We start from the raw sequence: 54,074 nt of genomic DNA, 5'->3' as shown, positions 1-54,074 counted from the left end.
TCAGGATCGGGCAACGCCGCGCCCGTCCCCAGCATGGTGATCTTCATCGGCATCCTCTCTGGTCAGAAGCATGGGCTCGCGTGAGCACGAAACCAGTATAGGAACGGGGTGCATACCGAACGATCAATTATTAGAATGCTGTGAAAACCGCTAGGAATCACTGCGCCATGCCCGCCAGCCCCCGCATTCCCGACCTGCGCCACATCAGCGGACGCCTGCGCCTTCGCCACCTTGACCTGCTGCACGCGCTACACGCGCAGGGCAGCGTCCACAAGGCCGCGGCGCGGCTGGGCATGACCCAGCCCGCCGCCAGCAAGCTACTGCTGGAACTGGAGGACATGTTCGGCGTCCCGTTGTTCGTGCGTTCGCGGCGGGGCATCGCGCCGACCGCCTTCGGGCAGGCGCTTGCGGGCAAGACGGATGTGCTGCTGGCCGACCTGGCGGGCGCGCGCAACGAGATCGCCGCCTTGGCAGCCGGCGCGCGCGGCCGCATCCGGGTCGGGGTGCAGCCGGTGGCCCTGCCCGTGCTCGTGCCGCGCGCCATTCAGCGATTGCGCGAACATCATCCAGGCGTCACCGTCATGCTGCACGAGGGCGCGCACGACGCGCTGCTGGACAGTCTGACCCGCGGTGAACTGGACTGCGTGCTGGGCCGATTGATGCTCGATGCCGCCCAGGCAGTATTCCGCACCGAAGTGCTGTACGAGGAGCCGATATGCGTGGTGGCGCGCAAGGGGCATCCGCTGGCGCGATCGACCCGCATCACCGCATCCACGCTTGCGCGCCAGGACTGGATTCTGCCGCCGCCCGATGCGCCGTTGCGCCAGCGGATCGACGCCTATTTCGCGCAGCACGGCATGGCGCTCCCCGCCCCCGTCGCCGAATCGGTGTCGCTGCTGGCCAATGAAGTGCTGCTGCGCGGCGCGGACATGCTGGCCGCCATGCCGCGCGCCGTCGCGCATCATTACGCGGACCTGGGCGTGCTGGCGATCCTGAAGTTCAAACCGGACTGGAGCCTGCCGGCGGTGGGCGTCGTGCAGCGGGCGCACGTGGAACCGACCGCGGCGCTGACGCATTTCCTGGACGCCTTGCGCCACGAAGCCGGCGCCTTGCAGGACGCGCCGGCGACGCGCGATTGAAGAACGGCGCGCCGGCGCCAGGCACAAAAAACGCACCCGAAGGTGCGTTGCTGATCCATGCAGCGGCAAAGTTCAGGAGCGGCCCGCCAGGCTGCCGCCGCCGTCCACGCCCAGCACCTGTCCGGTGATGAAACCGGCGTCGTCCGACAGCAGGAAGGCGATGGCCGCGGCCACTTCGGCCGGGGTGCCCAGGCGCTTCATGGGCACGGAAGCCAGCGCGCGCTTTTCGTTGTCGCTGCCGGCGGGCCGGGTGGCGCGGAACATTTCGGTTTCGATGGGACCCGGCGCGACCGCGTTGGCGGTGACGCCGTATTCGGCCAATTCCAGCGCCCACGTGCGGGTGCAACCCACCAGCGCGCTCTTGGCGGCGGAATACGCCGTGCGGTCCAGCGCGCCGTGGATGGAGCGGCTGACCACGTTGACGATGCGGCCGGCGCGGCGCACCTTCATGGATTCGATGAAGGCCTGCGTGACCTGCACCGCCACGCGCACGTTCAGGTCCAGCACGTTATACAGGGTGGCCAGATCGATCTCGCCCAGCGGCTGGGGCGACACGATGCCCACATTATTGACGACGGCGTCGACCGGGAATTTTTCGCGGATTTCGCGCAGGACCTCTTCGGTGCGGCCGGCGTCGGCCAGATCACAGGCGTACAGGTAGCCCGGGAAATCGACGTCGGTCGTGTTGCGCGCGATACCAACCACGTGACAGCCCATGTCGGACAACCGCTGAGTAAGCGCCCAGCCTATGCCTTTGGTGGCGCCCGTAATGAGCACGCATTTGTCCTTCATGGATTGAAACCTCGCAGTCTGTTTTCTTGGTCAAAAACGGGCGCCTGAGCGCCCGGTTTCCAAAGTAGACACCATCCGGCGCCGCGTGTCTTGTAATTTGCGTAGCAATTCTTGCCCCCTGGACGCCGTGGCGCGGGGGGATCAGACGTCCCGGGTGACCGGCACGCGCGGCGCCAGGGCGCACAGCAGTTCATAGCCGATGGTGCCGGCCGCGCTGGCGACTTCGTCAACCGAGGGGCCGTCTTCGCCCCATAGCGACACAGGCGAACCAACCCCGGCGGACGGCACGGGCCCCAGATCCACGACCAGCATGTCCATGGACACCCGTCCCAGCAGCTGAGTCCGGATACCCGCCACCACGACCGGGGTGCCGGTGGAGGCGTGACGCGGATAGCCGTCGGCGTAGCCGCAGGCCACGATGCCGATGCGCATGGCGCGTTCGGCGCGGAACAGCGCGCCGTAGCCGACGGAGTCGCCGGTCTTGATTTCCTGGACCCCAATGATTTCCGAGCGGAGCGACATGGCGGGCTTCAGGCCGAAAGAGGACGCTTCGGCATCTGCGAAAGGCGACGCGCCGTAGAGGCAGATGCCCGGCCGCACCCAGTGCGCCTGGCTTTCGGAGCCGACGGCGATATCGGCAAAGCGCAGGGCGGCGGCCGAGTTGCACACGCTGATCGCGCCGGGCAGCTTATGCGTCACCGAATTGAAGACGCTGAGCTGTTCGTTCACGCCTTGCGGACCATCCGCGCAGGCGAAGTGGGTCATCTTGCCGACCGAGCCCAGCGTGCCCTGCTGTTGCAGCAGCGCGGCGCGCTCGTAAGCGGCGGGAAACGCCGCCGGGCTGAACCCCAGCCGGTTCATGCCGCTGTTGAGCTTGAGCATGATGTCCACGCGCCGGGAAAGGCGGGCTCGGGCCAGCATGTCGAGCTGGTCGCGGTGGTGGACCGTGCTGCTGAGATGGTAGCGGTCGACGATGTCGAGGTCGGACGGGTTGAAGAAGCCTTCCAGCAGCAGGATCGGCCCGCCCCAGCCGGCCTCGCGGCAACGCACGGCTTCTTCGAGGTCCAGCATGGCCAGGCCCTGCGCCTTGGAAAAGCCCGCCACCGCCTGCTCGATACCGTGGCCGTAGGCGTTGGCCTTGATGACGGCCCAGATCGACGGCGGCAGCCCGGCGGCCGCGGCGGCGGTCTGGTCCAGGTGGCGGCGCACGGTGGCCAGATTGTGCGCAAGGGCGGAAACGGAAACGGTGGCGGATATTGGGCGCGGCATGGTGTGGGATCCTGTGGCGTCCAAGTCTAACTGATCGCCGCCCCCGGCGGCGGCGCGCCGGATCAAGCGCGGGCGACTACTCTAAAATGAGACCGTTTTCCGCTTTACGCCGTCTTTGCAGGTCCATTCCTGCCCACTGGCCTCTTTTTATGTCCATCGATCACTACGAGAACTTTCCCGTTGCCTCGCTGCTGTTGCCGCGCAGGCTGCGCGGCGCCGTGACCGATATCTACCGGTTCGCCCGCGCCGCGGACGACATTGCCGACGAAGGCAGCGCGACCGACGAGGAGCGCCTGGCCCAGCTCGCCACGTTCCGCACCGAGCTGCACCGCATCGGCGCCGAACCCGGCACGCCCCCGGCGCCGGGCCTGCCGCCCCTGTCCGACATCTTCGGGCCGCTGGCGCAGACGATCGCCCGGCACCAGTTGCCGATCACGCCGTTCTACGACCTCCTTTCCGCCTTCGAGCAGGATCTGACGGTCAAGCGCTACGAGGACTACACCACCCTCATGGATTACTGCAGCCGCTCGGCCAACCCGGTCGGGCGACTGATGCTGCACCTCTTCGATGCCAGCACGCCGCAGAACATCACCGAGTCCGACGCCATCTGCACCGGCCTGCAGCAGGTGAACTTCTGGCAGGACGTGCGGGTGGACTGGCACAAGCACCGCGTCTACCTCCCGCAGGAAGACCTGCGCCGCCACGGCGTGTCGGATGAAGACCTGGCCGCCTGCCGGCTTACGCCGGCGTGGCGCGAGCTGATGGCCTTCCAGGTTGACCGCACACGCGCGCTGCTACACTTCGGCGCTCCGCTGGCGCGCCGCCTGCCGGGCCGCATCGGCCTGGAGTTGCGCCTGGTGGTGCAAGGCGGGCTGCGCGTCCTGGAGCGGATCGAGGCGAGCGGCTACGATGTATTCATGAATCGCCCCGAATTGGGCGCCAAAGACTGGGCCATCATGTTGTGGCGCTCCATCAAGTAACAGGCCGTGCCTAATGACCCCTGACGAGTATTGCCAGGAAAAAGCCGCCAAAAGCGGCTCCAGCTTCTACTACTCCTTCCTGTTCCTGCCTCCCGAGCGCCGGCGCGCCATCACGGCCCTGTATGCGTACTGCCGCGAAGTCGACGACGTGGTCGACGAATGCACCGATCCGTCGCTGGCGCGCATCAAGCTCGCCTGGTGGCGCACGCAGATCGACCAGATGTTCGACGGCAAGCCCGACCATCCCGTCACGCGCGCGTTGCAGCCGCACCTGGATAGCTGTTCGATCACCCGCGCCCGTCTGCTGGCCGTGATCGACGGCATGGAAATGGACCTGGACCAGACCCGTTATCTGGACTGGCCCGGCCTGCGCAAGTATTGCTGGCACGCGGCCGGCGTCGTGGGCGAGCTGTCCGCCGGCGTGTTCGGCTATTCCGATCCCAAGACGCTGGTCTACGCCGAAAAGCTGGGCCTGGCGTTCCAGATGACCAACATCATCCGCGACGTGGGCGACGACGCCCGCCGCGGCCGCATCTATATCCCGGTCAACGACATGCAGCAGTTCGAGGTCAAGGCCTCGGACATCCTGAATGGCGAGTATTCCGACCGCTTCAGCGCGCTGATGAAGTTCCAGGCCGACCGCGCCCGCGAACTCTACCGCGAGGCGATGAGCAACCTGCCCGAGGCCGACCGCCGCGCGCAGCGTCCGGGACTCATGATGGCCGCCATCTACCATGCGCTGCTCGACGAGATCGAGCGCGACAACTGGCAGGTGCTGCACCAGCGCATTTCGCTCACCCCCTTGCGCAAACTCTGGCTCGCCTGGAAAACCTGGGTGGGCGGCGGACGCGGCCTGGTCCGCCGGTTGGCCCGGTGAAGGCGGCAGTCATTGGTGCAGGCTGGGCCGGCTTGGCGGCCAGCGTCGCCCTGCGTGAAGCCGGCGCCAAGGTCACGGTGTTCGAGGCCGGGCACACCCCCGGCGGCCGCGCGCGGCGCGTGTTCCACGGCGATTTTGAAGCACCGCTCGACAACGGCCAGCATCTCTTGTGCGGCGCCTACAAGGAAACCCTGGCGCTGATGCGCCGCGTGGGCCGCAACCCCGACGCCCTGCTGATGCGGCGCCCCTTGCGGCTGGCAAGCCTGGACGGCCGCTTCAACCTGTCCGCCCCGCGCCTGCCGGCGCCGCTGCACATGGCCATGGCCGTCCTGCGCGCACGTGGCCTGTCTTGGTCCGACCGGCTTGCGATGCTGCGCCTGATGCGCGGCTTGAAGACCATGTCCTGGTCGCCGCCGCGCGACTGGACCGTGCTGCAGTTGCTGCACTATCACGCGCAATCCGATGTGCTGATCCGGCAGATGTGGGAACCGCTTTGCCTGGCCGCGTTGAACACGCCGATAGCCACCGCCAGCGCGGTGCTGTTCGCCCGCGTGCTGCGCGACAGCCTGGCCGGCGCGCGTGAAGACAGCGATCTGCTGCTGCCATGCACGGACCTGTCGGCGCTATGGCCGGACGCCGCCGCGCGACAGGTCACCATGCGCTATGGCAGCACGGTGCGCCAGCTGCATCCGTCCGCCGACGGCATCGACATCAATCAGGAACGTTTTGACGCGGCCGTGCTGGCCGTGCCGCCCACCTTCGCCGCGCGCCTCCTGGACGGCCCGCTGCGCGAGGCCGGCGCCACGGGGCTGCTTGATGCGCTCAAGGCCTTCGACTATCTGCCCATCGCCACGCTGAACATACGGCTGGCTGGCCCGTGGCGGCTGCCCGAGCCAATGATGATGCTGCGCGAGGATGCGGCCCGCGGCCATGCCGGCCAGTGGCTGTTCGACCGCGCCCAGCTCGCGGGCGACACCAAGGCCGGGGAACTGGCGGTGGTGGCCAGCGCTGCCATCGGCATGAGCGAACGCAACCGGCGGCAAACCATTGAAGCCCTGATCGATCAGGTGGCCGAACAGGCCGCGGCGCATCCGCTGCGGCTGCCGCCGATGCCCGAGGTGGCAGCGGCTGAACTGTTCATTGAAAAGCGCGCGACGTTTGCCGCGGTGCCGGGCCTGACCCGCCCGCTGAATACGACGCCGTGGCCCACGCTGGCCTTGGCGGGCGACTGGACCGATACCGGCTATCCCGGTGTGCTGGAAGGCGCGGTGCGCAGCGGCCTGCAGGCGGCTCGCGTGCTGAATCCCCGCGCGGACTGAACAGCATCAGGCGGGCGAGCCGCCCGCCTGACGCAGACCGGTCAAGCCGGCTTTGTCCCGAACAGGTCGGCCTGGCGCGGGTCTGCCGCGGCGAGCTCATAGCCGATCTGCCCCGCGACCTCGCGCAGGATGTTCTGCGCAAGATTGAAGGCCGTGTTGGCCGCCGGCACGCCCGCGTAGATCGCGTTCTGCAGCAGCACTTCCTTGAGTTCGTCGGGCGTCAGGCGCGAGGCGTCCTGCGCCGTCAACGCGGCGCGCACGTGCAGTTCAAATTCTTCCCAGCGGCCCAGCGACAACGTCACCGCCAGCACCATCATGCGGCGCGCCTTGTGCGGCAGTCCGGGGCGGCTCCAGATATCGTGCCAGGCATAACGCGTGATCATGTTCTGGTAGTCGGCGGTGAACGTGGTGGCGCGATCCAGCGAACGCTGCACCCATTCATCGCCCAGCACGGCGCGGCGGTTTTCCAGGCCGCGCTCGAAATCGTCTTCCCGGCTCATCTGGTCAATCTCCATTCGGATCGGGGGCTGGCGCGTGCAAACGTTGCCGCGCCCGCCCCCGGATATCAATTCACCTGGATGTTATTGGTTTTCACGACCTCGGCCCAGCGGGTCTGTTCCGCGTCGACAAACTTGGCGAAGTCCGTGGCGCTGCTGCCGACCGGCGTCAGGCCCAGCTTGGCGAGCTTCTCGCGGGTATCGGGACGCGCCAGCGCCTTTTGCACCAGGTCCTGCAGCTTGGCCACCACTTCAGGGCTGGCGCCGGCCGGCAGGAAGAAGCCGTTCCACTCGACCACGTTGAAGTTCTTGATGCCGGCTTCACCCACGGTCGCCACGTTGGGCAGTTCGGGCATGCGCTGCGACGACGAGACCGCCAGCGCCTTCAGCTTGCCGCCGGTGACGTAGTTCAGGCTGGACGCGGCGTTGGCGAAGTACACGTCGACCTGACCACCCATGACGTCCACGATGGCCGGTGCGCCACCCTTGTAGGGCACGTGCACCATATCCAGGTTGGCATCCTTCTTGAGCAGTTCGGCGGCCATCTGGGCAAGGCTGCCCGGTCCGTAGGACGCGAACGTCAGGCGGCCGGGCTTGGCGCGCGCGGCATCGATGAAGTCCTGCAGGTTGTTGAAGCTGGAACCGGGCGCGGCCACCAGGATGTTGGGCACGCTGACGGCCTGCGAGACCGGAACGAAGTCCTTCTTGGCGTCATAGGGCAGCTTGCGCAGCACCGGATTGATCGAGAAGGACGACGCGTCGTACAGCACGGTGTAGCCGTCGGGCTTGGCCCGCGCCACGAACGCCGCGCCGATGGAACCGCTGGCGCCGCCCTTGTTCTCGATCACGACGCTCTGGCCGGCGACTTCGCCCATGCCTTGCGCGATAATGCGCGCGGCGTTGTCCGCGCCGCCGCCGGCGGAATACGGCACCACCACGGTGATGGGCTGCTCGGGGTAGCCGGCTGCGTGCGCGGCGCCAAATGCGGTGGCCAGACCGATGGCGGCGGCCAGCGGACGAATTGCGGCCAGGGCCGTGCGACGGGTTTTCTTCATGTGTGCTCCTCGGGTCTCCCCTGCGGGGATGTTCGATCGGTCAAGGGTCGTGGCGCGAGCCGTCGTCAGACGGTCGCGATGGGGTTGACCGGCGCGCCGACCAGACCGGGCACGTACATGGGCGCCGCGGTCAGGAAAAAGGCATGCCGGCCGTGCTGGCGCAACCATTGCGCCAGCGGGGTCAGGTGCCAGAGCTCGCCCAAGGGCAGGCCCAGCTTGAACAGACATTGCTCGTGCAGGGGCAACAGCGCGCCCTTGCCCGAGTCCAGGTGATGGTTGCGCAGTTCGACCGCGTGGTTGTCGGCGGCGATGGCCGCGATCCGGCTGTCCTTGATCCAGGCCAGCAGGTCCGCGTCGCCGCCATCCAGCACGCAGCAGCTCGTCCTGAGCCGCTCCTGCTCGTCGTCGCCGAGCGTCAGCGCCAGGTCGGCCAGCCCGGTGTGCAGGCACAGCACGTCGCCCGGCCGGACTTCCACGCCATCGGCGCGCATCACGTCCATCAGCTCGCGGTGGGACACCTTGCGCTGCGCGTCGCCGAAATAGGCGCGCAGGTCCACCATGACCCCGCGCCCCTGGATGCCGTGGCGCGCCATCGGCGCGATGGACAGGTCGCGGGTGCCGGTAAAGCCCTCAGTGGCGGGCTCGCTGACAGCGAAGCCGTTGTAGCCGGTGGGCTGCGGCTGGCCGGTGCCGTGGGCGTCGTACATCGACCCCACGTGCCCCAGCGCGTCCCATTGCGTGGAATACTGCGGCGACAGCGTGACGCGGTCGTCGCTGATGACATCGGTGGCGCCCGGCACGTCGCGGTCCAGCGGATAGCGGTAGACCGGCACCCCGTTCTTTTCGGCGGGCTGGATCACCGGGCCCTTGCGGCGCGGATTCAGCACCGGCGCGCGCGGCACGGTCAGCGGCAGGCTCAGCGAAAACGAGATTCCAGTGCGGATTTCGGCCACTGCGGCCAGCCGCGCCTGGGCGTCCAGGTGGTTGAGGGTGCCCAGCTGGTCATCGTGTCCGAAATCGCCCCAGTTCGATCCGTCCGGGCGGCGCACATAGCGTTGCGCTTGATTCATGATTCCTGTCTCCTCGCCCTTTTGCCGGACGATGCTTATCTTGGTTGTTACTGCTTATTGCACCACGGAGGTGTGCAGCAATTGGTCGATTTCGCTCGTTGTGTATCCCAGGGCGGACAGAATGGTGCGACTGTGTTCACCCAGACCCGGCGCGGCGCGCACGGCGCCGGCACTGCCTTCGTCTTGCGCGGCGGCTCCGCCAAACTGCGCCCATTGCGCCAGACCGAGGTAATTGCCCGCCTTCTCGCTGTGATACGGGCGCATGAATCCCATCGCCGCCACCTGCGGGTGGTCGAACATGTCCTCGACCGGCCGCACCTCCGCGCAAGGCACGCTCTGGCCGAAGCGCTCGGCCCATTCACGGGCCGACGCCCGCGCCAGCGCCTCGCGCACCAGCGGGATCAGCACGGCCGCCTGCGCCGCGCGCTTTTTCACGGTGTCGTAGTCAGGATGGTCCGCCAGATCCTGCAGGTCCAGGTGATCGCACAGCGCACGCCAGAAATGCGGCGTGTTGGCCGAGATGTAGAGATGGCCTTCGCGCGTGGGATGGATGCCCGTGATGCCCCCCGAACGCATGTCGCGTTCGATGCGGCGCGGCTCGCCTTCGGCCCAGACCAGGCGGGCGGACTGCATGGCCAGCGCGCTGCCCAGCAGCGACACTTCGATGGCCTGCCCGCGCCCGGTCTTTTCGCGCTGATAGAGCGCGGCGGACACGCTGTTGGAGATCAGCGCGGCGCCGTAGTAATCGACCACCGATCCGTACAGCACCTCGGGCGGGCCGTCGGGCTTGGCCTGCGCCGCGCACATGCCGGTCATGGACTGCAGCACCTGGTCGTAGCCCGCGTGGCGCGCCATCGGACCGGCCGCGCCGTAACCCGTCATCGCACAATAGATCAGGCGCGGGTTGATGGCGGCCAGCGTGGCGAAGTCGATGCGCAGGCGCTCCGGCACGCCGGGGCGGAAATTGTGGACCAGCACATCGGCCTCGCGCACCAGCCTGACCAGCACCTCGTAACCCGCTTCGTCTTTCAGATTGAGGCACAGGCCGCGCTTGTTCCGGTTGATGCCCAGAAAGGCGCGGCTCTCGGCCGGCAGCGTCGACGGATACTTGCGCAGGTTGTCGCCTTCGGGCGGCTCGACCTTGATCACGTCGGCGCCCATGTCGCCCAGCAAGGCGCAGCCGTACGGACCCGCGATGTAGGCGCTGAGGTCCAGCACCTTGACGCCGGCCAGCGGCAACTGAGCGGAGGTTTCAATTTCCATCATGCAATTCATCCGATAAAAAGCTCGGCCGCGATTCGCGCAGGCCGTTTCAGGCGGCGCGTCCTGCGGCCAGCAGGACGTCGCGGGCGCGCCGCACGAAGGGCGCGTCGATCATCTTGCCGTCCAGCAGAAAAGCGCCCACCCCTTCCTGCGCCTGGCTTGCCGCGACGATCCGTTCGGCCGCATCGATCTCTTCGGCACTGAATCCGAAGACCTCGTTGGCGATGGCGATCTGGCTGGGATGCACGCAGGATTTGCCCAGGAAACCCAGCGAGCGCGCCAGTTGCGCCTCGGCCTGGAAGCCCTCGCCGTCGCGCACGCGGGCATAGGCGGCGTCCATGGCGTACTTGCCCGCGGAACCGGCGCCCAGCCGCAACGCCAGCATCACCGCGCGCAGGGTCTCGGGCTGGTAACGGTCGATGCCCAGGGGTTCGAACAGGTCGGCCAGCCCCAATTGCAGGCCTGCCACGCGGGGGTGCGCGGCCGCCAGCTCGGCCGCGCGGGCCAGCGCCAGCGGCGTTTCAACGGTGACCAGCAGCTCGCCCTCGAAACCGGCCTGGCCGGCGCGGTCCGCGGCCTCGCGCAGCGCGTCGGCGGACTCGACCTTGGGCAGATTCAGCATGTCGATCGGCGATCGTCCCAGCGCGTCCAGGTCGTCCGCGAAATAAGGGGTATCCGACGCATTGACGCGAACGATAATTTTCTTGGGATGTTGAGCCTGCGCCGTTTGAAAGGCGGGCGACCCGAGCCAGCTGGCCAGCTCGGCACGCGCAGCCGCCTTGCGAGGCGGCGCGACCGCGTCCTCCAGATCGAAGGACAGCGCATCGGCAGCGCTGGCCATGGCTTTGTCGAATAGTTCCGGGCGCGACGCCGGCACGAAAAGCTTGCTTCTCATTGTGTTCTCCTGGCCGCATTGTGACCGCGCTGCACGCCGCCAGGGGAAAGCCGCCATGCGATAAGAAGATAGAATCCCTATCATCATGAATACTGACTTTCTCCACACGCTGTCCGCCGTGGCGCAGCACGGCTCCATGGCCGAGGCCGCCCGCCGCCTGGGACTGACACACGGCGCCGTCGCCCAGCAGATCCGCAAGCTGGAACAGGAGCTGGGCGTGCCACTGGTCGCGCGCGCCGGCCGCACCGTGCACCTCACGGCCAAGGCAATCGAACTGATCGGACCGATGCGCGAGGTCCTGGAGCGGATCGAGAAGATCCGCTACCTGGCGCGGTCGGGCGAGATGATGGGCGAGCTTCGGCTGGGCGCCGGCAACACCGCGCTGAACTCCATGGTGCCGGCCATTCTTGAACATCTGGTCGGACGCCATCCGCTGATCAGCGTGGAGATCCAGCCCGGGCACAGCGCCCGCTTCTATCCGGCCATTGAAAGCGGCGAACTCGATGCGGCCATCGCGCTGGAAGCGCCCTATCCGCTGTCCAAAAGCCTGGGCTGGCAGTTGCTGCGCGAAGAACCTTATGTGCTGGCGGCGGCCCCGCGCCACGCCGGCCGTCATCCGCACAGCCTGCTCACCGCGGAGCCGTTCATCCGCTACCAGCGCAACGACTGGAGCGGGCGGCATGTCGACGAGTATCTGCGCCGCGTCGGCATCACGCCGCGGGACCGGTTCGAGCTGAACGCGATCGAATCGATTGCGGTCATGGTGAGCCGGGATCTGGGCGTGGCGATCCTGCCCCGGTCCACCAACGGCACGATCGAACGGCTGGGTCTGCTCGCCCTGCCGCTGCCCGCGCACTGCGAACCGCGCCGCTTCGGACTGATCTGGTCGCGCGTGTCGCCGCGCCTGGCGTTGATCCAGGCGTTCCGGGACATCGCCATCGTGGAGTACGCGAAGGCGGCAGGCGCGCCGGACAATTGACGCCTTTCTACGGGGAAACGATCTGGCGTGCCCGAAAGCGTCTTCCTATACTTGTATTGTCCTCAATACAACATATCAGGAGACAACTCATGCCGGGACTTCATCGGATCGCCGCGCGCTGCGCGCTGCTGGCCGCGTTTGCCATGCCAACCGCCCCCGCCTTCGCGCAGGCAGACGCCATCAGGCTGGTCGTCGGCGCACCGCCGGGCGGCACCACCGACACCGTGGCGCGCAGCATCGCGCAGCACATGACAGTGGACTTGAAGCGCCCCGTCGTGGTCGAGAACAAGCCGGGCGCGGGCGGCAACATCGCCGCCGACTACGTCGCCAAGAGCAATCCCGACGGCAACACCTTGCTGGTCACCTTCACCAGCTTTTCCATCAACGCCACGCTGTACCGGAACCTGCCTTTCGACCCCGTGGCCGATTTCACGCCGATCAGCATGCTGGCCAACGTGCCCAGCGTGCTGGTCGTGCGCAAGGACTTTCCGGCGCGCACCATGCCGGAGTTCGTCTCGCTGGTCAAAGCCAGCCCCGGCAAGCACACGATGGCGCTGGGCGCGATCGGGTCGTCGCTGCACATGGCCGGCGAGCGCATGAAGATGATGGCGGGCCTGGACATCCTGAACGTGCCGTACAAGGGCACGGCGCCGGCCATCACCGACCTGCTCGGCGGACAGGTGGACATGATGTTCGCCAGTTCGCTGAACGCGCTGCCGCACATCAAGAGCGGCGCGTTGCGGGCGCTGGGGGTCACCAGTCCGCAGGCGCTGCCGCAGTTTCCCGGCGTGCCGCCCATCGGCGATACCATCAAGGGTTTCGAATCGAACGCATGGTTTGCGCTGTTCGGTCCGGCCAAGATGCCGGCCGACAGGCTGGCGGCCCTGAACGCCGCGGCGCGCAAGGCGGTCGATACGCCGTCGTTCCGCAAGTTGCTCGAGGGCGAGGCCGCCAGCGCCGTCAGCAGCAGCCCCGAGGAACTGGGCGTCTTCGTGCGCGAGGACATCGCGCGCTATGCCGAGATCGTCAAGTTCACCGGCGCGACCGTCGACTGAACGTCAACCAGGAGCCCCACCGTGCCCGACAGTCCGCTGCCGCTTTATCACAAGGTCTATCTGCTGCTGAAGCAACGGCTCGAAGCCGGCGGGTTCGCCACGGACAGGGCGATGCCCGGCGAAAACGCGCTGGCCGCCGAATACGGCGTGTCCCGGCTGACGATACGGCGCTCGCTCGATGCGCTGGCGGCCGATGGCCTCATCGAGCGGCGGCAGGGGCGCGGCACGTTCGCGGCCCCGCCGGCGCAGTTTCCGGGCCCGCAGCACGGTGCGGGTATCGACGCGCTGATGGCGCATCTGGCCCGCATGGGCATGCACACGCAGGTGCGCCTGCTGGAACTGGAAACCGCGCCCGCCCCGCCGCCGGTGGCGGCGCGCCTGGAACTGCCGCCCGGCGCACCCGTGCAGCGCGCCGTGCGCGTGCGCAGCCACGAAGGCCAGCCGTTTTCCTACTTGACCACGTTTGTGCCGGATGACATCGGCCAGCGCATCCGCCGCCAGGATCTGGACGCCAAACCGCTCTTGGCCATCTTCCGCGATCTGGGCGTGCGCGTGGCGCGGGCCGAACAGTCGATTTCAGCCGTGCTGGCCGAGCCCGGCATCGCCGAATTGCTGGAGGTGCCGGTGGGTTCGGCCCTGCTCAGCTTGCACCGTGTGGTGCGCGACGAGTCCGGGCGGCCGGTAGAGTGGCTGCATGCCCGCTACCGGCCAGACCGCTACGAATACCGCATGAACATGCAGGCGCACGACATGCCCGGCCAGCCGACGTGGCTGCCCGCGGCGGTCGCCACGCGTGCTGACGGGGCCTGATCGGCGCCGCACGCGCAAGACATCAATGGCGGCGGCACGCCCGCAGCTTCAATCGCCACTTAGGCACATGCGACAACGTGCCTAGCGCAGCAGACTGACCGTGGCCAGCCCCGCCGCCGTCAGCGCCAGCGACCCGACCAGACTGAAACCGGCATAGCCCAGCGCGCTGACATACGCGCCACGCTCCAGCATCGCGACGGTCTCGGCCGAGAAGGTCGAGAACGTGGTCAGCCCGCCCATGAAACCGGTGATGGCCCCAAGCCGCACCCAGGCGGGCCAATCGGGATGCCCGGCCACCAGCGCCAGCACCACGCCTACCAGATACCCGCCCGCCAGATTGACTGCCAGCGTGCCCCACGGCCACGAGCCCGCATTCAGCCACAGACCGACCAGCCAGCGGGACCACGCGCCAAGGATCGCGCCCAGGCCCACGGCCAGGAAATTCAGGGGAACCAGCGTTTGATAGGCGGACATGGAGGTCAGACGGTGCCGTGTTGTTTGAGACGCAGGGAAAAGACCAGCAGCAGTATGCCGAAGAACACGGCATAGATCCCGATCACCCACACCAGCGCCAGCGCGCCGGCGCCCGGCTGCATGACCAGCATGGCGCCGAAGGCCACCGACACCAGCCCGGAAAGGCCCAGCAGCCATTCGTTGCGGATGGCCTTGCGAAAGCGCACGGCGGCAATGATCTGGAAGACGCCTGCGACGATCGCCCAGATCGCGATGATGTAGAGCAGGATCAGCGCGGTCAGCCCCGGCCAGAGAAAGGTGACGATACCCGCCGCCACGCCCAGCAGGCCCACGATGATAAGCGCCCATAGCGGTTTGCCGTTGTCGCGGATGCGGAATCCGGCGATCAGCGCCAGCACCCCGTCCACCAGCGCGAAAGCGCCCCACACCAGCACCAGCGCCGACAAGGTGATGGCCGGCATGAACATGGCCATGAACCCGAACAGGATGGCGACGACGCCGCGAAGCGCCACCCATCCCCAATGACGACCGATTTGATCCACGACTTGCTGTTGCAGCATGACGACCTCCGGTGTTTGCAAAGGGTGGCCTATCTTAGTCCCGCTGGTCGGCCGGCGCATCCGTTCAGCTTGCGTTCAGCTTCGGCAAACAAGGCGCTTTCCGCCGAAATCGATTGAAATTTCCGTGCGCGAAAAGGCTTCGCTTTTTTAAGAGTAATTCTCATTAAATGCTAGAATCCGGCCGCTTCCTGCCCGACATTCCATGGACACCCAACCCGCTCCCCGCCGCCGCGCCTACTGGCTCAAGACACTGCATCAGTGGCACTGGATCAGTTCTGCGCTTTGCCTGCTGGGTATGCTGTTGTTCGCGGTGACGGGGCTGACGCTGAACAACGCGTCACACATCGAATCGAAGGCCGTGGTGACCAGCCGCGAGGCCCATCTTCCCGAAGCCCAACTCCAGCAGCTTGCCGCCGCGCCCGCGGCAAAAAAGGCGCCCCTGCCCGCCTCGGTCGCCGCCTGGCTGGACGAGACGCTGGACGCCTCGACGGCCGGCAAGACGGCCGAGTGGTCCCCCGACGAGGTCTACCTGTCGCTGCCCCGCGCGGGCGGCGATGCCTGGCTGTCCATCGACCGCGCCAGCGGCGATATCGAATACGAACGTACTGACCGTGGCTGGATCTCGTACCTGAACGACCTGCACAAGGGCCGCAACACGGGTCTGGCCTGGAGCTGGTTCCTGGACATCTTCGCCGTCGCCTGTCTGGTGTTCTCGCTGACCGGACTGGTGCTGCTCAAGATGCACGCCGGCAACCGCAGCGCAACCTGGCCCATGGTGGGGCTGGGCGTTGTGATTCCGCTGGTGCTGGCGCTGCTTTTCATCCACTGATTCCATCGATACGCCCTGGAGATTTCCATGCGCAAGTTGCTGTTGCCGGCGCTGCTCGCCGGCCTGATCGCCCGAACGGCCCACGCCGCAGACATCGGCCTGTCCATCGAGGTGCCGCGCCTGGACGTGGCCGAATACCACCGCCCGTACGTGGCGATCTGGATCGAGAACCCCGACCAGAGCGTGGCCACCGACCTGGCCGTCTGGTACGACGTGGCCAAGAAGAACAACGAAGGCACCGAATGGCTCAAGGACATGCGCCAGTGGTGGCGCCGCAGCGGCCGCAACCAGCAGTTCCCGGTGGACGGCGTCAGCGGCGCCACCAAGCCCGTGGGCAAGCACGCGCTGTCGTTTGACGCGGCCAGCAAGCCGCTCGCGCAGCTCAAGCCCGGCCAGTACGCGGTGGTGGTCGAAGCGGCGCGCGAAGTGGGCGGCCGCGAACTGGTGCGCATCCCCTTCCAATGGCCGCCGCAAAAGGCCGAGCAACTGAGCGCGCGCGGCGAACACGAACTGGGCGCCATCGCGCTCGATCTCAAACCCTGAACGGCCTCGTGACCAGCCCTTTTAAAAACGCAAGAAACGCAAGGAACGCAACGATGAAATCCGCCGCCAAACTGGCCGCCGCCCTGGCGCTGTGCCTGCCCTTTGCCGCTCACGCCCATGACGTCTGGATCGTGCCGTCCTCGACGGTGCTGTCGGGCACCGACAGCTGGATCACCGTGGACGCCGCGGTCGGCAACGACAAGTTCTACTTCAACCACGCGCCGCTGCGCCTGGACGGCCTGACCGTCACCGCGCCGGACGGCAATGCCGCCGAAGCCGAGAACATCAACCGCGGCAAGCTGCGCAGCACGTTCGACCTGCAGTTGAAACAAGCCGGCACCTACCGCGTTGCCGTGGTCAACGACGGCGTGTTCGCGCGCTGGAAGGAAGACGGCAAGAACAAGCGCTACTTCGGCAAGGTGGAAGGCATGGCGCAGGCCGTGCCGGCCAAGGCCGACGAGCTTGAAGTCTCGCAGAGCCTGGGCCGCGTCGAGACCTTCGTCACCGCCGGCAAGCCCTCGGCCGTCAAGCCCGTGGGCCGCGGCCTGGAGCTGGCGCCCGTGACGCACCCGAACGACCTCTTCACGGACGAAGCGGCCACGTTCCAGATACTGCTGGACGGCAAGCCCGCCGCCGACCTGGACGTGAACGTCGTGCCGGGCGGCAGCCGTTATCGCGACAAGGTCGGCGAAATCCAGATCAAGACCGACAAGGACGGCAAGTTCTCGGTGAAGTGGCCGCAGCCCGGTCTGTACTGGATCGAAGCCGGCATGGAAGACGCCAAGGTCACCGTGCCGCAGGCCAAGAAGCGCCGCCTGTCGTACGCCGGCACCGTCGAAGTGCTGCAACCGTAAGGCAAAGGCGCGCGCGTGGCGACCTCTCCTTCCTTCGCACCGCGCAACGCGGCGGCCCCGGCCGTTCGCGTCGCCTATGGCGCAATGCCAGCGCGCCCGGCCGCGTTGGCCGGCGCCACCATGGGCACCACCTGGTCCGCGCGCCTGGCGCTGCCGGCGGGCGTGACCGAAGCGTCAGCGCGGCAAGGCATCCAGGCCGCGCTGGACCAGGTCGTCGCGCAAATGAGCACCTGGGAAGCAGACTCGGACATCACCCGCTACAACCGCGCCGAGTCCGGCTGGCAGACGCTGCCGCCCGGTTTTTTCCATGTGCTGCATCATGCGCTGATGCTGGCCGAGGACAGCGGCGGCGCCTACGACCCCACCGTCGGGCCGCTGGTCAATGCCTGGGGTTTCGGGCCGCACCAGCGCGCCTTTGAACCGCCCTCTCCGGCCGCCATCCAGACCGCGCTTGATCGTTGCGGCTGGCGGCGCGTGCCGCTGGACCAAGACCGCCGCGCGGCCTGGCAGCCCGGCGGCGTCTATCTGGACCTGTCGTCGATCGCCAAGGGGTACGGCGTGGACCGCGCGGCGATGGCGCTCGATGCCTTGGGCATCACCGATTACCTGGTCGAAGTCGGCGGCGAGTTGCGCGCCCGCGGCAAGCGTCCCGACGGACAATCCTGGCGCGTGGCCATCGAAGTCCCCGACGCCAGCGATGACCATGCGCTGGCCTTGCCGCTGCACAACTGCAGCATCGCCACGTCGGGCGACTACCGGCGCCACGCCGGCGACGGCGATGCGCGCTACGCCCACACGATCGACCCCCGCACCGGCCACCCGGTACGCAACGCGGTCGCATCGGTAACCGTGCTGCACCCCGTCTGCATGCAGGCCGACGCGCTGGCCACCGTGCTGACGGTGCTGGGCGAAGCCGAGGGGCTGGCCTATGCGCGCCGCCATGCCCTCGCCGCGCTGTTCATCGTGCGCAGCGAAGACGCCTGGCGCGTCGTCGCCACCCCGCAGTTTGAAGCCCTGGCCCTGGCCACCTGAATGCCCATGTTGCACACCCGATTGATCGCGGCAACGTGCGTGGTGCTGACCTGGCTGCTGCTGTGCCTGTGGGCCTGGCAACGCGCCCGCCGCCAGCATGCGCAACACGCGCTGGCGCTGCAGGCGCTGAGCGCACCCGCGCCCGAATACGCGGTGCTGGTGGCCTACGCCAGCCAGACCGGCTATGCCGAGTCGCTGGCCATGCAGACTGCGGAATCTCTGCGCGCCGGCGGTCTGACCGTGCGCGTCGCCTCGCTGGACCAACTGGATCTTCAACGCCTGGCCGCCTGCCGGCGCATGCTGTTTGTCGTCAGCACCTACGGCGAGGGCGATCCGCCCGATGCGGCCGCGGCGTTTGCCGGCGAGATGCAGCAGACGCCACAGGGCGCCGAGCTGGCCGGCGCGCAATATGCCGTCCTGGCGCTCGGCGACAGCGAGTACGCGCAGTTCTGCGGCTTTGGCCACCGGTTGAACGACTGGCTGCACGCGCAAGGCGCGACGCCGTTGTTCGATCTGGTCGAGGTCGACAACGACGACGCGGCCGCGCTTCGCCACTGGCAGCATCATCTGGGCCTGCTGGCCGGCCGCAGCGATCTGCCCGATTGGGAAGCGCCCATCTACGACACTTGGCGCCTGGCGAACCGGACACTGCTGAATCCCGGCAGCCAGGGCGGCCCTTGCTATCTGCTGACGTTGTCGCCGCCGCCCGAGAGCACGGCAGCATGGCAGGCGGGCGACATCGCCGAAATCGGCCCCCGGCGCGAACGCGGCGGCGCGCTGGAGGCGCATCGTGAATACTCCATCGCTTCGCTGCCCGCTGACGGCGCCATTCAGTTGCTGGTGCGCCAGATGCAAGGCGCCGACGGCGCGCTGGGTCTGGGCAGCGGCTGGCTCACGCACATTGCGCAGACCGGCGACGAGATCGCCTTGCGTGTACGCACGAACCGAAATTTCCACCCGCCGGCTGACGACCGCCCGCTGATTCTGATCGGCAACGGCACCGGCCTTGCGGGCCTGCGCGCGCTGATCAAAGCGCGCCGCGCTGCCGGCCACCGCCGCAACTGGCTGGTCTTCGGCGAGCGCAACGCCGCTTGCGACGCGTTCTGCCGCGATGAGATCGACGCCTGGCGGCAAGACGGCACATTGGAACGCGTGGATGCGGTGTTTTCCCGCGACCAGCCCGAGCGCCGCTATGTGCAGCACTGCTTGCGCGAAGAGGCGGACGCCGTGCGCGCCTGGGTGGATGCCGGCGCCGCCGTGTATGTCTGCGGCAGCCTACAAGGCATGGCGGGCGGCGTGGATGCCGCGCTGCAGGACATCCTGGGCGCGGACCGCCTGCAAGCCCTGCAGCATACGGGCCGCTACCGGCGCGACGTGTATTGACGATGCACGCGGCCCGCGTTTCCCGAGTCCCTACTGCAGCTTGATCTGCGCCCGCTCGATCACCGTCTTCCAGCGATCGCGTTCGGTGCTGATCTGCTCACCAAACTGGGCCGGCGTGTTGCCCAGCGGGAACGCGCCGGTCTCTTCCATCTTTGCCGCGGTCGCCGGATCGCGCACCGCGCGCGCAAAGGCATCCGCCAGCTTGTCGCGAACATCGGCCGGCATGTTGGCCGGCCCCACCACGCCGTACCAGGCCGTCACGTCGTAATCCTTGTAGCCCTGCTCGGCAAAGGTCGGCACGTCGGGCAGTCGCGGATTGCGCGCCGTTCCGGTAATCGCCAGGGGTTTCAGGTGATTGCTCTTGACGTACGGCAGCGACGACGGAAAGTTGTCGAAGATCACCGGCACCACGCCGCCCACCGTGTCGGTCAGCGCCGGCGCCGAACCGCGATAGGAAATGCTGTTCATCTTGCCGCCGATGATCTGCAGGAACCAGATCATGCCCAGGTCGTTCACGCCGCCCGCACCCGCGTTCGCGTAGCCGTCCTTGCCCGGATTGGCGCGCACGTGGGTCACGAACTCGGCCAGCGTCTTGGCCGGGAAGTTCGGATTCACGCTGAGGATGTTGGGGCTGGTCACCAGATTGCTGATGGGCGTGAAGTCCTTGACCGGGTCATAGGCCAGGTTGGGAAACAGGTGCGGCGCCGTGCCGTGCGTGCTGACGGTGGCCAGGCCCACGGTGTAGCCGTCCGGCTTGGCGCGCGCGGTGGCCGTCATGCCGATGGTGCCCGACGCGCCCGTGCGGTTCTCTACGACAATCTGCTGGCCCAGAATTTCGCCTGCCTTGGCCGCGGCCACGCGGCCGACGATGTCCGTGGGACCGCCCGCCGGGAACGGCACGATCAGCGTGATGGGGCGGTCGGGAAAGGCGGCGTGAGCGGCCGGCAGCGCGGCGGCCAGCGCCAGGGCGGCGCAAGTCTTGCGGATCATGATGTTGGGTCTCCTGGTACGGCTGTTGTTATGGAAGGGGTTGGGCCGCGGCCTGATCGCGGCGAAGAATGCGGCCGGGCCGCGGGGTGTCTGCCGTGGCCGGAAAAACCGGCGTGCCATTGACCAGCACGTGCTCCACACCGGCAGACGCGAGCGTCGGCGCCTCCCAGGTGGCGCGATCGATCACCGTATCGGCATCGAACACCACAATGTCCGCCCACGCGCCCACGGCAATCCGGCCACGGTCCGCCAGCCGGAAGACGCGGGCCGGCAGCGCGGTCATCTTGGCCACCGCCGCCTCCAGCGTGACAAGCTGCGCCTCGCGCACGTAGCGCCCCAGCACGCGCGTGAAACTGCCCCACAGCCGGGGATGCGGATGCGCGTCATTGGGCAGGCCATCGGACCCGACCATGCAGCATTCGTGCTGAAAGATGCGGCGGACCTCGTTCTCGTCCATCGCGAAATAGATCGCCCCGGCCGGGCACAGGCGTTCGGCCGCCGTCGTCTTGTCGCAGCCCCAGCGCGCCGCAATGTCGCTCAGGTATTCGCCGTTGCATTCGGGATGTGGCGTCGACCACGTGATGCGGATGTCGTCGATGGTGTCGGCGCGCTCCGGGATCAGAATGGTGGAACTGCCGGGATACGGGTAGATATCCAGCGCCACGTCCACGCCCTCGGCACGGGCGCGGTCGATGTTGGCCAGCGTGGCGGCGCTTTTGCCCCAGTTGCGCGGCATCATGCACTTGTGATGCGACAGCACGGTGGCGCAGCCGGTGTTGCGGCCAATGGCCAGCACCTCGTCGACGGCCGCCTCGACCGCGTCGCCCTCATTGCGGATGTGGCTGGTGTGCATCGCGCCGCGCGCCGCCGCCACGCGGGCCAGCCCTTCCAGTTCGGGCGGCTGCGCCACCCCGCCCGGTTGATACGCCAGTCCAGTGCTGAAGCCCACGGCGCCCGCCGCCAGCGCGTCGGCCAGCATCTGCTGCATGGCCGCCTGTTCATCGGGCGTGGGCTGCGCGGTGGGATCGCGCATCGCGGCAAGGCGCAGATTCGCGTGCCCCACCAGCGCGGCCACATTGATGACCGGTTGGCGCTCGCGCAGCTCGTCGAAATAGTGCGTCATGCTGGCAAAAAGCGGCGTCTCGCCCAACAGCGCCAGCGCCGCCGCGGTGTTGCCCGGCAGCGGTGCGGGCGCACCGCTGACGCCGCAATTGCCCACGACAACCGAGGTGATGCCCTGGCTCGTCTTCCACGCCAGATCGGGCTTTTCCACAAACATCAGGTCGTCGTGACCGTGCACATCGATGAAGCCGGGCGCCACGATCTTGCCCGCGACGTTCACGCGCGTGGCCGCGGGCACCTTCGACAGGTCCCCGATCGCCGCAATGCGTTCGCCCGCCACGCCCACATCGGCGCGCTTGCGCGGACCGCCCAGCCCGTCGATGAGCCAGCCGCCTTCGATGATCAGATCCAAAGTCTCCTGCATGGTGTTCCTGCCTTGGTGAAGGACCTAGTATCGTCCGCGCGATCAATCTGGAAAAATTGTTTTTATTGATCCATCTATCGCGTTTTGAAATGCATCGCCTGCCCAAGCACGTCACTTTGAAGCACCTGACCGCCTTTGTGGCGGTAGCCCAGGAGTCCAGCTTCACGCATGCCGCCAAACGCCTGTTCCAGACGCAGTCGTCCGTCACCAGCCTGGTTCGCCAGCTTGAGGACGCGCTGGGCACCCAGCTCTTTGCGCGCACCAGCCGGCGCGTGCTGCTGACGCCGGCCGGCGAGGAATTCCTGCCGCGCGTCATGCGGCTGCTGGCGGATTTTGATGGCGTGATCGAAGACGTGGTGCGTTTTGGCGCGCTGGAACGCGGACGGGTTGGCGTGGCGGCGGCGCCGTCGGCCATCACGCAGCTCATCGCGCCCGCTGCCGCCGTGTTCGCGGCGCAGTATCCGGCGGTGCGGCTTTATCTCAGCGACGACAACTCGGGTCGCATCCAACGCAAGGTGGCCGCGCGCGAGGTCGATTTCGGCCTGACCAGCCGCTGGGCCGACGCCCCCGGCCTGCAATTCGACGCCTTGCTCGAAGACCGCTTCGGCGTGCTCTACCGCCAGGACGACGCCACGCTGCGCCCGGCGCGCGACGGCGCCATGCGCTGGTCCGACCTGACCGGCCGCAAGCTGGTTGGGGTGGTGGATGAAACGGGCATCATGGCCCTGCTGCGCGCCCGCGCCGACCTGCCCATCGAGGCGGCGGCGCCGTTCTATGAAGCATCGAGCACCACGTCGCAGGCCGCGCTGGTCAAGGCAGGCATGGGCGTCGCGCTGCTGCCGGCGCTGGCCGCGCAACGCGTGATGGAGCCGGGGCTGGCCTACGCGCTGCTGGCCCGGCCCACGGTGGTGCGCACGCTATGCATCATCCGCAACAAGGAATACCCGCTGAGCCCGGCCGCGCAGGCGTTGATCGCTTCGATCCACGAGTACCTGCGCACGGCCCCGCTTCCCGCAGGCTGCCGCCGCCTGTCCGCCACACGGCGGAAGCACTAGGTGCGCGGGTGTCACCCGCGTGCTGACCGGCGCCGCCCCTGCGATCGGGTGTCAGACACCCGATCGCAGCTTCTCGTCCAACGCGGCCAATCCCGCCGCGAAAACGTTCTGCCCGACCGCCGCAGCCACATCGTTCAACGCTGCCCCCTCGACGCGGAAATCGGCCCACCATTGCACCAGCGTGCCGCCGCCCTCGGTGACCGGATGCAGCGACACGCCCGCGACATAATCGCGCATCGGAAGATCCGTCTCGATGATCGAATACCGCAGCTCGGTATTGGGATCGTCCAGCATCAAAAGCTGCTCCCGCACGAAGCCGGAAGGCTTGAGGGTCAGATGCCGCACCGAGCCCACGGCGTCATGGCGGCCGCCCGCTTCCAGCCGGCTCTCCGCGACGCCGGGATGCCAGCCTGCCAGGCCGTTGAAATCCCGGAACAGCGGCCAGACCTTGTTCAATGGCGCCTGGACGACAGCGGTGATGTGTACGGTATGCGGCATACGGGCTCCGTTAATGCAATGCGTGTCGAATAAGCCGAAAATTGCGGCGATGGGGATCAGAAGGTCAGGTTCTTGAATTCGCGCGTGGCGGCCGTCAGGGCCTGTTCGGTCGGCAGGCGTTCCATCGAGCTGGCGCCATAGAAGCCGTGGCAATGCTTGCAAGCGCGCAGCACGTGGGCCGCGTCGTCGGGCGTCGCGATCGGGCCGCCGTGGCACAGCACGATGATATCCGGGCGCACCGCCAGCGCGGCCTCGGCAATACGGTCGATGGCGCCCACGCAATCATCCAGCGTCAGCGCCGTTTCCGCGCCAATGGACCCGCCGGTGGTCAGCCCCATGTGCGCCACGATGATGTCCGCGCCTGCGCGGGCCATGGCGACGGCTTCGTCCTCGTTGAAGACGTACGGCGTCGTCAGCATGCCCTTTTGATGCGCCAGACGGATCATATCGACTTCCAGCGCATAGCCCATGCCGGTCTCTTCAAGATTGGCGCGGAAGTTACCGTCGATGAGGCCGACAGTGGGAAAGTTCTGCACGCCGGCAAAGCCCTGCCGTTTCAGGTCGTCCAGGAACACGTCGAAGTCGCAGAACGGATCGGTGCCGTTCACGCCGGCCAGCACCGGCGTCTTCTTGACCACCGGCAGCACTTCGCGGCCCATGTCCACGACGATCTCGTTCGCGTTGCCGTAGGCCAGCAGGCCCGCGAGCGAGCCGCGGCCCGCCATGCGGTAGCGGCCCGAGTTGTAGATCACGATGAGGTCGATGCCGCCCGCTTCCTCGCACTTGGCCGACAGTCCGGTGCCCGCGCCCCCGCCCACGATGGGCGTGCGCGCGCGCACCATGGCGCGAAACTTGTCCAGCAGTTCGTTACGGTCAAAACGCGGCATGGCGGCAGTCCTTCAATGTGCGGCAATTTCAAGAAAGTGGTCGACCGCCGTCCTGGCGAACAGCGGATCGTTGATGTGGCAAGGCACGCGGATCAGGCGGCGGTCCGCCGTCTGCCGCAGGTTGGCCTCCAGCGCGGCAAACAGCGCCGCGTCGGCCTCGGGATCCCAGAACGCCTGGCCCGGCGCATCCAGCGCGGACACGCCGCCCTCGGGAATCAGGAAGCGCACCGGGCCGTCGCAACGGTTCAGCCGGTCGGCGATCCATTCGCCCTGCCGCGTGTTTTCCTCTGCGGTCGTGCGCATCAGCGTGACCTGCGGGTTGTGGGGATAGAAGCGTCGGGCGCGGTAGCGTTCGGGCACGGTGTCCATCGCGCCGAAGTTCACCATGTCCAGCGCGCCGCACGACCCGACATACGGCGCGCCCGTGCGCGCCACCGCGCCAAAGCGGTCATCGGTGCAGGCCAGCACGCCGCCGAACAGCAGGTCGCAGACTTCAGTCGTGGTCAGGTCCAGCACGCCGGCAAGCAGGCGGCTGTCCAGCAGCTTTTCCATCGACTGCCCGCCCGTGCCAGTGGCATGGAACACCAGGCAATCAAACTTCGACTCCAGGAGCGGCGTGACTTGCTGCACGCAGGCCGTGGTGACGCCGAACATGGTGATGCCCACCGCCGGCCGGCCATCGTCAGCCGCCGCGGCCGACGACTGGCGGAACGCGCCGCCGATCGCGCCGGCCGCATTGGCCAGCACGCGGCGCGAGATGCGGTTCAGGCCCGCCACGTCGGTCACGGAATACATCATCGCGATGTCCGACGGTCCCACATAAGGCGCGACATTGCCGGACGCCATCGTGGACACCATCACCTTGGGCGTGCCGATGGGCAGCGCGCGCATGGCCGGCGTGATGAGCGCCGTGCCACCCGAGCCACCCAGGCCCAGCAGCGCGCCGATTTCCGCGTTACCGGCGGCGTAGCGCTCGAACGCAAGAGCCATGGCCGCAATCGCTGTGCCCCGGTCGCCCGTGAAGACCGCTGCGGCGCCGTCCGGGTGGCTGCGCGCGACCTCTTGCGCCGAGACCTGCGCGGCGCTGGGCGCGCCCGAGGTCGAGACATCCACCGACACCACGTCCAGCCCCTCGCGCCGGAGCAGATCCGCCACGTAGTCGGCCTCGTGGCCCTTGGTGTCATAGGTCGCGGCGACAAAGACCCGCTGCTTGGTATGCGTCATGACTCCTCCGCGGGCGGCTACACTGCGTGCGCGCCTCGATATGTGAGGCCAAAGGCCCGTAGAATCCAGAAATGAGACGAAAGAATCATACTGAGACACCTGTCTCACGTCAATCCGAATCTCCCGCCCGCAAGGCGTCCTCGGCAGCGGCCGGCACGAAGCTGATCGCCCCCGCCAGCCCGCAGGCAGCCGCCAGCGGCGAACCCCCGCACGGGCCGCGCGCACGGATGCGCAAGACCCTGCTCGACGCCGCCCAGCAATTGATGGCGCAAGGCGTCACGCCCTCGGTCGCCGAGCTGGCCGAACACGCGCAAGTCTCGCGCGCCACCGCCTACCGCTACTTTCCCAGCCAGAGCGCGCTGATCGCCGCCGTGGTGGACGAAAGCCTGGGCCCCATCCTCGCGTGGAATTCCGATGCGCCCGACGCGGCGGCGCGCGTCGACGAATTGTTGCGCTTTGCGTATCCGCGGCTGGCGGCGCACGAGGCGCCGCTGCGCGCTGCCATTCAGGTGTCACTGCAACAGCATGCGCAGGCCAGCGCCGGCAAGGCCGGCGCCGAGCCCCAACTGGTGCGCGGCCACCGCGTCGACATCCTCAGGCGCGCCATCGCACCCCTGGCCGCCGACCTGACACCGGCGCAGCAGGACCGCGTCGCGCAGGCGCTGTCGCTGGTGTACGGCACCGAGGTGTTCCTGGTGCTCAAGGACATCTGGAAGCTCGACCTGCCCGAGGTCACCGATGTGGTGCGCTGGACCGCGAACGCCATCATCACGCAGGCGCTGGCCGAAGGCCGAGCCGCAAAAAAATAGCTGCTGAAGACAACGCCAGGCGCACGGAAATCGACATCCGGCGCGCCACTGTCATTCCCACGTCATTCCCCGCCCGCATAGTTGCGCGCTTTGCGGCATGCGCGTTGCATGCCGACATGACGTTGGAGTGTTGTAGATGCAGTTCGAAGTATCCCGCCTGCGGCGAGCCATCATGCCCTTGTCGCTGGCTTGCGTGACCCTGCTGAGCGCTTGCGGTGGCAGCGATGACGATGACGAGGTGGTCACCCCTGAGCCGACGCCGCCCGTCGTGACCGACCCGACGCCGCCCGCAGAGCAACCCAAGCCCATCGAAACGGGCGCGTGGTCCGCGGGCGATCTGCACGTGCACACGTTCCAGTCGGACGACGCGCAGGTCAGCCTGGAAAGCGCGCTGGATCAGGCGTTCGACCGCTACAAGCTGGACTGGGCCGCCATCTCGAACCATCTGCGCCTGTCCGCCCGCGACCATACCGGCGTCAACCTGCCCGGCGGATCGATCCCGTTCTCGCAAGGCATGGCGCAGTACGAAGTGCCCTACATCAAGCAGGCGCAGGCCGCGGGCCGCTACGCCGGCAAGATCATCTTCTCGTCGTTCGAATGGGACATGCCGACGCATGACCACGTGAACATCGGCATCGGCTACAACGATCCGCAGTCGCCCAAGTCTCTGGAGGCCGTGGCCGAGTTCGAGTACCTGTTCACCAACCGTGATCCCAACCTGTTCGACCCGCTGCTGGTCTCGCGCCTGTCCGGCGAAACGCGCGCGTTCACCACGCACGCCGACTCGCTGGCCGCGCTGAAGTGGCTGCGCGACAAGTACCCCGACAGCTACATGCTGCTGAACCACCCGTCGCGCTACGCGGGCAAGTACACGATCGCCCAGCTGCGCGAGATGAACGACCTGGCCCCGAGCGTCTTCTTCGCGATCGAGGGCATGGTCGGCAACCAGATGGAACCGGACCGTGGCGGCTACGCCACCGCCTACACCAACGCCTTCCTGCCCAACCGCACCTATGGCGGCGCCGATTACCAGGTCGCGCACCTGGGCGGCACGTGGGACGCGCTGCTGGGCGAAGGCCGACGCATCTGGAACGTGGCCGATTCGGACTACCACTTCCGCACGAGCCAGGGTTTGTACAGCAGCGGCTACGCGCCCGGCGAATATTCGAAGACGTACGTCTGGAAGGACGGCGACGACATGGCGGCCGTGGTCACGGGCCTGAAAAGCGGCCGCATGTTCGGTGTCTTCGGCGACCTGATCGACGCGTTGGACTTCCAGGCCAAGGGCGCGGCCGGCGCGGTGCACATGGGCGGCGAACTGCAGGCGGCCAAGGGTGAAACCGTCGAGGTCACGATCCGCTTCCGCAGCCCCGAGCGCAACAACTACGAGTACCCGATCGAAAGCGGCAACCCCACCTACGTCAAGCCCACCGTCAACCACGTGGACCTGATCGTCGGCGACGTGACCGAACGCGCCGCACCCGGCACCCCGGAATACGACGCCGACACCAACCCCACGACGCGCGTGCTGGCCCGCTTCACCAAGGCCGACTGGAAGGTCGACGAAGATGGCTACAACGTCATCACGACCACGATCAAAGCCGACAAGAGCCAGTACCTGCGCCTGCGCGGCACCAATCTTGGCGTGGACGTGGCAGGCGAAACCGCAGCGGGCGAACCGCTGCCGGACGCCAAGGTCGATTTTGCCGACAACGCGGCGCGCTTCAACGCCATCAACGCCCGCAACTACAACGATCTGTGGTTCTATTCGAACCCGGTGTTCGTGACGGTCGCGAAGTGATGTGATTGCCCAGCGCCGCGCCGATCTGTTCGGCGCGGCGGCGCTGCGGCGCTACGGCGCAGACAAAAAAATGCCCGGCTACGCGCCGGGCATTCTGCTTATTGCAGCGCGATCACTGCAACGTGCGGGTGAAGACGAACTGGCCATCCTGCCAGTCCACTGGGACCACGTCGCGCGGACCGAACCTGCCTTCCAGGATCAGACGCGCCACCGGGTTCTCGATCTGCTGCTGGATCGCACGCTTCAAGGGGCGCGCGCCAAACACCGGATCGAAGCCGGAGCGGGCCAGTTCGGCCAGGGCCGGTTCCGTCACCTCCAGCCGCATCTCCTGCTTTTCCAGGCGCTCGCCCAGACGGCGAAGCTGGATGCGGGCGATGGACTCGATGTGCTGCGCTTCCAGGCCATGGAACACCACCACTTCGTCGATGCGGTTCAGGAATTCGGGCCGCAGCGTCTGCTTCAGTTCATCCCACACCACTTCCTTGACCACGTCGTACGGCTGGTCAGCCAGCGTCTGGATATGGTGCGAACCCAGGTTCGACGTCATGACGATCACCGTGTTGCGGAAGTCGACGGTGCGGCCCTGGCCATCGGTCAGGCGGCCGTCGTCCAGCACTTGCAGCAGCACGTTGAACACGTCCGGATGCGCCTTTTCGACTTCATCGAGCAGCACCACGCTGTAGGGCTTGCGCCGCACGGCCTCGGTCAGATAGCCGCCCTCTTCGTAGCCCACGTATCCCGGCGGCGCGCCGATCAGCCGCGCCACCGAATGCTTCTCCATGAACTCGCTCATGTCGATGCGGATCATGTGCTCTTCAGAGTCGAACAGGAACTCGGCGAGCGCACGCGTCAGCTCGGTCTTGCCGACGCCGGTTGGGCCCAGGAACAGGAACGAGCCATACGGCCGCGCCGGATCCGCCAGCCCCGCACGCGAACGGCGGATGGCGTCGGACACGAGTCGCACGGCCTCGTCCTGACCCACCACGCGCTTGTGCAGGAACTCTTCCATGTGCAGCAGCTTTTCGCGTTCGCCCTGCATCATCTTCGACACCGGAATGCCGGTGGCGCGCGACACGACTTCGGCGATTTCCTCGGCGCCGACACGCGTGCGCAACAGGCGCGGACGCGATTCGTCGCCTTCGGCGTTTTCGGCGGCCTCGGCAGCGCCCACCTCGGCGGCCTTCAGACGTGCCTCAAGATCCGGCAGCTTGCCGTATTGCAGCTCGGCCAGCTTGTCGAATTGGCCCTTGCGCTGCAGTTCCGCCATTTCGGCGCGGACGCTGTCGATCTCTTCCTTGATGGCTTGCGTGCCTTGCACCGCGGCCTTCTCGGCCTTCCAGATTTCCTCGAAGTCGTTGTACTCGCGCTGCAGCTTTTGCAGCTCGTCCTCGATGACGCCCAGGCGGCGCTTGGAGGCGTCGTCCGTTTCCTTCTTGACGGCCTCGCGCTCGATCTTGAGCTGGATGATGCGGCGGTCCAGCTTGTCCATCACTTCCGGCTTGGAGTCGATTTCCATGCGGATGCGCGCGCCGGCTTCGTCGATCAGGTCGATAGCCTTGTCGGGCAGGAAGCGGTCGGTGATGTAGCGATGCGACAGCTCGGCGGCCGCGACGATGGCCGGGTCGGTGATCTCGACGCCGTGGTGGATTTCGTAGCGCTCCTGCAAGCCGCGCAGGATGGCGATGGTGGATTCCACGTCGGGCTCGTCGACCAGCACTTTCTGGAAGCGCCGCTCAAGCGCCGCGTCCTTCTCGATGTACTTGCGGTATTCGTCCAGCGTGGTGGCGCCGATGCAGTGCAGCTCGCCGCGCGCGAGCGCCGGCTTGAGCATGTTGCCCGCATCCATCGCGCCTTCGGCCTTGCCCGCACCCACCATGGTGTGCAGCTCGTCGATGAACACGATGTTGCGGCCGTCGTCCTGGCCCAGCTCTTTCAGCACGGCCTTCAGGCGCTCTTCGAACTCGCCGCGGAACTTGGCGCCCGCCAGCAGCGCCGCCAGGTCCAGCGACAGCACGCGCTTGCCGCGCAGGGTCTCGGGCACTTCGTCGTTGACGATGCGCTGCGCCAGGCCTTCGACGATGGCGGTCTTGCCGACGCCGGGTTCGCCGATCAGCACGGGGTTGTTCTTGGTCCGGCGCTGCAGGATCTGGATGGTGCGGCGGATTTCGTCGTCGCGGCCGATGACCGGATCCAGCTTGCCCTGGCGGGCGCGCTCGGTCAGGTCCAGCGTGTACTTGGAAAGGGCCTCGCGGTTGGCCTCGCCTTCCGCGCCCGACACGTTCTCGCCGCCGCGCACGGCGTCGATCGCCGCTTCCAGGGCCTTTTTCTGCAGGCCCGCGTCGCGCAGAATGCGGCCGGCTTCACCCTTGTCGTCGGCCAGCGCAAGCAGGAAGAGTTCGCTGGCGATATAGGTGTCACCGCGGCGGGAGGCTTCCTTGTCGGTACGGGTCAGCACGCCCTGAAGGTCGCGGCCCACCTGCACGTTGTCTTCGCCCTGCACCTGCGGCAAGCCCTTCAGGGCGGACTCCAGGGCCGGGCCCAGTCGGTTGACCGCCACACCGGCACGCGCCAGCAAACTGCCCGCGCCGCTGTCGGAATCCGACAACAGGGCGGACAGCACGTGGACAGGTTCGATGTAGGGGTGGTCGTTGCGGGCGGCCAGACTTTGGGCGTCTGCCAACGCTTGTTGAAACTTGGTCGTCAGTTTGTCGAATCGCATAATGGTCGTATTGGCTTGTGGGGAGCCTGACCGATCCGTGCCGGCTGGCTCGATAACCTGAATATGTGGCCGGGTGAGACAATTTCAACACCCGGCGCCTCTCATGGTCTTCTTCGACGTGCACCAGCAAACAGAGCAATGAGCATATACGTTTTTGTGTACGGCACCCTACGGGCCGGCGAAATCAACGACCTCGCCCGGGCGGCCGCAGCGCGCGGTTTGCCGGCCGCCAGCCACGTCGGCGCGGCCAGCGTGCCCGGCATGCTGGTCGATTTTGGCGACTGGCCCGGGCTCATCCCCGTGCAGGACGGCCGGCGCGTGCGCGGCGACGTTTTCCAGGTGGAACCGGCGTTGATCGCCCTGATGGACGAGATCGAAGAATACCAGCCCGGCAAGCCCTGCTGCTTCGTGCGCCGCACGGTTACCGCCAGTCTGGAAGGCGCCGGCCCGACCAGTCTGCTGCCCTGCGAGTACTATCCGATCGACCCCGCGTTTCGGGCCGCGGCGGTCGATATCGCCGGGGAAGACTGGATTGCTCATCGCCTTTCCAGAACAAAGCAGGACGCCCGGTAAGACACCCGTAGTAACAACGGACTACAATAGACGCCTGTCTCGTGCTTCACACCCGTTCCGGCGCCCGCCGTGCAATGGGCACTCTAAAGGTCATCGTATGCAAAAACGGGTCCCCATTGCCCCTGATGCCGCCCACTGTTCCACGTGCATGCTGGGTCACGTCTGCGTTCCCGTGGGCATGGCAGCCGCCGAAGTCGAAAAGCTGGACGAACTGGTCAAAGAGCGCGTCCGCGTGGAAAAAGGCAAGACGCTCTTTTCGCTGGATCATCCGCTCGACGCCGTCTACGGCGTGCGCTTCGGCAGCTTGAAAACGCAACTTGAAGACGCCACCGGCCAGATCCAGATCACCGGCTTCCATCTGCCCGGCGAGATCGTCGGCATGGACGGCATGCTGGATGGCAAGCACGTGTCGGCCGCCGTGGCCCTCGAAGATTCCGAGGTCTGCGTCATCCGCCTGAACGAAGTCGATCGCGTCGCGTCGCACCTGCCGTCGCTGCAACAGCAATTCCGCCGCCTCATGAGCCGCGAGATCACCCGCTCGCACCAGATGCTGGCGTCGCTGGGCTCCATGCGGTCGGAACAGCGCCTGGCCGCATTTCTGTTGAACCTCTCGCAGCGCTATGCGTCGCTGGGCTACTCGTCCACCGAGTTCGTGCTGCGCATGAGCCGCGAAGAAATCGGCAACTATCTGGGCCTGACGCTGGAAACGGTCAGCCGTCTGTTCTCGCGGTTTGCCCGCGACGGCCTCATCAAGATCAACCAGCGCGAAGTCCGCATCCTGGACCTGCCCGCGCTCAAGCAACTGCTGGGACTCGAAAGCTGCTGAGCGGTCGCCGCGCCATGCGTCGCGCGCCTGCCACTTCCCTGACCCGCACGGCGCTGGCGGCCTCGCTCGCCCTGGCCACCCTGCTGGCTTGCGGCGCTGCGCATGCGCAGACGCCGCTGCCCGACCCCTACGACTACGACGAAGCCACGCCCGTGCCCAAGCGCGCGGCGCCGCTGCGCTGGCAGGCCGTTGAACTGGGCCGCCCCGGAAACCGGTACAAGATGCCGGTCTACGCCAACCGGGATCTGGCCAAGGACGACCTGCGCGGCATCAAGCAGGTGCTCATCGTCATCCACGGCGTCAAGCGCGACGCCGACAACTACTACGAAACCGCCGCCGCGCTGGTCGCCGCCGACCCGGCGCGCGCGGGCGACACGCTGGTGCTGGCCCCGCGGTTTTCCGGCTCGATCGACTCGGGCTTCGCGGGCATGGCCGCCTGGCGCAAGGCCAGCTGGGAAGACGGCCAGGAAAGCGTCCAGGCCACGGGCCGGCCCGCCCCCGTCACCTCGTTCCAGGTTTTGGACGACCTGCTGCGCAGCCTGGACGACCGCAAGCGCCTGCCGTCGCTCGCCGGCCTGGTGCTTGCCGGCCATTCGGCCGGCGCGCAGCTGGTGCACCGGTATGCGGTGCTGAACAACGTGGACGGGGTGTTGCGCCGCGACGGCCTGACCCTGCGGTACGTGGTCGCCAACCCCTCTTCCTATCTGTACCTGACCAACGAACGGCCACGCGCCGACGGCAAAGGCTACGCGCCCTACGAGCGCGGCATCTGCCCCACCTACAACCAGTACAAGTACGGCACGGACAAGCTGCCCGCCTACGCCGGCGAATCCGACGATTCCCGCCTCTTCGTGCGCTACGCGGCGCGCGATGTGGTCTACCTGCTGGGCGGCGCGGACAACAACCCCGAGCACCGGCTGCTGGACAAAGCCTGCGGCGCCGAAGCCCAGGGCGCCACCCGGCTCGCGCGCGGCACGGGCTACGTCCAGTACGAGCACGTGCTGGCCGCCCGAGGCTCCAAGCCCGTCCCCCTGCGTCACAGCGCCTTCGAAGTCGGCGGCGTGGGCCACGACGGCAAGCGCATGTTCGGCTCGGTCTGCGGCGTGCGAGCGCTGCTGGGTGGCGACGCCCCGGCCAGCAACACCGCCGCGGCCTGCGACATCATCAAGCCGCGCGGCAAGTAACCCGCTTCACCCCTAGGGAAAGTCCGAAGCCATCGCGCTTGACACGCGCTTGTGGCAAACCTAAAACTTAACCTTATGGTTAAGTTAAATGATGATGCTCTCGATGCCATCTTCTCCGCGCTGGCGGATGGCACGCGCCGCCGGGTGCTGGCGGACCTGGAACAGGGCTCGGCCTCGGTCAGCACGCTGGCCCGCCCCCACGCCATGTCCCTGCCCGCCTTTATGAAACACCTGCGGGTGCTGGAAGAGGCCGGCCTCATCGCGCGCGCCAAGGACGGGCGGGTCGTGCGCTGCACGCTGTCTCCCGAACCCATGCGCGCCGCCGCCGGTTGGCTGGCACGGTACGAAAGGTTCTGGACCGGCCAACTGGATTCGCTGGCGCGATATCTCTATCACGAAGAGGAAATCCACCCATGGAAAACCGAATCTCCCCCCTCGAGCTGCGGCTCCAGCGCCGCTTCGACGCCCCCGTCGAACGCGTCTGGCGAGCCTGGACCGACCCGCAAGCGCTGATGCGCTGGTTCGGCCCGGCAGGCACGCAACGCGTGTTGCTGGCCGAAACCGATGTGCGGGTGGGCGGCGCTTATGAAGTCGGCTTCATCACCGCAGACGGCGGGGAACACTACGCCAGCGGCCGCTACCAGGAAGTCGCGCTGCATCGCCGTCTGGTGTTCACCTGGGCGTGGCGCGACACGCCGCAGGAAACCTCACTGATTACGCTGGACTTCACCTCGGCAGACGGGGGCACCGAGCTTGCCTTCCTGCAGACACCGTTCGTCGACGAGGCCACCCGCGACGGCCACGAGAATGGCTGGTCCGGCGCCATGGACCGGCTGGCGGACCACCTGGCCGGCAAGGCCTGAACCTGGCGCCCCGGACCTGTCCGCCGGATCCGAACTTGACCCCCGGGTCCAAGCGCCCGGCACGCAAAGGAGACGCACGATGCAAACCGATCATCCCGTCGTATCCCGCCCCCAATGGACCGTTGCCCGCGAGGCGCTGTTGCGGCGCGAAAAGGAACTGACCCACGCCTCGGACGCCCTGGCCCGCGACCGCATGGCGCTGCCGTGGGTGCGAGTGGACAAGCCCTACGCCTTTGAAGGCGCGCACGGCATGCAAGGCCTGGATGCCCTGTTCCAAGGCAGGCGCCAGCTCATCGTCTATCACTTCATGTTCAGTCCGGACTGGGAGGACGGGTGCGTGGGCTGCTCGCTCCTGGCCGATCACCTGGACAGCGCGCTCATGCACCTGCGGCACCACGACGTGACGGTGGTGGCTGTCTCGCGCGCGCCGTATGCCCGCCTGGCCGCCTTCCAGGCCCGCATGGGCTGGCAGTTTGACTGGTACTCGTCAGCGGACAGCGATTTCAATTTCGACTTCGAAGCCTCCGTGCCGCAGGCGGATGGCGCCGTCGAGGAACGTCCAGGGGCCAGCGCGTTCTTCCGTGATCCCGACGGCGAAATCTTTCACACCTACTCGGCCTTCGAACGCGGCGTGGAGCGCCTGGCGGGGGCCTACAACTACCTCGACATCGCGCCGCTGGGCCGCAACGAAAACGGCCCGTATTTCGATGTTCGCGACTGGGTGCGCCACCATGACCGATACGGCGACACCCCGCGCCAAGCCTGCCACGACCACCGCTAGGCCGCGGGCCACGGCCGGCATGGCTGGCCTGTGGCTGGCGTGCCTGGCGGCCATGGGCGCCGGACTGATTGTGGACACGTGGCGCACGCCCGCCGCGCTGTTGGCCAGCGAGTGCGGTGCGCCGGGAACGCTGGCGCAACTGGCATGGCGGCACGTCGAGCTGATGCCGGCCAGCTCGGCCGCGATGGCGCTGGCGGCGCTGCTGCCCTGGTCCCAGCTGTCCGGGACTCGATGGCCCTGGGTTCAATTGCTTTGGTCCCGCGTGCCTCAGACCCGATGGCTCTGGCTGCGGCTGCAAGCCGGCGAACCGCCGCTGGCAAGCCGGGTGCTCTGCCTGGTCCTCATGGCGATCGGTATGGTGCTGGGCGCGCGCCTGGGCGTTCAGACAGCGCAGGCGCTGGGCGCTGCGCCGTTTTGGGGAATGGTGCTGGGCATGGCGGCAGGAATGGCCGCAGGCATGGCTGCGACCCTGTTGCCGGTCGCCGCGGTCAGCGTCTGGCGCCGGTAAGCGGGCGAACCGCGGGCGGCACGGTCTCGATCAACGCGGCGCCGGGCGCCTGGATTTCCAGCGCCGACGTCGCCTGGGCCACGCACGGCAGGATCCAGCCCTCTTCCTTTTCGTCGCGCGACAGGCCGGGCCATTCGATGCCGTACACGATCGATCCGTCCAGCATCAGGCACATGCAGGCGCGGCAGGTGCCATTGCGGCACGAACTGGGCAGCTTGATCCCCGCGGCCTGCGCCGCCAGCAGCACGGACGTGCCGGCCGGCGCGTCAAAGCGCAGGCCCGAGGGCTGGACGAGAACCGGGTGCGAGCACATCGTCGTCAGGCTGCCCGCCGCCGCTCAGGCGACGTTGTCCTGCCAGTCCAGCTTCCAGGCGCCGGACAGCACGTTCTGCATCCACAGTACGCAGGTCAGCGTCTTGGCGTCGGTGACCTCACCCTGGCTGCACGCCGCCAGCAGCTCCTCGGGCTGCTTGCTGATGACATCCAGAAATTCGTCCTGGTCGAGCTGGCGCTCGCCTGCCCGCAGGCCGCGCGCAAAGAAGATGTGAATGATTTCAGTGGAATAGGCGATGGCCAGGTGCAGGGCGCCCGCGAGGGCCCATTGGCCGGCGGTATAGCCCGTTTCCTCCAGCAGTTCCCGCTTGGCGCATACCAGCGGATCCTCGCCCGGATCCAGCTTGCCCGCAGGAAATTCCGTCATCACGCGGCCGATGGGATATCGGAACTGTCGCTCGAGCAGCACCCGGCCATCGTCGAGCAGCGGAATCACCACCACCGCCCCCGGGTGCACCACGTACTCGCGGATACCGGTATGGCCGTTGGGCAGGCTGACGGTATCGCGGCGGATCTTCAGGAAGCTGCCGTCATACGGGGCCTCGCTTTCGAGGAGCGTTTCGACGAGATGGGTATCGGCGGGTCGGGTCATGAGGACGTCTGGATCGGAAACTGAGAGGGGCGGCGCGCCGTTGCCGGCACGCCTGGCAGCTTACCACCGCCCCGCAGGCGGCCGGTCAGCCGAACTTGCGCGCGGCATCCAGCGCAAGACCCGCGCCGATGCTGCCGAACAGGTCGCCTTCCACGCTGCGCGCCTCGGGCACCAGCCGGGACACGCTTTCGCGCAGGCGCGGCACACGGCTTGAGCCGCCCGTGAAGAACACGGTATCCACGTCCGCCGTCGACACGCCCGCATCGCGCAGCAACTGGCCCACCGTGGTCTCGACCTTGTCGATCAAGCGTCCCACGCTCGCGTCGAACGATGGGCGCGTCACCTCGACACCCAGATCCGGCGCGACGCGCGACAGGTCGATGCGCGCGGCGGGCGCCTCGGACAGCGCGATCTTGGCTTCTTCCACCTGCACCGCCACCCAGTGGCCTGCACGCTCCTTCACCAGGTTCAGCAGCAGATCGATCTTCTGGCGGTCGCCGGCCTCGGCGCGGATATAGGCAAAATGCTCGGCTGCCTTGCGTGTGTAGGCCTGGTTGATGGTGTGCCAGCAGGCCAGGTTGCCGTATTGCGTCGACGGCACGTCCTTGCCGCTGCGCAACTGGCTGCCCAGGCCCAGCAGCGGCATCACGTGCGCCAGGCTCAATTGCTTGTCAAAATCCACCCCGCCGATATGCACGCCGCCGTAGGCCAGGATGTCGTCGCGGCGGTCCGGCTTGGCCGCGCGGTCCGGCCCCAGCCGGATCAGCGAAAAGTCCGACGTCCCCCCGCCGATGTCGATCACCAGCACCAGTTCCTCGCGGCTGATCTGCGACTCATAGTGGAAAGCGGCGGCCATCGGCTCGAACTGGAACTCGATGTCGGTAAACCCGACGTTGCGCGCGATCTCTTCCAGCGTGTCCTGCGCCGTCTTGTCGGACGCGGGATGATCGTCCACGAAAAACACCGGACGGCCCAGCACGGCACGGGTGAAGCCGCGCCCGGCGGCGGTCTCGGCGCGCGCCTTCAATTCAGCGATGAAGCGCGTCAGCAGGACACGGAAAGGGATGGACCGGCCCTGCACTTCCGTCGAGCCGTCGATGAGCGAGCTGCCCAAGAGGCTTTTCATCGAACGCATCAGGCGCCCGTCGTAGCCCGCCAGGTAGTCGGAGATGGCCGCGCGGCCATAGCTGACCTCGGCGTCCTCGTCGTGAAAGAAGATGGCCGACGGCAAGGTGGTCTTGCCGTCCTCCAGCGCGAGGAGCGCGTGTTGGTCGGGACGGCTCCAGCCGACGGTGGAATTGGAGGTGCCGAAGTCGACGCCGCAGGCGGTGGAAATCATGGGAATTCAGGCGCTTAGAGCAAAACGGCGCACAAGTGTACCCGCTCTGGCTCCGGCCCTGGATTCCCGTGGGGGCTTATTGCTGCTGGCGGCGCTGTTCCAGTTCGCGCAGACATTGCTCGACGCCGGCCTGCATCTGCGCATTCGACGTGGCTGCGCGGTCCGACACCGTACGGCAGCGCTGGAACTCGGCCTGGCTTTGGGGCGTGTCGCGGATCGGTGCGGGCGGCGGGGCTTCGGGCGTTACGGTCATGCGCAGCGTCGAGGGTGGCGACAGGCTGCCCTGGGCCGAGGGAAACTGCATCTCCTGCGTGGCGCCGGGCGCGACATTCTGGGCCTGGGCAGCGCCCGCCGCGCACAAGGCGGCAAACAGGAAAGCGGATACGTGTTTTTTGTTCATGGCGACCTCGGTTAGATGAGTCAGCGCCCGGGCCGAGGGCCGGGCGCACCGCCTAATCGTATCCCCGGTGGATGGCAGGCGTCGTGCCAAGACGCAACATCATCCCCGCCAGTTGTTTCCTGCGGTTTCCGCGGCGGGTCTCAGGACGCGCGCCGGGTCTTGCGCAGCGGATCCAGCAGCGATGACAAGCCGTTGTGATCCAGTTCGTGCATCAAGGCCAGCAAGCGGCCCAGCTCTCCCGGCGGAAAGCCCTTGCGCGCGAACCACGCCAGATACGGTCCGGGCAGGTCGGCGATCAACCTGCCCTTGTACTTGCCAAACGGCATGTCGCGCGTCACCAGCAGCGCCAGCAGTTCGGGATCCATCACATTCATCGCGACGCATCGCCGGTAAAGAGATCAGCGGCCGCCACAGCGGCGATCTTCACACCGAAGCTGGAAATGGCCGGCAACGTGGCGTTGTGATGCGCCCGGATCTGGCCGCCGTCCGCATGAGGCTTGTCGTGCGTGGTATGCGCGTCGGCCGCCAGCGTGACCGCCAGCCCCAACCCCGCCGCCCGCCGCACGGTCGTGTCCACGCAGAACTCTGTGGCGTACCCGCACACCACCAGATGCGTAACGCCCCGCTCCGCCAACACCTGCCCCAATTCCGTTCGCAGAAACGAATCAGGTGTCGTCTTGTGAACACGGAAGTCGTCGGCGGCCGGCGCGAGGCGCGTATCCAGCTCCCAACCCGGCTCACCACGCGCCAGATCGGACCCGGGACTTTCATGCTGGACGTAAACGACCGGCGCACCGGCCGCACGGGCGCGTTCGGCCAATGCATTGATGCGAGCCAGCACCTGCGCGGCCTCGAAGGGCGGCGGCGAGGTTTCGAACAACGCGCGTTGCACGTCGATCACGATCAGGGCGGATGTCATGGGAATGGCGTCAGGTGGAGGACTGGATCACAATGCGCGGCTCGCACCGTACCGGAAAATTCACCGAATTGGCAATGAAGCAGAAGTGGTGCGCGCGTTCGTGCAGCTGTTCCGCCAGCGCGGCGTCGTCGCCCGCGCCGATGGTGACCTGGGGTCGCAACGTGACCGATGCAAACGCGCCGCCGCGTTCCGAATCTTCCTGCATGACGCCTTCGGCCTCGTCCCGATAGGCCTGCACGGTCACTCCTTCGACCGCGCACAGGTGCAGATACCAGAGCTTGTGGCACGCCGATAGCGAGGCCACCAGCATGTCTTCGGGATTCCAGCGCGAGGCATCGCCGCGGAAGGCGGGGTCCGACGATCCCGGCACCTCGGGCTTGCCGGCGGCCTGGATGACGTGGTCGCGGGAATAGGCCGCGTAGCCGGCCGTACCGGCGCCGGTGTTGCCGGTCCATTCGACGGTAACGCTGTAATGATGTTCGCCTTTCATGCTGTAGTCCTGTTGCCTTGTAGTCCTAATGCCTTGTGGTCCTGTTGTCTCGTGGTTCTGTTGCCTTGCGCCTGGCGGCCCTGTCGCCTTGTGCCGCTATCGCTGCGCCGGCAGCCTGATGCCGCCTCACGCGCAAGGAAGGCCGAGCTTAGCGCACGCCTGGCCGCGTCGGTTGGATGTTTATGACACGCATCGGCCTTACATCCCGTTTCAGCATGGGCCCGTTACTGTCCGTATCGTGAGGACGCGTCTGGCCATCTGAGATCAGCCAATAAGCCAGTCCGTCACACAGGAGCTCGCCATGATGAAAACCACCCTGACCTGCACCCTGAGTCTTGCGCTGCTCGCCGGCTGCGCCCCGTCAAAGCCCATCACCGCCCGATCGGTGCCGGTAGACCACCACACCTCCCGCGACTCCCTGGACTGGCCCGGCAGCTACGAAGGCACCCTGCCCTGCGCCGACTGCCCCGGCATCCGCGCCCGCCTGACGCTGATGAAGGATGGCCGCTACGAAAAGCTGACCCAGTACCTGGACCGCCAGCCACAGCCCGAGATCGTGACGGGCACCTTCAGTTGGGAGTCTGACGGCAGCACGATCCGGCTGGACGCCGCAGGCGATAGCCAGCGTTACTTCGTCGGCGAGAACCAGGTAACGATGCTCTACCGCGACGGCACGCGCCCCACCGGCCCGCTCGCGGCGCATTACGTGCTGCGCCGCGTGCAATAAGCCATCGCGCCGCCGCCGCCTTTGAGGCTATCCTCTGGCATCGACCGCGCCCGGCGGCGCGTTTCATCCAGCAAGGAAGCCATGAAGACCGATCACGAAATGCTGTCTGCCTTCGCCCCGACGGGCGCGCTGCGCGCGTCCATCAACCTGGGCAATCCCATCCTCGCCAACACCGATCCCGCCACCGGCCAGCCTGGTGGCGTGTCGGTGGACCTGGCCACTGAACTCGCGCGCCGGCTCAACGTGAAGCTGGAACTGGTGGTCTTCAAGTCCGCCGGCGAATCCGTCAATGCCGTCGCCGCCGAACAGGCCGACGTAGGCTTTTTCGCGATCGACCCGCTGCGCGGCGAACAGATCGCCTTCACCGCGCCGTATGTCGTTATCGAAGGCGCTTATCTGGTGCGCCAGGACTCGCCCATCGTCAACAAGGACGAGGTCGACCGCGCCGGCCACCGCGTCGTGGTCGGCAAGGGCAGCGCCTATGACCTGTACCTGACGCGCGAACTCAAGCAGGCCGAGATCTTTCGCGCCCCTACTTCGCCCGCCGTCGTCGACACCTTCGTGCAGGAAAACATGGAGGTCGCCGCGGGCGTCAAGCAACAGCTCGAAGCCGACGCGCAGCGTCTGGGCGGGCTGCGCCTTCTGGACGGTCACTTCATGCTGATCCGCCAGGCCATGGGCGTGCCCAAGAGCCGCGGCGCCAAAGCCAGCGCCTACCTGGCCGCCTACGTGGAAGCCATGAAGAAGTCCGGCTTTGTCGCCGAAGCGCTGGCGCGCCACAAGATCCAGGGCGCCGCCGTGGCGCCGCTGGAACCGGCGGCGCAGGCCCAGGCCTAGGCTGCCTCGCGACAACCTGCCGCACCGCAGGCCGGGCGCCATGCAGAGGCGCCCGGGCCGCAGCGTGCGTTAGTGACTGATCATCCAGGGCCGCGCGCCCGCGAATGACTTTGCGCCGTCTCGCGATGTGCGCGTTCTTCCCCGCGACCGCCCACTGCCGCAGCACCCGCAGTTCATGCCGTGCCCCGCGCGCGTGCTGCGCGGCTCATTGGCGCTGCGCTCGTTCGCCGCGTGCGCCCGGTTCATGGCCGAGGACAGCGCCGACACCGCTGGGGCACCGCCCACAATGCGGTCCGACAACGCCCCGCACTGCGGGCAGGCCGCCGGATCCCGCCACTGCGCCAACCGCCGAAGCGCGGCAAAAGCGCCGCAATCCGCGCACGCATAGTCATACATCGGCATCGTCGTCTCCTACAGATCGCGCGACAGCGGCATGTCCACATCGCCCTTGATGTGCTTGACGGGACCGCTCGCGGACGGCTGGATGTCGAAGTCGAAGATCTCGGTGGGCAGCCAGAGCGTGGCGCACGAATTGGGAATGTCCACCACGCCGCCCGTCCGTGTTGAACCGCAACTACTCACCTTCGGGTCAGGCAGGGAGATAATGGTCTGCGGCTTCCAAGAGAGCGACGGCCGGCGCTACCACCCGGGTTGGCGGATGCAGTGAATCACTCCTTAAAGATTCCCTCTTATTCAGGGTTTATACAGGGAATGCCTACGGTGTAAAACGATGAACCCTCTTGTACGATCGTCCTAATCCAACATTTGGAGGCGGGCATGAGCGAGAAGGTGGATTTCGATCAGCACACAGAGAATTACAACGCCCTGTTAAGGGAAAGCGTCGGGTTCTTTTCTGCCGACGACGAGTATTTCGCCAGATACAAGGTTGACCTTGTTAAAAAATCGCTGCGCATCGAACCAAAGCGGATTCTTGAGTATGGATGCGGCATAGGGCGAAACATTCCATTCCTGAGAGAATCCTTCCCCACTGCGGTGATCGAGGGTTCCGATGTCTCAGACGTAAGCCTGGAGATGGCCCGCCAGCACAACCCTGACAACTTGTTCTACCTAGAATCCGGTCAGATGGACATGGAGCCATACGATTTGATTTTCGTGGCAAGCGTCTACCATCACATCCCGCCGGCAGAACGAGGACAAGCGACTCGGGTTTTGGTACAACGGCTCAACCAGGGAGGCAATCTCTGCGTATTCGAGCACAATCCATACAACCCAATCACTCGCCGAATCGTCGGCAACTGCATATACGACGCGGATGCGGTGTTGTTGGAACCTCGGGAATTGAAAGGCTTGGTCAAAAATTCCGGCCTGCAGTTGAGCAATTTCGAATACTGCCTATTTATCCCACCGAAATTTAAGGCATTGTCCTGGGTCGAACGACACCTAGGGTGGTTACCCCTCGGCGGGCAGTATTGGCTCTGCGGAACGCGCCCTACCTGAGCTTCGGATTCGACCACACTTCCACCTGCGCGCCGTGCTTCGCGGAGCATTTAGCGTACTGGAAAGCTAGCGCGGCATGGGCCTATGCTAAGTCATCCCACGATGACGGGCATTCGAACCGGCCGGAAAACTTTGCCCGCGAAGGCGTCGAAGTTTTGGATATTCAATCGCGTCCCCTATAGACGAAATAGAACCCGCCGAAGCGGGTTGGTTGCTAGCACTGTGCTCACGGACGTGTCAGTCTTGCATCTGCAGAAAAACGGCGGTCGAGCAATGCGCCGCGTAGCGCTTTGGTCAAAGGGCTGACGAACAGATCCAAGATCGCCGCGATGATGAAGCTCATCAACAGGACCCCACAAAACAGGAGCAAGACCTGTGTGGACGACAACGCACCCAGCTGCACGCGCGGCAGCCATACGTAGATAACTTGATGGTGGACGAGAAAAACGAGAAACGAATACTGGGCAAATTTTGACACCGCGGCTGCCATGCGGCCTGACACGGGAATGACGCTGCCGGCATACGCCAGAACACAAAAGCAGGCGATGCCAAGCGCCAGGCCGTAGAACAAGATGTGGATGGGTGGCATCCATACAGCGAAGAAGGCCAGCGTTCCTAGCGACACAATGAACGCGATGAGCTTATGAGGCATCACATAACGCGCCACGCAGACCCCAAAAAGAAACTCGGGCAACCGCATCAACGGATTGCGATCGACCTGGATCGAGAACAGCGAGGCGTAGTTCCGAAAGAGCAGGTATACCAACGCCCCTACCGCAATCCATGTCAGCAGTGGCCATCTGAACACCGCTGCCCGCAGCGCGGGGAACAGCGCGTAGAGGCACAGGATGAAACCTACAAACCATTCTCCTACCAGATAAAAATTTGGACCTATGTAGAAGAAAAAGCCGTCAAAACCAGTTACGGTCAATACGGCCTTCCATGTTGGCCCTGATCCCGGCCACGATCCCGATAGCCAATAAAGCACGAGGGCGGCGGACAGCCAGGCCGTCCAGAATGGAGGGTAGATCGCCAGGGCGCGTTTCAGATAGAACTCTCCCGCCCCTTTCCATTTGGCGGAGGTGAGGCCCAGCGATGCGCCAGAAATGATGATGAAAAGCGTCACCCCGAGGTCACCCATCATCTGGCGGAAAACTGTCATAGAGCCGACTACCGACGAGTCCGGAGCCTGCGCGCGAACTTGGATATTGAAGTGGTAGAGGACGATCAATACGATGGCCAGCACGCGGATGGCGTCCAAGTAGAACAGGCGCCCCTGGTCGCCGGACTTCAAACCTGCATCAAATCCAAGCGCCCCAGCCGTCATCTTCATTCCACTTCGTCTCCAATATGTCGGCGGACGATATCAGAATCCAAAACTAGGGCCTACTCCAAGCCGGGCAGGCCAAGAAGCGGCTCATCGTCCGACGGTACTGCGAGACCATGTCCGATCACCTGATCCGACACTTCATTGAAACGCGCCCGGACAAGGCTGCGCCATGCTCTCAAGGTCGCCCATCTTCCGGGAACTGCGGGACAGCAGGCACTTCCGCATATGAGACCGCGTCGGCCAGCTTCTGGTAGCCCATCTCCACAGCCTTTGCGTCCATCAACGCCTGTGCGAGGGGCCACTCGCCGGCGATTGCGGCGGCAGCATCCACCGGCGCCTCGGCAGGCGGCACCAGTTTTCCTTGGCGATACAGCCAGCCATCGCGGACATCGGCGCCCGCTGGAATCCACGTGTAGCCCGCCGGGGTGAGGTCCGCGATATCAACCTCGTCCACGACTCGATTATCTCGGAGACCTTTCCGTCCAACACGCGCGCATATCGCTTCATACCACCCCATGCCGCCCATCGCACCGTTTCAGTATGCCGTTCCGCCGGCTCCGCCACAAATTGCCAGAAGACCGAATCGACACCGCGCCTGCGCCGCCGGTGCCACCGGCGCCGCCGTTGCCCGTGCCGTTAGGGCTGCCGGCCGACCCGCCCATTGCGAAGTAGGTGGAGGCGGAAGACGACCGGTTATGGTGGACGCCGCCCATGCAGGAACCGTCCAAGAGTTCTTTGGCAAGCAGAAAGCTAAGCGCTGCGATTTCAGCTACTGGTTCTGGCAGGCCAAGCGCGCAGAACGCATGAGAGACTGCACCAACACGCCGTGCTTGCGTGAACTGTGGGCGCGCGCAGGGCTGCTAGATCCGTACGCACCGGCACGAACGTTACGACCGACGAAGGGTCGCAGGCAGTATTGCAGTCAAGAGTCGGAGCACAAAGTGTCAGCTTTTCTAGACGAGGGCTGAGGGTCGTGTTTGCGAGAGGCAGGGTGTGGAATTAGACCAGTTAGGGCTATCGAGGGAGCGTGGGACGGAATACCGCCACTCTTGCACGGCCCACACCCGACGAACCGCGCATCATCGCCGTCGTGATTCAGGCAGCGCAATCAACGAACACATAGAATGTTGCAGTTTGACAAATATTGTGGCGATCGTTAAAAACCATATCGTCCCACCATCTAACGCAACACTATGGATACGACGCAAGCAGGTTCTTTCAGCGCGCCTCTAACCCTTGAAGTCGATTCACATTTTCAACAACTGTATGGCGCAGTTAAACCGCTGTTAGACACAAAGAAGATTCGCATTCGCTTTGGTCGACAAGGTGACATACAGATCTCTTACAACGGTAGCTGCGGAAAGCCAACCTGGCGGGCGGTGATCGATACGCTTGCAGGCGCCAGTTTTCGCGCCATTTTCGTGTTTGCCTGCATGGTGCCCTTTGGGGCTGTATTGGCATTGGCGTTCGATCTTGCTCCCACCACGAGTGTGGTGGGCATCCTCGGGCTATCGGTTGTTGCGGGCATTGCGTCGGCGATCATAGCGCGTCAATCCCCCAATTCAATAGTCGTAGGCTCTCATGCGGTTCGCTACGGCGAATCCCCCATGGCCCGCTTGGCTTATACCGATATTGTCAGGTTGTACGTAGATGGCATCGGCGTTAAAGCCGAAACATGGCCACGCGGAAAGGAGTTCGATGCTATGCGCACCGCGCCCATTACTCTAGTCTCCTCGCCGGATCCAGAAGTACGTTGGCGGATTTTTCACGCCATTGATGCGGCTTGGAGTGATGCCCGCAAGGTTTAGGCTCTTTAGAGCCCTGTGCTAGCCGAGCAAGTGGCCGTATGTAAAGGTGAAGTGCTGATTTCTTCGCCGCTCCTGATTCACGGCTGCGCATAGGAACGTACGCCGCGCGTGTGACGTTGGAGCTTCGGCTCAGCAGTGCCCCCTCCCCACTCGGAGGTCATCGTCGGTTTTGGGGCGTTTTATCGCCGGCGGGGTTGCCCCGGGCGTCGTAACCCTTCCTACTCGTCAGTTCTGCCAGCAAACGAGCAATTGCGACGAACTGAAGCCCCTACAGAGACCTATCTATCCCAGCCGCCTTCAGGCGAGCATTCAAATCCTCCGCGAGGTGCTCCAACAACAGGGCAAAATCGCTGAAGTCATTTTTCGTAAGTGCAGGTCGTTCCACATGCGCAGCAGCACCCACGCTTCTGGCTAAGCGTTCAGCCGTGTCAGCCAGTTCAATCAAGGATTTTCGGGCCATTTTCATCTCCTATGCTGGGCTTATCATGTTCGACGCCGCTCGTCAACGTAGCGCATCGCGGCAAAAAGTGTGGGTCCGACCATCATAAGCGTGCGCGAAATGGGCGTATAGAATCTGAGTTATTGCATGTGATCACTAACTACGAGTCTGGAATACAAATGAAAAAAATTCATGCCACTGCGATTGTTTCGGTCAACGCGATCATTGAAGAAGGTGTCGAAATTGGTCCCTATGCTGTCATTGGCGACGCTGAGATAGGCGCGGGTTCGATCATCCACCCTCACGTGGTAATCGCCGATGGTGTACGGCTAGGCAAAAACGTCGAAGTTTTCCCTGGGGCATTTCTGGGTAAGGAGCCTAAGGGGGCTGGAGCCATCGCCCGACAGCCAGAGTTCGCCCGCAAGATCGAGATCGGCGACGCATGCTCGGTCGGCCCCCACGCGGTGGTCTTCTACGACGTAAAAATCGGCCGCAATACACTTCTGGGCGACGGAGCGTCGATCCGCGAAAAGTGCATCATTGGCGAGCGATGCATCATCAGCAGATACGTCACCATCAACTACGAAACGACGATTGGCGATCGCTCCAAGATCATGGACAACACTCATATCACTGGCAACGCCGAAATTGGTGAGGACGTGTTCGTCAGCGTTATGGTGGGCACCACAAATGACAACCTCATCCGGGCAGGGTTTGGGGATCATATCTCCGGCCCGGTTATCGAAACTGGAGCGTTCGTCGGCGCGGGCGTGACTTTGCTACCTGGGGTGACCATCGGCGCGAAGGCCACCGTCGCCTCGGGTGCTGTTGTCACGAAATCTGTTGAAGCTGAGGGCACCGTTGCCGGGGTCCCAGCACGCCCGATGCGTCGCACCGGAAGCCCGGACTAAATACTTCGCCCAAGTCAGTGGTGCGATCTTGATGTCCAGCCATCAGTAACCGCCACTTTCTATCCTCATCGAGCAGGCCTTTGATCACATAAACGACGAGGGCAGCCGCAACGTCGGCGCCCTGCCGGACAAAGTTCATGCCCAAGCCAGGTGATGGACGCGTTTGCCCACACGTACGGGCGAGCGAACTGGCTTGTCACTTCTCACTTATTAGCCGGCCAAGGTCGACGATGCAACGCTCGGCGACATCCGGCGATGTCTGGCAAGCATGCGAACGAACAAGGAGCTGGCCCGATGGCACTGGCCGGCCATTCAGACCGAAGGACGACCGAAATCTACTCGCGTGAAAAGCGCAGAAAATTGGTGCTGGTCCGCTGCGTTACCGCTTCAACACTGAATGGTGCGTCACGCCTGCAGAAGAATTCCCAGCCGGCTATTCCACGTGTCGCCGTAAGCCTTGCCAGCGACCGGAATACGGATCAATGGCCGTTTCAGGTCATTGGTGGAAAAGTCGAAGTGAACGTTCAGGAACGACAGGTTTCCATTGCCTGACTTCTCGGTCCATTTGAGCTGCCACTTGCGGATATAGGAAAAGTCCAGGACTTCGCCCGGGTCCTTTGCGCCATCGACCATGCACAGTTTCTGGCTCTGCGGGTCGAACGCAATGACCACCTTCTTAGCTTTGTCGCTCAGAATCAACTCGCTGTCGACGCTGTCTTCCGGAAACGCCGTACCCGACCGCTGATTGTGCTCGCGAAACTTCGCCAACAAAGCCTTGTGCCGCTTCTGCTGACGATGCACGGCCCAGGCGATCAACGCGACGATCGTCAGCACGATGGAGATGATATTGAACATGGAGCTGGCCCCCTGATGGCCGATAAACGCTGTACCGGCGTTAACGGCCGCAAAGGCGAAGAACTTTAGCCAGCAGTTATGATGCAAGCCATTCATCGCGCACCACGAAGGTTCATCCGCATGGCCGTCTCGCCCCGCCCGTCCCTCGCCATTCTTCTCATCATCGCCGCGTGCGCCAGCACGTCCGCATTTGCCGACGACGGCTGTGTCGCGCGCGTCGATGCAGAACTGGCCCGCATCAAACAGGCTCAGGACGTCCAACGCACGCGCGAGGCTGCCAATAATCTGGAACTGAATCGGGAGCTATGCCAAGGCCGGCTGGACCTGCTGGACGCGCGTTTTGCCTTGAGCGACGACTTCGAAGCGTGCCGCCGCAACGGCGTGCAGTTTTCGGATCAGGTGACGCGCAACCTTACGGGCGCGTCTGATGATCTGAGCGGTATGAAGGCCTCGTGGATCCGGACCTGCGGCCTGCACATGAAAGACTGATAACGGTAAGACATTGCGATTGTGGCCGCTCGAGCGGCCACGTTCGCGGTCAATCGACTACCTGGCTCTTACGCCGCCTGCTTGGCGGCATCGCGCGGAAAGAAAATCGCGCGGCTGGGATCAAAGCCATACAGGGATTCGTACTCCGGCGCGTCGGCCGCCAACGCAAGCACCGATTCCAGAATGAAGTCCGCCTTAGCGTCAGACAGCAGCGCGCTGAAATTCAACCGCACAAAGCCGGGCTTCTCGATCTCGCGGCCGTCCATGATCGCCTGCCGCATCTGCAGCGACTGTGCGTCGTCGATATCCAGCAGACGATGCACGTAAGGTCCCGCGCACGCGCATCCGCCGCGCGCCTGAATGCCGAAGCGGTCGCTCAACATGCGCGTCACCAGTTGCTGATGCACAAACCCGCCCTTGCCGTCGCGCACCCGGAAAGAGAAGATCGGCAAACGGTTCGCCGTCAAGGACCCTAGCAGCTCCAGACGCTCCGCGCCCTTCCAGGCGGCAAGCGCGCGCTGCACGAAGTGCGCATGGCGCTCCTGCATGAATTCCGCGCCCAGCGCTTCCTTCACCAGCACTACCAGTGCAGCGCGGATGTCCCCCACCACATTCGGCGTACCCGCTTCTTCCCGAGATTCCAGACTGCCGCTGTAATCATGTCCCACAGGCGACACGAACTTCACCGTGCCGCCACCCGGCCAGGTCGGCGTGGTGTCGAGCACCGCGTCGCGGCGCACGATCAATACGCCCGAGGCCCCAGGCCCGCCGATGAACTTATGGGGTGAAAACACGATAGCGTCGATCTGCGCATCCGGCGCCGGCGACATCCTGATGGGCAGGTACGGCGCGCCGCCCGCGTAGTCCCACAACATCTTCGCGCCGGCAGCCTTCACACGTCGCGTGATGCCCGCGACATCCGCCACGATGCCCGTCACGTTCGACGCGGCCGACAGCGCGCAAACCACCAGCGCATCTTTCGGCGCATCCAGCGCCCGCGCCAACTGCGCCAGATCAGGGCCGCCTTCGGGGCTTTCTGCCAGTTCAACGATCTCGGCGCCGCATTCGCGCCACGGCAGGATATTCGAATGATGCTCGTACGGTCCGATGATGACCCTAACCTTCCGGCCGGCAGCCACCGCCGCGTTCACGCCGAACAGATTCACCAGCCGGTTGATACCCGCCGTTGCGCCCGACCCCGAGAAAATCACCGCATGCTCATCGCCGGCGCCGCAGCACCGCGCGACGGCGGCGCGGGCCTCGCGCCGCAGCCGGGTGATGAAGCCGCCGCAGAACGAAGCCTCCGTGTGCGAATTGGCGTAATACGGCAGCACCTGTTCAAGCACAAACCGTTCGACCTGCATCACCGCCCTGCCCGATGCGACGTAATCCGCATAAACCAAAGGCTTGGACCCGAAGGGCCCGTCAATGCAGGCATCCTTGCCGATAAGCCCGTCGGCAAGCGCCGCCGCGATATCGGAAGACTTCAGGCTGTCTTGAAACTGCTGCAACGGCGAAGCCGAGACGCGGACGGGCGCCTCGGCAAAAGGCATATTCATGGCGGGAGGGATCCGAAAAGTACGCAAATATCATACGATGGATGCCTTGATGAAACATCACCGTTTTTTTGCCACAAGTTCATGAAAACGGGTCATATGATCGAATCTATGGAAAAAATAGACAAACTTGATCTGAGCATCATCTCCTGCCTGCAAAAAGACGGCGCCCTGTCGCAGCGCGAGCTTGCCGACAGGGTCGGTTTGTCGCAGAACGCCTGCTGGCGCCGGCTTCAACGCTTGAATGCCTGCGGAATCATCCGCGGCACCCGGGCCGAAGTCAGCCTGGTTGCGCTGGGCCTGGATCTCACCGTCTTCGTCATGATCCGCACCAGCCACCACGCGAAGGCCTGGGCTGATGGCTTCCGGCAGCACGTCGAGCGCCTGCCGGAGGTGACGGAGTTCTATCGCATCGGCGGCGATTGGGACTATCTGATCAAAGTCGTGTGCCGCGGCATGGTGGGGTACGACCGGTTCTATCAGAAGCTGATCACGGACTTCGAGTTGTCGACGGTGACGGGATTCTTCAGCATGGAAGCAATCATCGAGAACCGGCCGCCGGATCTGCGGATGCTGGAAGATTGAAGGGGTACGCGGTAGAAGCGATAGCGCTTTCGGTGGCTGCCCGCCGACAAGGCGGCGCGGTGTAAAGGTTGCCAGTCACTCGTTGAAGCACGGCGCGGTGTATCGGTTGCCAACCACGCATTGATATTCGCCTCGTGCTTCGGGCGCCGGCAGCCCGCTGGTGGCAGTCACGTAGGCCAGTCATCGGCCCGCATTTGAAATACACTGCGCACAATGCGCCCAGGAACTTTCCCGCCGCGCGTTGTTCGAATTCACCTCATTCCCACATCGTGGAGACCCGTCCGGCCATGACCCTCTAAGCCCTCCCCCAGATCACCGCTTGCGCTGCGCGCAACGCGTCTTATCGAATCCGGAGAGCTTCTTATGGCCCAGTCTTCCCGCGCGCCCGCACCGGCGCATCCCCAGCCGCAATCCTCGGCGCCCTTCCTCAGCCTGCGTCACGTCAGCCATGCGCTGCCCGATGGACGCATTCTGCTCAATGACGTCAGCCACGACTTTGACGGCAGCACCCGCTATGGCCTTATCGGCCGCAACGGTGCGGGCAAGTCCATGTTGCTGCAGTTGGCGCACGGCGCCATGGGCATGCAAACCGGCCGCATTATCCGCCGCGGCCGCATCGCGTACGTACCTCAGGAACAACCGCGAACCGCCGCCACCACATTGGCGGACGTCGCCGGCATTGCGCCGATCCTGCAGGCCTTGTCCCACATCGAAGCCGGCAGTACTCGCCAGTCAGACTTCGATCTGGCCGAAGGCCATTGGCGCATCCGTGATGAATGGACCCGCATGCTGGCCGACGCCGGCTTGCCCGCGTGGCAGCCCGAGCACCCCGCCTCGATTGCCAGCGGCGGCGAGCTCACGCGCGTCGCACTCGCAGGCGCCCTGATGCAGAACCCCGACGCCCTGCTGCTGGACGAACCCAGCAACCATCTGGACGCAGGCGCACGCTGCTGGCTCATGGACCAGACCGCCGCCTGGCGCGGCGGCTTGATCGTCGTCAGTCATGACAGGACGCTGCTGGACGCCATGTCCTGCATTGTCGAACTGGATCGGGGCACACTCACCACATATGCCGGTAACTACGCCGCTTACCGCGCCCACCGGGACTGCGTAGCCGCCTCGCTCGAAGCGTCCCTGGCTCACGCACGCAACGAACGCACTGTGACCCTGCGCGCACTGCGCCAACAGCACGATGCCCAACAACAACGCACCGCCCGCGACGCCCGCAAGGCCCGGGATGCAAACCAGGCGCCGATCCTGCTGGGCATGAAGAAGGCCAACGCCCAAGCTCATGCCGGCCGTGAGAATATCCGGCGGCAAGAAACCGTTGCCGCGTTGGACGATGCGGTAAGGCAGGCCGCTGCGCAAATCGATCAATCGGCAGGCATCGCACTGGCCTTGCCCGAAACCGCCGTGCCGCAAGGTCGCCGCGTTCTGCATCTGGAGCATGCGAAACCGCCCTATCCAGTGGAAGCGTGTGCACTAACGGTGACGCTGTCTGGCCCGTTCCGGTTGGCCATTCGCGGGCCGAACGGATGCGGCAAGAGTACGTTGCTGTCCATGCTGGCTGGGGAATTGGCGCCGCACGCAGGCGTATGCGACGTCCGCGTGCCGACCGCCATCCTGGATCAGCGGGCGTCCGTTATGAAGGAAGACAAATCGCTGCTGGAAACGCTGCAGGTGCTGGGCGCCACGTTATCGGAAGGTGAACTTCGCAGTCGATTGGCATTGCTGGGCCTTGGGTCTGCGCTGGTCAATGCGCCCGCCGGGACATTGAGCGGCGGGGAGCGCCTCAAGGCTGCGCTGGCGTGCGCGTTGTGGCGCAAGACGCCTGCGCAGTTGCTACTGTTGGATGAACCCACAAATCATTTGGACATTGAGGCGGCGGAGGCGCTGGTAAGCGCGCTCCGGGAGTATCCCGGTGCGATGGTGGTGGTCTCGCATGATGAAGCGCTCTTGGAGGGAATAGCGCCTACGCATGAGATGCTTTGGAGGCCGCAGGGCTGGCACCTCGCCGATGCATCACGCACACGGCTCGGACGGCGTCCGCCGTGATCCGGACATGATTCAGCCGGCCGAAAATCACGCCGGATGCCGCAGACATATCCGCTCGCACAAGATGCCATCTGCTCGCTCATGCGCAACTCATCGCTGGGGGGGACATTGAACTGCCCAAATCAAACGGGAGACTTAAATGGCTCCCCCTGACAATAAATATTCAACTCATCTGCCCGCAGCTATCTCACCATCATCGGGATTAAGTTGATAGGCGAGTACAAGCGCAGCCTGGCCGGCAACGGGATGCCATTCCGACTAGCGGGCATCGTCCTTACGCCGTGATCCACTGCGGCTTGATCCAAAGCGTGATTGCGTGAGCCGATAACTACTGTGTTGCCTTAGACCTTGCCCACAGCGTCCGCGCGAACCCAGACCACGCCTGAAATCGGTTTACCACGGAAAATTTCGTCTCGGATCATTCGCCAACTGGGACGAGAGAACTGACATCACGAGTTTCCTCCCACGGGCATGGGTGTCCTCTTCACCTTGACGTTGTCGCACGCTTTAAATTTCGTGACGACGACAGGCTTGGTGCGAACCACGCCATCTACGACCACAAGCTCCCGTAGAACCGCATTCGGATGCTGGTAAAGCGTCTCGTAGTCTTTTCCCGCCTCGAGCACAGCGGAAATGCCATCGCCGAACTCACGGGTATGCATGGACATGCCGATTGCATTGGGGCCGCTCCACCCGCCGCCGTAGGCATAGATATCAATGGGTATTCCTGCCATGACGACGTACTCCGAATAGTACTTTTCGTCGATATCGGGCATGGGCATGCCGATGACGGTATTGCTGATGCCTCGAACCAGTGGATCATTCGCGTTGAAACCATACGGTTTTGAGTCTTCTTGACACGTACGGTTTAGGATGACCGTGGTTGCCACGCCAAAGTAAATTCGAAGCCTGGCATTGGCCGTTGGGTCGTATTCTTTTGGCAAATACGGACTTTTCGGAGCACAACCGGCCACAAGGACGGCCAGAGTGATCATCGCCAACTTTGTCTTCACTGCAGACCAACACTTCATACACTTCCTTTCATCGTAAACATTAATAGTAGGGGGGGGGG

60 protein-coding genes and 1 pseudogene (1 of these 61 running past the window's edge) are annotated in these 54,074 nt (G+C 65.4%); 30 read left to right on the top strand and 31 right to left on the bottom strand.

Annotation, left to right across the window (positions count from 1 at the left end):
- On the bottom strand, positions 1-47 hold the beginning of the coding sequence (locus MHZ91_RS22625) for an MBL fold metallo-hydrolase (protein ID WP_175123504.1). Its footprint begins 847 nt before the window's first position; 47 of the gene's 894 nt are visible here — the first part of the coding sequence; it begins with the start codon at positions 45-47; its stop codon lies off the left edge, out of view.
- Positions 48-167: 120 nt separating this feature from the next.
- Between MHZ91_RS22625 and MHZ91_RS22620 the strand changes: the two genes are divergently transcribed.
- Entirely contained in the window at positions 168-1,139 is a 972-nt protein-coding gene (locus MHZ91_RS22620; RefSeq protein ID WP_239215804.1) for a LysR substrate-binding domain-containing protein, read from the top strand.
- Between the two features lie 72 nt (positions 1,140-1,211).
- Here the strand turns inward: MHZ91_RS22620 and MHZ91_RS22615 are convergent, their stop codons facing one another.
- Both MHZ91_RS22615 and alr read right to left on the bottom strand, forming a co-directional pair.
- Complete coding sequence (locus MHZ91_RS22615) at positions 1,212-1,931, bottom strand: SDR family oxidoreductase (protein ID WP_175123506.1); 720 nt, start codon at positions 1,929-1,931, stop codon at positions 1,212-1,214.
- A 141-nt stretch (positions 1,932-2,072) separates the two neighbouring features.
- Complete coding sequence (gene alr, locus MHZ91_RS22610; RefSeq protein WP_239215803.1) at positions 2,073-3,200, bottom strand: alanine racemase; 1,128 nt, start codon at positions 3,198-3,200, stop codon at positions 2,073-2,075.
- Positions 3,201-3,349: 149 nt separating this feature from the next.
- On the opposite strand from alr, the gene hpnC reads away from it, so the two are divergent.
- The 3 genes from hpnC to hpnE are packed head-to-tail and all read left to right on the top strand — an operon-like array spanning position 3,350 to position 6,376.
- Positions 3,350-4,180, top strand: a complete 831-nt coding sequence (hpnC, locus tag MHZ91_RS22605) for a squalene synthase HpnC (protein ID WP_175123508.1) — start codon at positions 3,350-3,352, stop codon at positions 4,178-4,180.
- 13 nt (positions 4,181-4,193) lie between these two features.
- Complete coding sequence (gene hpnD / locus MHZ91_RS22600) at positions 4,194-5,057, top strand: presqualene diphosphate synthase HpnD (RefSeq protein WP_239215801.1); 864 nt, start codon at positions 4,194-4,196, stop codon at positions 5,055-5,057.
- Positions 5,054-6,376, top strand: a complete 1,323-nt coding sequence (hpnE, locus tag MHZ91_RS22595) for a hydroxysqualene dehydroxylase HpnE (RefSeq protein ID WP_239215799.1) — start codon at positions 5,054-5,056, stop codon at positions 6,374-6,376. Before hpnD ends, hpnE begins: the two co-directional genes overlap by 4 nt.
- A gap of 41 nt (positions 6,377-6,417) precedes the next feature.
- Here hpnE and MHZ91_RS22590 read toward each other — a convergent pair whose 3' ends face one another.
- The 5 genes from MHZ91_RS22590 to MHZ91_RS22570 all read right to left on the bottom strand — a co-directional run bounded on the left by MHZ91_RS22590 (position 6,418) and on the right by MHZ91_RS22570 (position 11,156).
- Positions 6,418-6,876: a carboxymuconolactone decarboxylase family protein gene (locus tag MHZ91_RS22590; RefSeq protein WP_175183867.1), complete on the bottom strand. Its 459-nt coding sequence runs from the start codon at positions 6,874-6,876 to the stop codon at positions 6,418-6,420.
- A 65-nt stretch (positions 6,877-6,941) separates the two neighbouring features.
- A complete protein-coding gene (locus MHZ91_RS22585) occupies positions 6,942-7,928 on the bottom strand; it encodes a tripartite tricarboxylate transporter substrate binding protein (RefSeq protein WP_191575648.1) in 987 nt (328 codons plus the stop codon).
- Between the two features lie 65 nt (positions 7,929-7,993).
- Positions 7,994-8,998 carry a cyclase family protein gene (locus MHZ91_RS22580; protein ID WP_239215797.1) on the bottom strand — a complete coding sequence of 335 codons (1,005 nt, stop codon included), beginning with the start codon at positions 8,996-8,998 and terminating at the stop codon, positions 7,994-7,996.
- A gap of 54 nt (positions 8,999-9,052) precedes the next feature.
- On the bottom strand, positions 9,053-10,261 hold the full coding sequence (locus tag MHZ91_RS22575) for a CaiB/BaiF CoA-transferase family protein (RefSeq protein ID WP_239215824.1): 1,209 nt from the start codon (positions 10,259-10,261) through the stop codon (positions 9,053-9,055).
- Between the two features lie 49 nt (positions 10,262-10,310).
- Positions 10,311-11,156: a CoA ester lyase gene (locus MHZ91_RS22570; protein WP_175183869.1), complete on the bottom strand. Its 846-nt coding sequence runs from the start codon at positions 11,154-11,156 to the stop codon at positions 10,311-10,313.
- 85 nt (positions 11,157-11,241) lie between these two features.
- Here MHZ91_RS22570 and MHZ91_RS22565 point away from each other — a divergent pair, with 85 nt between their 5' ends.
- From MHZ91_RS22565 to MHZ91_RS22555, 3 genes are all read left to right on the top strand, one after another.
- Positions 11,242-12,135, top strand: coding sequence for a LysR family transcriptional regulator (locus MHZ91_RS22565; RefSeq protein WP_218344711.1), 894 nt, complete (start codon positions 11,242-11,244; stop codon positions 12,133-12,135).
- Positions 12,136-12,224: 89 nt separating this feature from the next.
- Positions 12,225-13,190, top strand: coding sequence for a tripartite tricarboxylate transporter substrate binding protein (locus tag MHZ91_RS22560; RefSeq protein ID WP_239215795.1), 966 nt, complete (start codon positions 12,225-12,227; stop codon positions 13,188-13,190).
- Between the two features lie 21 nt (positions 13,191-13,211).
- Positions 13,212-14,000, top strand: coding sequence for a GntR family transcriptional regulator (locus MHZ91_RS22555; RefSeq protein WP_218344710.1), 789 nt, complete (start codon positions 13,212-13,214; stop codon positions 13,998-14,000).
- A gap of 81 nt (positions 14,001-14,081) precedes the next feature.
- Here the strand turns inward: MHZ91_RS22555 and MHZ91_RS22550 are convergent, their stop codons facing one another.
- Both MHZ91_RS22550 and MHZ91_RS22545 read right to left on the bottom strand, forming a co-directional pair.
- The gene (locus tag MHZ91_RS22550; protein WP_239215793.1) at positions 14,082-14,474 is read right to left on the bottom strand and encodes a fluoride efflux transporter CrcB; all 393 of its coding nucleotides are present in this window, start codon (positions 14,472-14,474) and stop codon (positions 14,082-14,084) included.
- 5 nt (positions 14,475-14,479) lie between these two features.
- Complete coding sequence (locus MHZ91_RS22545; protein ID WP_056562763.1) at positions 14,480-15,034, bottom strand: HdeD family acid-resistance protein; 555 nt, start codon at positions 15,032-15,034, stop codon at positions 14,480-14,482.
- Positions 15,035-15,236: 202 nt separating this feature from the next.
- Here MHZ91_RS22545 and MHZ91_RS22540 point away from each other — a divergent pair, with 202 nt between their 5' ends.
- The 5 genes from MHZ91_RS22540 to MHZ91_RS22520 are packed head-to-tail and all read left to right on the top strand — an operon-like array spanning position 15,237 to position 19,675.
- Positions 15,237-15,863 carry a PepSY-associated TM helix domain-containing protein gene (locus MHZ91_RS22540; protein ID WP_175123520.1) on the top strand — a complete coding sequence of 209 codons (627 nt, stop codon included), beginning with the start codon at positions 15,237-15,239 and terminating at the stop codon, positions 15,861-15,863.
- A 27-nt stretch (positions 15,864-15,890) separates the two neighbouring features.
- Entirely contained in the window at positions 15,891-16,406 is a 516-nt protein-coding gene (locus MHZ91_RS22535) for a DUF2271 domain-containing protein (RefSeq protein ID WP_056562769.1), read from the top strand.
- Positions 16,407-16,459: 53 nt separating this feature from the next.
- Entirely contained in the window at positions 16,460-17,260 is an 801-nt protein-coding gene (locus tag MHZ91_RS22530) for a DUF4198 domain-containing protein (RefSeq protein WP_239215791.1), read from the top strand.
- 15 nt (positions 17,261-17,275) lie between these two features.
- Complete coding sequence (locus tag MHZ91_RS22525; RefSeq protein WP_370647857.1) at positions 17,276-18,292, top strand: FAD:protein FMN transferase; 1,017 nt, start codon at positions 17,276-17,278, stop codon at positions 18,290-18,292.
- Between the two features lie 6 nt (positions 18,293-18,298).
- Entirely contained in the window at positions 18,299-19,675 is a 1,377-nt protein-coding gene (locus MHZ91_RS22520) for a sulfite reductase subunit alpha (protein WP_370647856.1), read from the top strand.
- Between the two features lie 30 nt (positions 19,676-19,705).
- Here MHZ91_RS22520 and MHZ91_RS22515 read toward each other — a convergent pair whose 3' ends face one another.
- Together MHZ91_RS22515 and MHZ91_RS22510 are read right to left on the bottom strand one after the other, a co-directional pair.
- The gene (locus MHZ91_RS22515) at positions 19,706-20,665 is read right to left on the bottom strand and encodes a tripartite tricarboxylate transporter substrate binding protein BugE (protein WP_175123523.1); all 960 of its coding nucleotides are present in this window, start codon (positions 20,663-20,665) and stop codon (positions 19,706-19,708) included.
- Positions 20,666-20,693: 28 nt separating this feature from the next.
- Complete coding sequence (locus tag MHZ91_RS22510; protein ID WP_239215787.1) at positions 20,694-22,151, bottom strand: amidohydrolase family protein; 1,458 nt, start codon at positions 22,149-22,151, stop codon at positions 20,694-20,696.
- 89 nt (positions 22,152-22,240) lie between these two features.
- Here MHZ91_RS22510 and MHZ91_RS22505 point away from each other — a divergent pair, with 89 nt between their 5' ends.
- Entirely contained in the window at positions 22,241-23,206 is a 966-nt protein-coding gene (locus MHZ91_RS22505) for a LysR family transcriptional regulator (protein WP_239215785.1), read from the top strand.
- A gap of 51 nt (positions 23,207-23,257) precedes the next feature.
- Here MHZ91_RS22505 and MHZ91_RS22500 read toward each other — a convergent pair whose 3' ends face one another.
- Genes MHZ91_RS22500 through MHZ91_RS22490 form a run of 3 tightly spaced genes read right to left on the bottom strand, consistent with a single transcriptional unit; the run spans position 23,258 to position 25,815 of the window.
- Positions 23,258-23,704 carry an SRPBCC family protein gene (locus MHZ91_RS22500; RefSeq protein WP_239215783.1) on the bottom strand — a complete coding sequence of 149 codons (447 nt, stop codon included), beginning with the start codon at positions 23,702-23,704 and terminating at the stop codon, positions 23,258-23,260.
- Between the two features lie 56 nt (positions 23,705-23,760).
- Positions 23,761-24,591 carry a phosphoenolpyruvate hydrolase family protein gene (locus MHZ91_RS22495; protein WP_255810311.1) on the bottom strand — a complete coding sequence of 277 codons (831 nt, stop codon included), beginning with the start codon at positions 24,589-24,591 and terminating at the stop codon, positions 23,761-23,763.
- A 12-nt stretch (positions 24,592-24,603) separates the two neighbouring features.
- On the bottom strand, positions 24,604-25,815 hold the full coding sequence (locus tag MHZ91_RS22490) for a Tm-1-like ATP-binding domain-containing protein (protein WP_239215781.1): 1,212 nt from the start codon (positions 25,813-25,815) through the stop codon (positions 24,604-24,606).
- A gap of 161 nt (positions 25,816-25,976) precedes the next feature.
- Between MHZ91_RS22490 and MHZ91_RS22485 the strand changes: the two genes are divergently transcribed.
- Positions 25,977-26,624: a TetR/AcrR family transcriptional regulator gene (locus MHZ91_RS22485; protein WP_239215820.1), complete on the top strand. Its 648-nt coding sequence runs from the start codon at positions 25,977-25,979 to the stop codon at positions 26,622-26,624.
- Between the two features lie 136 nt (positions 26,625-26,760).
- Positions 26,761-28,425, top strand: coding sequence for an S-layer protein (locus tag MHZ91_RS22480; protein ID WP_239215779.1), 1,665 nt, complete (start codon positions 26,761-26,763; stop codon positions 28,423-28,425).
- 112 nt (positions 28,426-28,537) lie between these two features.
- Here MHZ91_RS22480 and clpB read toward each other — a convergent pair whose 3' ends face one another.
- A complete protein-coding gene (gene clpB / locus MHZ91_RS22475) occupies positions 28,538-31,144 on the bottom strand; it encodes an ATP-dependent chaperone ClpB (RefSeq protein WP_239215777.1) in 2,607 nt (868 codons plus the stop codon).
- Positions 31,145-31,282: 138 nt separating this feature from the next.
- Here clpB and MHZ91_RS22470 point away from each other — a divergent pair, with 138 nt between their 5' ends.
- From MHZ91_RS22470 to MHZ91_RS22440, 7 genes are all read left to right on the top strand, one after another.
- Positions 31,283-31,717, top strand: coding sequence for a gamma-glutamylcyclotransferase family protein (locus MHZ91_RS22470; protein ID WP_239215775.1), 435 nt, complete (start codon positions 31,283-31,285; stop codon positions 31,715-31,717).
- Between the two features lie 97 nt (positions 31,718-31,814).
- Entirely contained in the window at positions 31,815-32,543 is a 729-nt protein-coding gene (fnr, locus tag MHZ91_RS22465) for a fumarate/nitrate reduction transcriptional regulator Fnr (protein WP_175123532.1), read from the top strand.
- Between the two features lie 14 nt (positions 32,544-32,557).
- A complete protein-coding gene (locus MHZ91_RS22460) occupies positions 32,558-33,727 on the top strand; it encodes a hypothetical protein (protein ID WP_239215773.1) in 1,170 nt (389 codons plus the stop codon).
- Positions 33,728-33,802: 75 nt separating this feature from the next.
- Positions 33,803-34,240: a helix-turn-helix transcriptional regulator gene (locus tag MHZ91_RS22455; RefSeq protein ID WP_175123534.1), complete on the top strand. Its 438-nt coding sequence runs from the start codon at positions 33,803-33,805 to the stop codon at positions 34,238-34,240.
- The gene (locus tag MHZ91_RS22450; protein WP_239215771.1) at positions 34,141-34,590 is read left to right on the top strand and encodes an SRPBCC domain-containing protein; all 450 of its coding nucleotides are present in this window, start codon (positions 34,141-34,143) and stop codon (positions 34,588-34,590) included. The genes MHZ91_RS22455 and MHZ91_RS22450 overlap by 100 nt, the downstream gene beginning before the upstream one ends.
- Before the next feature lie 79 nt (positions 34,591-34,669).
- On the top strand, positions 34,670-35,371 hold the full coding sequence (locus MHZ91_RS22445; RefSeq protein ID WP_239215770.1) for a thioredoxin family protein: 702 nt from the start codon (positions 34,670-34,672) through the stop codon (positions 35,369-35,371).
- A complete protein-coding gene (locus MHZ91_RS22440) occupies positions 35,322-35,879 on the top strand; it encodes a hypothetical protein (protein ID WP_239215769.1) in 558 nt (185 codons plus the stop codon). Before MHZ91_RS22445 ends, MHZ91_RS22440 begins: the two co-directional genes overlap by 50 nt.
- Here MHZ91_RS22440 and MHZ91_RS22435 read toward each other — a convergent pair.
- The 7 genes from MHZ91_RS22435 to MHZ91_RS22405 all read right to left on the bottom strand — a co-directional run bounded on the left by MHZ91_RS22435 (position 35,860) and on the right by MHZ91_RS22405 (position 39,952).
- Positions 35,860-36,192 (bottom strand): 2Fe-2S iron-sulfur cluster-binding protein, encoded by a 333-nt coding sequence (locus tag MHZ91_RS22435; protein ID WP_239215768.1) that lies wholly within the window; start codon positions 36,190-36,192, stop codon positions 35,860-35,862. The two genes, MHZ91_RS22440 and MHZ91_RS22435, sit on opposite strands and share 20 nt — an antisense overlap.
- A 24-nt stretch (positions 36,193-36,216) precedes the next feature.
- A complete protein-coding gene (locus tag MHZ91_RS22430; RefSeq protein ID WP_239215767.1) occupies positions 36,217-36,804 on the bottom strand; it encodes an NUDIX domain-containing protein in 588 nt (195 codons plus the stop codon).
- A gap of 85 nt (positions 36,805-36,889) precedes the next feature.
- Positions 36,890-38,143 (bottom strand): Hsp70 family protein, encoded by a 1,254-nt coding sequence (locus tag MHZ91_RS22425; RefSeq protein WP_175123540.1) that lies wholly within the window; start codon positions 38,141-38,143, stop codon positions 36,890-36,892.
- 76 nt (positions 38,144-38,219) lie between these two features.
- A complete protein-coding gene (locus MHZ91_RS22420) occupies positions 38,220-38,543 on the bottom strand; it encodes a hypothetical protein (RefSeq protein ID WP_175123541.1) in 324 nt (107 codons plus the stop codon).
- A 140-nt stretch (positions 38,544-38,683) separates the two neighbouring features.
- Positions 38,684-38,908, bottom strand: a complete 225-nt coding sequence (locus MHZ91_RS22415) for a DUF3820 family protein (protein ID WP_175138444.1) — start codon at positions 38,906-38,908, stop codon at positions 38,684-38,686.
- A gap of 5 nt (positions 38,909-38,913) precedes the next feature.
- On the bottom strand, positions 38,914-39,462 hold the full coding sequence (locus MHZ91_RS22410) for a cysteine hydrolase family protein (RefSeq protein ID WP_239215766.1): 549 nt from the start codon (positions 39,460-39,462) through the stop codon (positions 38,914-38,916).
- A 10-nt stretch (positions 39,463-39,472) separates the two neighbouring features.
- Entirely contained in the window at positions 39,473-39,952 is a 480-nt protein-coding gene (locus tag MHZ91_RS22405) for an OsmC family protein (RefSeq protein ID WP_239215765.1), read from the bottom strand.
- A 301-nt stretch (positions 39,953-40,253) separates the two neighbouring features.
- Between MHZ91_RS22405 and MHZ91_RS22400 the strand changes: the two genes are divergently transcribed.
- Together MHZ91_RS22400 and MHZ91_RS22395 are read left to right on the top strand one after the other, a co-directional pair.
- Positions 40,254-40,679: a copper resistance protein NlpE gene (locus MHZ91_RS22400; RefSeq protein WP_175123544.1), complete on the top strand. Its 426-nt coding sequence runs from the start codon at positions 40,254-40,256 to the stop codon at positions 40,677-40,679.
- Between the two features lie 81 nt (positions 40,680-40,760).
- The gene (locus MHZ91_RS22395; RefSeq protein ID WP_218344695.1) at positions 40,761-41,516 is read left to right on the top strand and encodes an ABC transporter substrate-binding protein; all 756 of its coding nucleotides are present in this window, start codon (positions 40,761-40,763) and stop codon (positions 41,514-41,516) included.
- Between the two features lie 69 nt (positions 41,517-41,585).
- Here MHZ91_RS22395 and MHZ91_RS22390 read toward each other — a convergent pair whose 3' ends face one another.
- Together MHZ91_RS22390 and MHZ91_RS22385 are read right to left on the bottom strand one after the other, a co-directional pair.
- Complete coding sequence (locus MHZ91_RS22390; RefSeq protein WP_175138432.1) at positions 41,586-41,918, bottom strand: zinc ribbon domain-containing protein; 333 nt, start codon at positions 41,916-41,918, stop codon at positions 41,586-41,588.
- 9 nt (positions 41,919-41,927) lie between these two features.
- A pseudogene (locus MHZ91_RS22385) lies at positions 41,928-42,068 on the bottom strand (acetamidase/formamidase family protein); the annotation flags it as partial.
- Positions 42,069-42,293: 225 nt separating this feature from the next.
- Between MHZ91_RS22385 and MHZ91_RS22380 the strand changes: the two are divergent.
- A complete protein-coding gene (locus MHZ91_RS22380; RefSeq protein WP_239215764.1) occupies positions 42,294-42,974 on the top strand; it encodes a trans-aconitate 2-methyltransferase in 681 nt (226 codons plus the stop codon).
- 226 nt (positions 42,975-43,200) lie between these two features.
- Here the strand turns inward: MHZ91_RS22380 and MHZ91_RS22375 are convergent, their stop codons facing one another.
- Positions 43,201-44,307 (bottom strand): acyltransferase, encoded by a 1,107-nt coding sequence (locus tag MHZ91_RS22375; RefSeq protein WP_239215763.1) that lies wholly within the window; start codon positions 44,305-44,307, stop codon positions 43,201-43,203.
- Positions 44,308-44,479: 172 nt separating this feature from the next.
- Positions 44,480-44,758, bottom strand: coding sequence for a hypothetical protein (locus MHZ91_RS22370; RefSeq protein ID WP_239215761.1), 279 nt, complete (start codon positions 44,756-44,758; stop codon positions 44,480-44,482).
- A gap of 739 nt (positions 44,759-45,497) precedes the next feature.
- Between MHZ91_RS22370 and MHZ91_RS22365 the strand changes: the two genes are divergently transcribed.
- Complete coding sequence (locus MHZ91_RS22365; RefSeq protein WP_239215759.1) at positions 45,498-46,112, top strand: hypothetical protein; 615 nt, start codon at positions 45,498-45,500, stop codon at positions 46,110-46,112.
- Between the two features lie 268 nt (positions 46,113-46,380).
- On the opposite strand, the gene MHZ91_RS22360 is transcribed toward MHZ91_RS22365, so the two are convergent.
- Complete coding sequence (locus MHZ91_RS22360; RefSeq protein ID WP_239215757.1) at positions 46,381-46,572, bottom strand: hypothetical protein; 192 nt, start codon at positions 46,570-46,572, stop codon at positions 46,381-46,383.
- 158 nt (positions 46,573-46,730) lie between these two features.
- Between MHZ91_RS22360 and MHZ91_RS22355 the strand changes: the two genes are divergently transcribed.
- Positions 46,731-47,462, top strand: coding sequence for an N-acetyltransferase (locus MHZ91_RS22355; RefSeq protein WP_239215755.1), 732 nt, complete (start codon positions 46,731-46,733; stop codon positions 47,460-47,462).
- Positions 47,463-47,867: 405 nt separating this feature from the next.
- On the opposite strand, the gene MHZ91_RS22350 is transcribed toward MHZ91_RS22355, so the two are convergent.
- Positions 47,868-48,317 carry a hypothetical protein gene (locus MHZ91_RS22350; protein WP_239215753.1) on the bottom strand — a complete coding sequence of 150 codons (450 nt, stop codon included), beginning with the start codon at positions 48,315-48,317 and terminating at the stop codon, positions 47,868-47,870.
- Positions 48,318-48,437: 120 nt separating this feature from the next.
- On the opposite strand from MHZ91_RS22350, the gene MHZ91_RS22345 reads away from it, so the two are divergent.
- The gene (locus tag MHZ91_RS22345; protein WP_175123548.1) at positions 48,438-48,806 is read left to right on the top strand and encodes a hypothetical protein; all 369 of its coding nucleotides are present in this window, start codon (positions 48,438-48,440) and stop codon (positions 48,804-48,806) included.
- Positions 48,807-48,874: 68 nt separating this feature from the next.
- Here MHZ91_RS22345 and MHZ91_RS22340 read toward each other — a convergent pair whose 3' ends face one another.
- Positions 48,875-50,365: an aminotransferase class V-fold PLP-dependent enzyme gene (locus tag MHZ91_RS22340; protein ID WP_239215751.1), complete on the bottom strand. Its 1,491-nt coding sequence runs from the start codon at positions 50,363-50,365 to the stop codon at positions 48,875-48,877.
- 96 nt (positions 50,366-50,461) lie between these two features.
- On the opposite strand from MHZ91_RS22340, the gene MHZ91_RS22335 reads away from it, so the two are divergent.
- Both MHZ91_RS22335 and MHZ91_RS22330 read left to right on the top strand, forming a co-directional pair.
- The gene (locus MHZ91_RS22335; protein WP_056562846.1) at positions 50,462-50,947 is read left to right on the top strand and encodes an Lrp/AsnC family transcriptional regulator; all 486 of its coding nucleotides are present in this window, start codon (positions 50,462-50,464) and stop codon (positions 50,945-50,947) included.
- A gap of 363 nt (positions 50,948-51,310) precedes the next feature.
- Positions 51,311-53,002 carry an ABC-F family ATP-binding cassette domain-containing protein gene (locus MHZ91_RS22330; RefSeq protein WP_239215749.1) on the top strand — a complete coding sequence of 564 codons (1,692 nt, stop codon included), beginning with the start codon at positions 51,311-51,313 and terminating at the stop codon, positions 53,000-53,002.
- A gap of 449 nt (positions 53,003-53,451) precedes the next feature.
- Here the strand turns inward: MHZ91_RS22330 and MHZ91_RS22325 are convergent.
- The coding region (locus tag MHZ91_RS22325) for a hypothetical protein (protein WP_239215748.1) at positions 53,452-54,074 on the bottom strand (623 nt) is incomplete at its 5' end.

This window comes from Achromobacter sp. ACRQX, assembly GCF_022346505.1.
In the GTDB taxonomy this organism is placed as follows: Bacteria; Pseudomonadota; Gammaproteobacteria; order Burkholderiales; family Burkholderiaceae_B; genus Achromobacter; species Achromobacter animicus.
This window is presented reverse-complemented; position numbering and strand designations above follow the sequence as displayed.

Excerpts from the sequence above, each read along its gene's own strand:
- MHZ91_RS22620 (WP_239215804.1), top strand. The coding sequence starts at position 168 with ATGCCCGCCAGCCCCCGCATTCCCGACCTGCGCCACATCAGCGGACGC.
- MHZ91_RS22615 (WP_175123506.1), bottom strand. The coding sequence starts at position 1,931 with ATGAAGGACAAATGCGTGCTCATTACGGGCGCCACCAAAGGCATAGGC.
- alr (WP_239215803.1), bottom strand. The coding sequence starts at position 3,200 with ATGCCGCGCCCAATATCCGCCACCGTTTCCGTTTCCGCCCTTGCGCAC.
- hpnC (WP_175123508.1), top strand. The coding sequence starts at position 3,350 with ATGTCCATCGATCACTACGAGAACTTTCCCGTTGCCTCGCTGCTGTTG.
- hpnD (WP_239215801.1), top strand. The coding sequence starts at position 4,194 with ATGACCCCTGACGAGTATTGCCAGGAAAAAGCCGCCAAAAGCGGCTCC.
- MHZ91_RS22590 (WP_175183867.1), bottom strand. The coding sequence starts at position 6,876 with ATGAGCCGGGAAGACGATTTCGAGCGCGGCCTGGAAAACCGCCGCGCC.
- MHZ91_RS22585 (WP_191575648.1), bottom strand. The coding sequence starts at position 7,928 with ATGAAGAAAACCCGTCGCACGGCCCTGGCCGCAATTCGTCCGCTGGCC.
- MHZ91_RS22580 (WP_239215797.1), bottom strand. The coding sequence starts at position 8,998 with ATGAATCAAGCGCAACGCTATGTGCGCCGCCCGGACGGATCGAACTGG.
- MHZ91_RS22575 (WP_239215824.1), bottom strand. The coding sequence starts at position 10,261 with ATGGAAATTGAAACCTCCGCTCAGTTGCCGCTGGCCGGCGTCAAGGTG.
- MHZ91_RS22570 (WP_175183869.1), bottom strand. The coding sequence starts at position 11,156 with ATGAGAAGCAAGCTTTTCGTGCCGGCGTCGCGCCCGGAACTATTCGAC.
- MHZ91_RS22565 (WP_218344711.1), top strand. The coding sequence starts at position 11,242 with ATGAATACTGACTTTCTCCACACGCTGTCCGCCGTGGCGCAGCACGGC.
- MHZ91_RS22560 (WP_239215795.1), top strand. The coding sequence starts at position 12,225 with ATGCCGGGACTTCATCGGATCGCCGCGCGCTGCGCGCTGCTGGCCGCG.
- MHZ91_RS22550 (WP_239215793.1), bottom strand. The coding sequence starts at position 14,474 with ATGTCCGCCTATCAAACGCTGGTTCCCCTGAATTTCCTGGCCGTGGGC.
- MHZ91_RS22545 (WP_056562763.1), bottom strand. The coding sequence starts at position 15,034 with ATGCTGCAACAGCAAGTCGTGGATCAAATCGGTCGTCATTGGGGATGG.
- MHZ91_RS22540 (WP_175123520.1), top strand. The coding sequence starts at position 15,237 with ATGGACACCCAACCCGCTCCCCGCCGCCGCGCCTACTGGCTCAAGACA.
- MHZ91_RS22535 (WP_056562769.1), top strand. The coding sequence starts at position 15,891 with ATGCGCAAGTTGCTGTTGCCGGCGCTGCTCGCCGGCCTGATCGCCCGA.
- MHZ91_RS22530 (WP_239215791.1), top strand. The coding sequence starts at position 16,460 with ATGAAATCCGCCGCCAAACTGGCCGCCGCCCTGGCGCTGTGCCTGCCC.
- MHZ91_RS22520 (WP_370647856.1), top strand. The coding sequence starts at position 18,299 with ATGTTGCACACCCGATTGATCGCGGCAACGTGCGTGGTGCTGACCTGG.
- MHZ91_RS22515 (WP_175123523.1), bottom strand. The coding sequence starts at position 20,665 with ATGATCCGCAAGACTTGCGCCGCCCTGGCGCTGGCCGCCGCGCTGCCG.
- MHZ91_RS22510 (WP_239215787.1), bottom strand. The coding sequence starts at position 22,151 with ATGCAGGAGACTTTGGATCTGATCATCGAAGGCGGCTGGCTCATCGAC.
- MHZ91_RS22505 (WP_239215785.1), top strand. The coding sequence starts at position 22,241 with ATGCATCGCCTGCCCAAGCACGTCACTTTGAAGCACCTGACCGCCTTT.
- MHZ91_RS22500 (WP_239215783.1), bottom strand. The coding sequence starts at position 23,704 with ATGCCGCATACCGTACACATCACCGCTGTCGTCCAGGCGCCATTGAAC.
- MHZ91_RS22495 (WP_255810311.1), bottom strand. The coding sequence starts at position 24,591 with ATGCCGCGTTTTGACCGTAACGAACTGCTGGACAAGTTTCGCGCCATG.
- MHZ91_RS22490 (WP_239215781.1), bottom strand. The coding sequence starts at position 25,815 with ATGACGCATACCAAGCAGCGGGTCTTTGTCGCCGCGACCTATGACACC.
- MHZ91_RS22480 (WP_239215779.1), top strand. The coding sequence starts at position 26,761 with ATGCAGTTCGAAGTATCCCGCCTGCGGCGAGCCATCATGCCCTTGTCG.
- clpB (WP_239215777.1), bottom strand. The coding sequence starts at position 31,144 with ATGCGATTCGACAAACTGACGACCAAGTTTCAACAAGCGTTGGCAGAC.
- MHZ91_RS22470 (WP_239215775.1), top strand. The coding sequence starts at position 31,283 with ATGAGCATATACGTTTTTGTGTACGGCACCCTACGGGCCGGCGAAATC.
- fnr (WP_175123532.1), top strand. The coding sequence starts at position 31,815 with ATGCAAAAACGGGTCCCCATTGCCCCTGATGCCGCCCACTGTTCCACG.
- MHZ91_RS22460 (WP_239215773.1), top strand. The coding sequence starts at position 32,558 with ATGCGTCGCGCGCCTGCCACTTCCCTGACCCGCACGGCGCTGGCGGCC.
- MHZ91_RS22455 (WP_175123534.1), top strand. The coding sequence starts at position 33,803 with ATGGTTAAGTTAAATGATGATGCTCTCGATGCCATCTTCTCCGCGCTG.
- MHZ91_RS22450 (WP_239215771.1), top strand. The coding sequence starts at position 34,141 with ATGGAAAACCGAATCTCCCCCCTCGAGCTGCGGCTCCAGCGCCGCTTC.
- MHZ91_RS22445 (WP_239215770.1), top strand. The coding sequence starts at position 34,670 with ATGCAAACCGATCATCCCGTCGTATCCCGCCCCCAATGGACCGTTGCC.
- MHZ91_RS22440 (WP_239215769.1), top strand. The coding sequence starts at position 35,322 with ATGACCGATACGGCGACACCCCGCGCCAAGCCTGCCACGACCACCGCT.
- MHZ91_RS22435 (WP_239215768.1), bottom strand. The coding sequence starts at position 36,192 with ATGTGCTCGCACCCGGTTCTCGTCCAGCCCTCGGGCCTGCGCTTTGAC.
- MHZ91_RS22430 (WP_239215767.1), bottom strand. The coding sequence starts at position 36,804 with ATGACCCGACCCGCCGATACCCATCTCGTCGAAACGCTCCTCGAAAGC.
- MHZ91_RS22425 (WP_175123540.1), bottom strand. The coding sequence starts at position 38,143 with ATGATTTCCACCGCCTGCGGCGTCGACTTCGGCACCTCCAATTCCACC.
- MHZ91_RS22420 (WP_175123541.1), bottom strand. The coding sequence starts at position 38,543 with ATGAACAAAAAACACGTATCCGCTTTCCTGTTTGCCGCCTTGTGCGCG.
- MHZ91_RS22415 (WP_175138444.1), bottom strand. The coding sequence starts at position 38,908 with ATGGATCCCGAACTGCTGGCGCTGCTGGTGACGCGCGACATGCCGTTT.
- MHZ91_RS22410 (WP_239215766.1), bottom strand. The coding sequence starts at position 39,462 with ATGACATCCGCCCTGATCGTGATCGACGTGCAACGCGCGTTGTTCGAA.
- MHZ91_RS22405 (WP_239215765.1), bottom strand. The coding sequence starts at position 39,952 with ATGAAAGGCGAACATCATTACAGCGTTACCGTCGAATGGACCGGCAAC.
- MHZ91_RS22400 (WP_175123544.1), top strand. The coding sequence starts at position 40,254 with ATGATGAAAACCACCCTGACCTGCACCCTGAGTCTTGCGCTGCTCGCC.
- MHZ91_RS22395 (WP_218344695.1), top strand. The coding sequence starts at position 40,761 with ATGAAGACCGATCACGAAATGCTGTCTGCCTTCGCCCCGACGGGCGCG.
- MHZ91_RS22390 (WP_175138432.1), bottom strand. The coding sequence starts at position 41,918 with ATGCCGATGTATGACTATGCGTGCGCGGATTGCGGCGCTTTTGCCGCG.
- MHZ91_RS22380 (WP_239215764.1), top strand. The coding sequence starts at position 42,294 with ATGAGCGAGAAGGTGGATTTCGATCAGCACACAGAGAATTACAACGCC.
- MHZ91_RS22375 (WP_239215763.1), bottom strand. The coding sequence starts at position 44,307 with ATGAAGATGACGGCTGGGGCGCTTGGATTTGATGCAGGTTTGAAGTCC.
- MHZ91_RS22365 (WP_239215759.1), top strand. The coding sequence starts at position 45,498 with ATGGATACGACGCAAGCAGGTTCTTTCAGCGCGCCTCTAACCCTTGAA.
- MHZ91_RS22360 (WP_239215757.1), bottom strand. The coding sequence starts at position 46,572 with ATGGCCCGAAAATCCTTGATTGAACTGGCTGACACGGCTGAACGCTTA.
- MHZ91_RS22355 (WP_239215755.1), top strand. The coding sequence starts at position 46,731 with ATGAAAAAAATTCATGCCACTGCGATTGTTTCGGTCAACGCGATCATT.
- MHZ91_RS22350 (WP_239215753.1), bottom strand. The coding sequence starts at position 48,317 with ATGTTCAATATCATCTCCATCGTGCTGACGATCGTCGCGTTGATCGCC.
- MHZ91_RS22345 (WP_175123548.1), top strand. The coding sequence starts at position 48,438 with ATGGCCGTCTCGCCCCGCCCGTCCCTCGCCATTCTTCTCATCATCGCC.
- MHZ91_RS22340 (WP_239215751.1), bottom strand. The coding sequence starts at position 50,365 with ATGAATATGCCTTTTGCCGAGGCGCCCGTCCGCGTCTCGGCTTCGCCG.
- MHZ91_RS22335 (WP_056562846.1), top strand. The coding sequence starts at position 50,462 with ATGATCGAATCTATGGAAAAAATAGACAAACTTGATCTGAGCATCATC.
- MHZ91_RS22330 (WP_239215749.1), top strand. The coding sequence starts at position 51,311 with ATGGCCCAGTCTTCCCGCGCGCCCGCACCGGCGCATCCCCAGCCGCAA.